At 39.0% G+C, this 57302-nt stretch carries 73 protein-coding genes and 2 other annotated features (1 of these 75 running past the window's edge); of the genes, 2 read left to right on the top strand and 71 right to left on the bottom strand.

What is annotated here, in order from left to right:
- Nucleotides 1–294: the 3' portion of a polysaccharide deacetylase family sporulation protein PdaB gene (gene pdaB, locus FS802_RS29325; RefSeq protein WP_000464700.1), read on the top strand. 471 nt of this gene lie to the left of the window's left edge; the window shows 294 of its 765 coding nt (coding positions 472–765); the start codon falls outside the window, past its left edge; the stop codon is at nucleotides 292–294.
- A 127-nt stretch (nucleotides 295–421) separates the two neighbouring features.
- Here the strand turns inward: pdaB and kbaA are convergent, their stop codons facing one another.
- Complete coding sequence (gene kbaA, locus FS802_RS29320) at nucleotides 422–1033, bottom strand: KinB signaling pathway activation protein KbaA (protein ID WP_001088514.1); 612 nt, start codon at nucleotides 1031–1033, stop codon at nucleotides 422–424.
- A gap of 139 nt (nucleotides 1034–1172) precedes the next feature.
- On the opposite strand from kbaA, the gene gerD reads away from it, so the two are divergent.
- Entirely contained in the window at nucleotides 1173–1790 is a 618-nt protein-coding gene (gene gerD / locus FS802_RS29315; protein ID WP_000827524.1) for a spore germination protein GerD, read from the top strand.
- Between the two features lie 56 nt (nucleotides 1791–1846).
- Here gerD and FS802_RS29310 read toward each other — a convergent pair whose 3' ends face one another.
- The 70 genes from FS802_RS29310 to ctsR all read right to left on the bottom strand — a co-directional run bounded on the left by FS802_RS29310 (nucleotide 1847) and on the right by ctsR (nucleotide 57020).
- Entirely contained in the window at nucleotides 1847–2914 is a 1068-nt protein-coding gene (locus tag FS802_RS29310) for an Mrp/NBP35 family ATP-binding protein (RefSeq protein ID WP_000256605.1), read from the bottom strand.
- A gap of 143 nt (nucleotides 2915–3057) precedes the next feature.
- Nucleotides 3058–3771 (bottom strand): N-acetylmuramoyl-L-alanine amidase CwlD, encoded by a 714-nt coding sequence (gene cwlD / locus FS802_RS29305; protein ID WP_000822446.1) that lies wholly within the window; start codon nucleotides 3769–3771, stop codon nucleotides 3058–3060.
- A 66-nt stretch (nucleotides 3772–3837) separates the two neighbouring features.
- On the bottom strand, nucleotides 3838–4266 hold the full coding sequence (locus tag FS802_RS29300; protein ID WP_001101006.1) for a YbaK family protein: 429 nt from the start codon (nucleotides 4264–4266) through the stop codon (nucleotides 3838–3840).
- Between the two features lie 162 nt (nucleotides 4267–4428).
- On the bottom strand, nucleotides 4429–4821 hold the full coding sequence (gene rpsI / locus FS802_RS29295) for a 30S ribosomal protein S9 (RefSeq protein ID WP_000079986.1): 393 nt from the start codon (nucleotides 4819–4821) through the stop codon (nucleotides 4429–4431).
- Nucleotides 4822–4842: 21 nt separating this feature from the next.
- Complete coding sequence (gene rplM / locus FS802_RS29290; RefSeq protein ID WP_001260795.1) at nucleotides 4843–5280, bottom strand: 50S ribosomal protein L13; 438 nt, start codon at nucleotides 5278–5280, stop codon at nucleotides 4843–4845.
- Between the two features lie 152 nt (nucleotides 5281–5432).
- Complete coding sequence (truA, locus tag FS802_RS29285) at nucleotides 5433–6176, bottom strand: tRNA pseudouridine(38-40) synthase TruA (protein ID WP_002096935.1); 744 nt, start codon at nucleotides 6174–6176, stop codon at nucleotides 5433–5435.
- A 14-nt stretch (nucleotides 6177–6190) separates the two neighbouring features.
- Nucleotides 6191–6985, bottom strand: coding sequence for an energy-coupling factor transporter transmembrane component T family protein (locus tag FS802_RS29280; protein ID WP_001186519.1), 795 nt, complete (start codon nucleotides 6983–6985; stop codon nucleotides 6191–6193).
- Nucleotides 6973–7854 (bottom strand): energy-coupling factor ABC transporter ATP-binding protein, encoded by an 882-nt coding sequence (locus FS802_RS29275; protein ID WP_000406519.1) that lies wholly within the window; start codon nucleotides 7852–7854, stop codon nucleotides 6973–6975. Before FS802_RS29275 ends, FS802_RS29280 begins: the two co-directional genes overlap by 13 nt.
- Nucleotides 7830–8672, bottom strand: coding sequence for an energy-coupling factor ABC transporter ATP-binding protein (locus FS802_RS29270; protein WP_000711780.1), 843 nt, complete (start codon nucleotides 8670–8672; stop codon nucleotides 7830–7832). Before FS802_RS29270 ends, FS802_RS29275 begins: the two co-directional genes overlap by 25 nt.
- Before the next feature lie 103 nt (nucleotides 8673–8775).
- The gene (gene rplQ / locus FS802_RS29265) at nucleotides 8776–9138 is read right to left on the bottom strand and encodes a 50S ribosomal protein L17 (protein WP_000331490.1); all 363 of its coding nucleotides are present in this window, start codon (nucleotides 9136–9138) and stop codon (nucleotides 8776–8778) included.
- A 35-nt stretch (nucleotides 9139–9173) separates the two neighbouring features.
- Nucleotides 9174–10118, bottom strand: a complete 945-nt coding sequence (locus FS802_RS29260; protein WP_000569644.1) for a DNA-directed RNA polymerase subunit alpha — start codon at nucleotides 10116–10118, stop codon at nucleotides 9174–9176.
- 180 nt (nucleotides 10119–10298) lie between these two features.
- A complete protein-coding gene (gene rpsK, locus FS802_RS29255; RefSeq protein WP_000101797.1) occupies nucleotides 10299–10688 on the bottom strand; it encodes a 30S ribosomal protein S11 in 390 nt (129 codons plus the stop codon).
- A 24-nt stretch (nucleotides 10689–10712) separates the two neighbouring features.
- Complete coding sequence (gene rpsM, locus FS802_RS29250; protein WP_000090790.1) at nucleotides 10713–11078, bottom strand: 30S ribosomal protein S13; 366 nt, start codon at nucleotides 11076–11078, stop codon at nucleotides 10713–10715.
- 21 nt (nucleotides 11079–11099) lie between these two features.
- Nucleotides 11100–11213, bottom strand: coding sequence for a 50S ribosomal protein L36 (rpmJ, locus tag FS802_RS29245; protein WP_000868344.1), 114 nt, complete (start codon nucleotides 11211–11213; stop codon nucleotides 11100–11102).
- Between the two features lie 35 nt (nucleotides 11214–11248).
- A complete protein-coding gene (infA, locus tag FS802_RS29240; RefSeq protein ID WP_001029884.1) occupies nucleotides 11249–11467 on the bottom strand; it encodes a translation initiation factor IF-1 in 219 nt (72 codons plus the stop codon).
- A gap of 68 nt (nucleotides 11468–11535) precedes the next feature.
- Entirely contained in the window at nucleotides 11536–12282 is a 747-nt protein-coding gene (gene map, locus FS802_RS29235; RefSeq protein ID WP_000582542.1) for a type I methionyl aminopeptidase, read from the bottom strand.
- Nucleotides 12282–12932, bottom strand: a complete 651-nt coding sequence (locus FS802_RS29230; protein WP_001048998.1) for an adenylate kinase — start codon at nucleotides 12930–12932, stop codon at nucleotides 12282–12284. The genes map and FS802_RS29230 overlap by 1 nt, the downstream gene beginning before the upstream one ends.
- A gap of 56 nt (nucleotides 12933–12988) precedes the next feature.
- Nucleotides 12989–14290: a preprotein translocase subunit SecY gene (gene secY / locus FS802_RS29225; protein ID WP_000490119.1), complete on the bottom strand. Its 1302-nt coding sequence runs from the start codon at nucleotides 14288–14290 to the stop codon at nucleotides 12989–12991.
- Entirely contained in the window at nucleotides 14290–14730 is a 441-nt protein-coding gene (gene rplO, locus FS802_RS29220) for a 50S ribosomal protein L15 (RefSeq protein ID WP_000766083.1), read from the bottom strand. Before rplO ends, secY begins: the two co-directional genes overlap by 1 nt.
- A gap of 33 nt (nucleotides 14731–14763) precedes the next feature.
- Nucleotides 14764–14946: a 50S ribosomal protein L30 gene (rpmD, locus tag FS802_RS29215; protein WP_001085231.1), complete on the bottom strand. Its 183-nt coding sequence runs from the start codon at nucleotides 14944–14946 to the stop codon at nucleotides 14764–14766.
- A 13-nt stretch (nucleotides 14947–14959) separates the two neighbouring features.
- Entirely contained in the window at nucleotides 14960–15460 is a 501-nt protein-coding gene (gene rpsE / locus FS802_RS29210; protein ID WP_000554646.1) for a 30S ribosomal protein S5, read from the bottom strand.
- A 21-nt stretch (nucleotides 15461–15481) separates the two neighbouring features.
- Entirely contained in the window at nucleotides 15482–15844 is a 363-nt protein-coding gene (rplR, locus tag FS802_RS29205) for a 50S ribosomal protein L18 (protein WP_000628818.1), read from the bottom strand.
- Nucleotides 15845–15875: 31 nt separating this feature from the next.
- Nucleotides 15876–16415, bottom strand: coding sequence for a 50S ribosomal protein L6 (gene rplF, locus FS802_RS29200; RefSeq protein WP_000086553.1), 540 nt, complete (start codon nucleotides 16413–16415; stop codon nucleotides 15876–15878).
- A gap of 32 nt (nucleotides 16416–16447) precedes the next feature.
- Nucleotides 16448–16846, bottom strand: a complete 399-nt coding sequence (gene rpsH, locus FS802_RS29195) for a 30S ribosomal protein S8 (protein ID WP_000245511.1) — start codon at nucleotides 16844–16846, stop codon at nucleotides 16448–16450.
- 29 nt (nucleotides 16847–16875) lie between these two features.
- Nucleotides 16876–17061: a 30S ribosomal protein S14 gene (gene rpsN, locus FS802_RS29190; RefSeq protein WP_001085700.1), complete on the bottom strand. Its 186-nt coding sequence runs from the start codon at nucleotides 17059–17061 to the stop codon at nucleotides 16876–16878.
- Nucleotides 17062–17094: 33 nt separating this feature from the next.
- Nucleotides 17095–17634, bottom strand: coding sequence for a 50S ribosomal protein L5 (gene rplE, locus FS802_RS29185; protein ID WP_001080829.1), 540 nt, complete (start codon nucleotides 17632–17634; stop codon nucleotides 17095–17097).
- 26 nt (nucleotides 17635–17660) lie between these two features.
- Nucleotides 17661–17972, bottom strand: a complete 312-nt coding sequence (rplX, locus tag FS802_RS29180) for a 50S ribosomal protein L24 (protein ID WP_000558201.1) — start codon at nucleotides 17970–17972, stop codon at nucleotides 17661–17663.
- 38 nt (nucleotides 17973–18010) lie between these two features.
- Nucleotides 18011–18379, bottom strand: coding sequence for a 50S ribosomal protein L14 (gene rplN, locus FS802_RS29175; RefSeq protein ID WP_000615912.1), 369 nt, complete (start codon nucleotides 18377–18379; stop codon nucleotides 18011–18013).
- 43 nt (nucleotides 18380–18422) lie between these two features.
- Entirely contained in the window at nucleotides 18423–18686 is a 264-nt protein-coding gene (gene rpsQ / locus FS802_RS29170; protein WP_000004106.1) for a 30S ribosomal protein S17, read from the bottom strand.
- Nucleotides 18687–18706: 20 nt separating this feature from the next.
- A complete protein-coding gene (gene rpmC, locus FS802_RS29165) occupies nucleotides 18707–18907 on the bottom strand; it encodes a 50S ribosomal protein L29 (RefSeq protein ID WP_000855718.1) in 201 nt (66 codons plus the stop codon).
- Nucleotides 18897–19331 carry a 50S ribosomal protein L16 gene (gene rplP / locus FS802_RS29160; protein ID WP_000928969.1) on the bottom strand — a complete coding sequence of 145 codons (435 nt, stop codon included), beginning with the start codon at nucleotides 19329–19331 and terminating at the stop codon, nucleotides 18897–18899. The genes rpmC and rplP overlap by 11 nt, the downstream gene beginning before the upstream one ends.
- Nucleotide 19332: 1 nt before the next feature.
- Complete coding sequence (rpsC, locus tag FS802_RS29155; protein ID WP_000529958.1) at nucleotides 19333–19992, bottom strand: 30S ribosomal protein S3; 660 nt, start codon at nucleotides 19990–19992, stop codon at nucleotides 19333–19335.
- A 3-nt stretch (nucleotides 19993–19995) separates the two neighbouring features.
- Nucleotides 19996–20337 (bottom strand): 50S ribosomal protein L22, encoded by a 342-nt coding sequence (rplV, locus tag FS802_RS29150; protein WP_001148024.1) that lies wholly within the window; start codon nucleotides 20335–20337, stop codon nucleotides 19996–19998.
- Between the two features lie 17 nt (nucleotides 20338–20354).
- Nucleotides 20355–20633 (bottom strand): 30S ribosomal protein S19, encoded by a 279-nt coding sequence (rpsS, locus tag FS802_RS29145; protein ID WP_000124454.1) that lies wholly within the window; start codon nucleotides 20631–20633, stop codon nucleotides 20355–20357.
- 60 nt (nucleotides 20634–20693) lie between these two features.
- Nucleotides 20694–21524, bottom strand: coding sequence for a 50S ribosomal protein L2 (gene rplB / locus FS802_RS29140; RefSeq protein WP_000511583.1), 831 nt, complete (start codon nucleotides 21522–21524; stop codon nucleotides 20694–20696).
- A 28-nt stretch (nucleotides 21525–21552) separates the two neighbouring features.
- Nucleotides 21553–21843, bottom strand: a complete 291-nt coding sequence (gene rplW / locus FS802_RS29135; RefSeq protein WP_001205558.1) for a 50S ribosomal protein L23 — start codon at nucleotides 21841–21843, stop codon at nucleotides 21553–21555.
- A complete protein-coding gene (rplD, locus tag FS802_RS29130) occupies nucleotides 21843–22466 on the bottom strand; it encodes a 50S ribosomal protein L4 (protein ID WP_001127258.1) in 624 nt (207 codons plus the stop codon). The genes rplW and rplD overlap by 1 nt, the downstream gene beginning before the upstream one ends.
- Nucleotides 22467–22491: 25 nt before the next feature.
- Nucleotides 22492–23124, bottom strand: coding sequence for a 50S ribosomal protein L3 (rplC, locus tag FS802_RS29125; RefSeq protein ID WP_000160209.1), 633 nt, complete (start codon nucleotides 23122–23124; stop codon nucleotides 22492–22494).
- A 34-nt stretch (nucleotides 23125–23158) separates the two neighbouring features.
- Nucleotides 23159–23467 carry a 30S ribosomal protein S10 gene (gene rpsJ, locus FS802_RS29120; RefSeq protein ID WP_001040595.1) on the bottom strand — a complete coding sequence of 103 codons (309 nt, stop codon included), beginning with the start codon at nucleotides 23465–23467 and terminating at the stop codon, nucleotides 23159–23161.
- A gap of 399 nt (nucleotides 23468–23866) precedes the next feature.
- Complete coding sequence (tuf, locus tag FS802_RS29115) at nucleotides 23867–25054, bottom strand: elongation factor Tu (RefSeq protein WP_001029617.1); 1188 nt, start codon at nucleotides 25052–25054, stop codon at nucleotides 23867–23869.
- Nucleotides 25055–25171: 117 nt separating this feature from the next.
- Nucleotides 25172–27250: an elongation factor G gene (gene fusA, locus FS802_RS29110; RefSeq protein ID WP_000196381.1), complete on the bottom strand. Its 2079-nt coding sequence runs from the start codon at nucleotides 27248–27250 to the stop codon at nucleotides 25172–25174.
- A gap of 208 nt (nucleotides 27251–27458) precedes the next feature.
- Entirely contained in the window at nucleotides 27459–27929 is a 471-nt protein-coding gene (rpsG, locus tag FS802_RS29105) for a 30S ribosomal protein S7 (protein WP_001137489.1), read from the bottom strand.
- Between the two features lie 29 nt (nucleotides 27930–27958).
- Nucleotides 27959–28381, bottom strand: a complete 423-nt coding sequence (rpsL, locus tag FS802_RS29100) for a 30S ribosomal protein S12 (RefSeq protein WP_001142341.1) — start codon at nucleotides 28379–28381, stop codon at nucleotides 27959–27961.
- Between the two features lie 114 nt (nucleotides 28382–28495).
- Nucleotides 28496–28744: a 50S ribosomal protein L7ae-like protein gene (locus FS802_RS29095; RefSeq protein WP_000121828.1), complete on the bottom strand. Its 249-nt coding sequence runs from the start codon at nucleotides 28742–28744 to the stop codon at nucleotides 28496–28498.
- Between the two features lie 113 nt (nucleotides 28745–28857).
- Nucleotides 28858–32469 carry a DNA-directed RNA polymerase subunit beta' gene (gene rpoC / locus FS802_RS29090; RefSeq protein WP_000567948.1) on the bottom strand — a complete coding sequence of 1204 codons (3612 nt, stop codon included), beginning with the start codon at nucleotides 32467–32469 and terminating at the stop codon, nucleotides 28858–28860.
- Between the two features lie 37 nt (nucleotides 32470–32506).
- On the bottom strand, nucleotides 32507–36040 hold the full coding sequence (rpoB, locus tag FS802_RS29085) for a DNA-directed RNA polymerase subunit beta (RefSeq protein WP_000147550.1): 3534 nt from the start codon (nucleotides 36038–36040) through the stop codon (nucleotides 32507–32509).
- Between the two features lie 291 nt (nucleotides 36041–36331).
- Complete coding sequence (locus FS802_RS29080) at nucleotides 36332–36931, bottom strand: class I SAM-dependent methyltransferase (protein ID WP_000763284.1); 600 nt, start codon at nucleotides 36929–36931, stop codon at nucleotides 36332–36334.
- Between the two features lie 75 nt (nucleotides 36932–37006).
- A complete protein-coding gene (gene rplL, locus FS802_RS29075) occupies nucleotides 37007–37366 on the bottom strand; it encodes a 50S ribosomal protein L7/L12 (RefSeq protein ID WP_000159737.1) in 360 nt (119 codons plus the stop codon).
- 67 nt (nucleotides 37367–37433) lie between these two features.
- Complete coding sequence (gene rplJ, locus FS802_RS29070; RefSeq protein WP_000048721.1) at nucleotides 37434–37934, bottom strand: 50S ribosomal protein L10; 501 nt, start codon at nucleotides 37932–37934, stop codon at nucleotides 37434–37436.
- A gap of 39 nt (nucleotides 37935–37973) precedes the next feature.
- Nucleotides 37974–38117: a sequence feature (ribosomal protein L10 leader region), on the bottom strand.
- A 49-nt stretch (nucleotides 38118–38166) separates the two neighbouring features.
- Complete coding sequence (gene rplA / locus FS802_RS29065; RefSeq protein ID WP_002096939.1) at nucleotides 38167–38859, bottom strand: 50S ribosomal protein L1; 693 nt, start codon at nucleotides 38857–38859, stop codon at nucleotides 38167–38169.
- A 177-nt stretch (nucleotides 38860–39036) separates the two neighbouring features.
- Nucleotides 39037–39462: a 50S ribosomal protein L11 gene (gene rplK / locus FS802_RS29060; RefSeq protein ID WP_001085872.1), complete on the bottom strand. Its 426-nt coding sequence runs from the start codon at nucleotides 39460–39462 to the stop codon at nucleotides 39037–39039.
- Between the two features lie 167 nt (nucleotides 39463–39629).
- On the bottom strand, nucleotides 39630–40163 hold the full coding sequence (gene nusG / locus FS802_RS29055) for a transcription termination/antitermination protein NusG (protein ID WP_000415794.1): 534 nt from the start codon (nucleotides 40161–40163) through the stop codon (nucleotides 39630–39632).
- Nucleotides 40164–40294: 131 nt separating this feature from the next.
- Nucleotides 40295–40474: a preprotein translocase subunit SecE gene (gene secE, locus FS802_RS29050; protein ID WP_001241321.1), complete on the bottom strand. Its 180-nt coding sequence runs from the start codon at nucleotides 40472–40474 to the stop codon at nucleotides 40295–40297.
- Between the two features lie 32 nt (nucleotides 40475–40506).
- A complete protein-coding gene (gene rpmG, locus FS802_RS29045; protein ID WP_002070160.1) occupies nucleotides 40507–40653 on the bottom strand; it encodes a 50S ribosomal protein L33 in 147 nt (48 codons plus the stop codon).
- Between the two features lie 128 nt (nucleotides 40654–40781).
- Entirely contained in the window at nucleotides 40782–41441 is a 660-nt protein-coding gene (locus tag FS802_RS29040; RefSeq protein ID WP_000387198.1) for an RNA polymerase factor sigma-70, read from the bottom strand.
- 67 nt (nucleotides 41442–41508) lie between these two features.
- Entirely contained in the window at nucleotides 41509–42021 is a 513-nt protein-coding gene (locus tag FS802_RS29035; RefSeq protein WP_000997888.1) for an NYN domain-containing protein, read from the bottom strand.
- A 3-nt stretch (nucleotides 42022–42024) separates the two neighbouring features.
- Entirely contained in the window at nucleotides 42025–42768 is a 744-nt protein-coding gene (rlmB, locus tag FS802_RS29030; protein ID WP_000093756.1) for a 23S rRNA (guanosine(2251)-2'-O)-methyltransferase RlmB, read from the bottom strand.
- Nucleotides 42765–43172, bottom strand: a complete 408-nt coding sequence (locus tag FS802_RS29025) for a Mini-ribonuclease 3 (protein WP_000564264.1) — start codon at nucleotides 43170–43172, stop codon at nucleotides 42765–42767. Before FS802_RS29025 ends, rlmB begins: the two co-directional genes overlap by 4 nt.
- Nucleotides 43173–43174: 2 nt before the next feature.
- Nucleotides 43175–44572: a cysteine--tRNA ligase gene (gene cysS / locus FS802_RS29020; protein ID WP_000152265.1), complete on the bottom strand. Its 1398-nt coding sequence runs from the start codon at nucleotides 44570–44572 to the stop codon at nucleotides 43175–43177.
- A complete protein-coding gene (cysE, locus tag FS802_RS29015; protein WP_098720800.1) occupies nucleotides 44553–45218 on the bottom strand; it encodes a serine O-acetyltransferase in 666 nt (221 codons plus the stop codon). Before cysE ends, cysS begins: the two co-directional genes overlap by 20 nt.
- A 147-nt stretch (nucleotides 45219–45365) precedes the next feature.
- Nucleotides 45366–45612 (bottom strand) — a binding site (T-box leader).
- A gap of 47 nt (nucleotides 45613–45659) precedes the next feature.
- A complete protein-coding gene (gltX, locus tag FS802_RS29010; protein WP_098654907.1) occupies nucleotides 45660–47117 on the bottom strand; it encodes a glutamate--tRNA ligase in 1458 nt (485 codons plus the stop codon).
- Nucleotides 47118–47206: 89 nt separating this feature from the next.
- The gene (gene ispF, locus FS802_RS29005; protein WP_000488386.1) at nucleotides 47207–47683 is read right to left on the bottom strand and encodes a 2-C-methyl-D-erythritol 2,4-cyclodiphosphate synthase; all 477 of its coding nucleotides are present in this window, start codon (nucleotides 47681–47683) and stop codon (nucleotides 47207–47209) included.
- A gap of 115 nt (nucleotides 47684–47798) precedes the next feature.
- Nucleotides 47799–48479 (bottom strand): 2-C-methyl-D-erythritol 4-phosphate cytidylyltransferase, encoded by a 681-nt coding sequence (ispD, locus tag FS802_RS29000; RefSeq protein WP_000288298.1) that lies wholly within the window; start codon nucleotides 48477–48479, stop codon nucleotides 47799–47801.
- A gap of 16 nt (nucleotides 48480–48495) precedes the next feature.
- Nucleotides 48496–49599, bottom strand: a complete 1104-nt coding sequence (locus tag FS802_RS28995) for a PIN/TRAM domain-containing protein (RefSeq protein ID WP_048562649.1) — start codon at nucleotides 49597–49599, stop codon at nucleotides 48496–48498.
- A 160-nt stretch (nucleotides 49600–49759) separates the two neighbouring features.
- Nucleotides 49760–50833 carry a DNA integrity scanning diadenylate cyclase DisA gene (disA, locus tag FS802_RS28990; RefSeq protein ID WP_000392165.1) on the bottom strand — a complete coding sequence of 358 codons (1074 nt, stop codon included), beginning with the start codon at nucleotides 50831–50833 and terminating at the stop codon, nucleotides 49760–49762.
- Nucleotides 50834–50836: 3 nt separating this feature from the next.
- Nucleotides 50837–52213 (bottom strand): DNA repair protein RadA, encoded by a 1377-nt coding sequence (gene radA, locus FS802_RS28985; RefSeq protein ID WP_001085205.1) that lies wholly within the window; start codon nucleotides 52211–52213, stop codon nucleotides 50837–50839.
- A gap of 96 nt (nucleotides 52214–52309) precedes the next feature.
- Complete coding sequence (gene clpC / locus FS802_RS28980; RefSeq protein WP_000971181.1) at nucleotides 52310–54745, bottom strand: ATP-dependent protease ATP-binding subunit ClpC; 2436 nt, start codon at nucleotides 54743–54745, stop codon at nucleotides 52310–52312.
- A 22-nt stretch (nucleotides 54746–54767) separates the two neighbouring features.
- Nucleotides 54768–55832 (bottom strand): protein-arginine kinase McsB, encoded by a 1065-nt coding sequence (mcsB, locus tag FS802_RS28975; RefSeq protein ID WP_000050830.1) that lies wholly within the window; start codon nucleotides 55830–55832, stop codon nucleotides 54768–54770.
- A gap of 4 nt (nucleotides 55833–55836) precedes the next feature.
- Nucleotides 55837–56385, bottom strand: coding sequence for a protein-arginine kinase activator protein McsA (gene mcsA, locus FS802_RS28970; RefSeq protein ID WP_000128403.1), 549 nt, complete (start codon nucleotides 56383–56385; stop codon nucleotides 55837–55839).
- 173 nt (nucleotides 56386–56558) lie between these two features.
- On the bottom strand, nucleotides 56559–57020 hold the full coding sequence (gene ctsR, locus FS802_RS28965) for a transcriptional regulator CtsR (RefSeq protein ID WP_001244576.1): 462 nt from the start codon (nucleotides 57018–57020) through the stop codon (nucleotides 56559–56561).
- Nucleotides 57021–57302 lie beyond the last annotated feature (282 nt).

Genomic DNA, 57302 nt, shown 5'->3' with positions numbered 1-57302 from the left:
GGAGACTTTAACAAAGCAACACTTAAAATAGCAGAATCACTCGGATACACCATCGTCCATTGGAGTAATAACTCAAACGACTGGAAAAACCCAGGTGTAAACAATATCGTTTCCAATGTCTCTACTAATTTAAAAGGTGGAGATATCGTCTTATTACATGCATCCGATTCTGCCCTTCAAACAAATAAAGCTTTACCACTGCTTCTGCAAAAATTAAAGAGTGACGGATATGAGCAAATATCGGTATCACAACTTATTTCTAACACAAGTACAAAAAGTAAAGATGTAAGGTAATTCTTTCCCCTCGTGCCTTCACACATAAAAAGCTCTACTACCTATCATTAAGGTAGTAGAGCTTTTTTCATCCCGATATTTATATTCGTACAACCACCCTGCATAAAAACTCAAAAATCTCTCTTACTTAAGCCGACTTACTCGCCTTTCCAATTAAACGATGTAATATAAGTAACTGATATGCATTACATAATAAAAGTGGTATCACCATTAAATACAACCAATCTGTATCATTAATACGAAGCGCTGGTACCCACTCAAGAATTGTTACAACAACCATAAAGAACAAAGCGGGCACAAATGCCTTTCTATTCGTTTCTTTACTTTTTATGTAAGCAACAATCGCCCCAAACACAAATAATACACCTGCAACAAGTATGTTATTCCCTAACGAAACTTCCCCATTTGCAATCAATACGGATCTTAAATACACGAAATCAAATAAAACGAATGCAATAAAGAAGAGCTGAACTGCATTCCATAAAGAAGGTGACCTGAACATCCCCAGTCCAAAACGATGGATTGTTAAATAGGCAAAGAACCCCATTTGACTTATAACACTAAAAATAAATCCTACACCCATCAACCAGAAGGAAACTGCTAAAATTTCCTTTCCGTCGAAATTTTGAAAAAATTTAACGTACTTGTCCCACTCCAAAACAAATCCAATAATGACCGTGCTAATCCCACCAAGAAACAACGTCGTAAAAAACAGTCGTACCCACTTGCGGCTATTCACAACACATCCCCCATTATCCTTATATTTCTAATTAAATTGTATCAATGACAATTTCAAAAAGCTAGCCATGTTCATGTATAAATTCCTTAAAGATATTTATATTAAAAAGAGAGAACTGTGTTGAAAGGAGTTCCAACTTATGAAACGGATGCTGCTCGTTTTGACTTCTTCTTTTCTATTTCTTGTACTTGTAGCATGTGCACAAGGAAAAGAAGCAAAGTCCGAACTTGATTATGACCAAACGAAGAAAATGATTGTTGATATTTTAAAAACCGATCAAGGTAAGAAAGCCATTCAAGATGTGTTAACTGATGAAAAAATGAAACAAGCACTCATACTAGATGAAACAGTAGTAAAGAAAACGATTGAAGATGCAATGGTATCCGACAAAGGGCAACAATTCTGGGAAAAGCTCTTTAAAGACCCTGAGTTCTCATCGAAATTCGCTAAAAGTATGGGAAAAGAACAAACAACCTTAATGAAAACATTACTAAAAGACCCTGAATACCAAGCAGGCGTTATAGAAATTATGAAAAACCCTGAAGTAGAAAAAATGATGTTACAAACAATGAAGAGCAAAGAATACCGCCAATATTTACAACAAGTACTAACAGAAACTGCTGAAAGCCCACTCTTCCAAGCTAAGATGATTGATATTATTAGTAAAGGTGTACAAAAGGCCGAAAAAAGTGGATCTGATAAAAAAGAAGCAGGCGGTGAAAGTGGTTCCCAAGACGATAAAAAGGAGCAACAGTAAAAATAATAATTATAATAATGAGTGGACAATATATGTATCGTCCACTCATTATTATTTTATTTTTGCGCGACAGCTATTTTATCAATTACTGTCTCAGCTATCGTACGATAAATAAGACCCGTCGTATGTGTATCTTCATATACTGAAGGCGCAAAGTCATCTTTATTCCAATCAGGTTGTTGAAGCGGGATTCGGCCAAGTACTTCTGTTTGAAGTTCTGTAGCTAATTTATCTCCTCCACCTCTTCCAAACACATATTCTTTTTCACCAGTTGTTTTACTTTCAAAATACGCCATATTTTCAACAACACCAAGAATACTATGTTCTGTACGTAAAGCCATGGCTCCAGCACGCGCTGCCACAAATGCCGCTGTTGGATGTGGCGTTGTTACAATAATCTCTTTACAAGCTGGCAACATTGAATGTAAGTCTAGCGCAACATCACCTGTACCCGGTGGTAAATCTAAAACTAAATAGTCTAAATCGCCCCACTCTACTTCTGTAAAGAAGTGATTTAACATTTTCCCAAGCATAGGGCCTCTCCAAATAACCGGTGCATTATCTTCTACAAAGAATCCCATTGAAATTACCTTTACACCTAGACGCTCCACTGGAATGATTCTATCTCCTCTTACAACAGGACGTTTTTCTATCCCCATCATATCCGGTACGCTAAAACCATAAATATCAGCATCAATGATACCAACCTTTTTACCTAGACGAGCTAAAGCAATAGCAAGGTTAACAGAAACTGTTGATTTTCCGACTCCACCTTTTCCACTCGCCACTGCTAAAAATGTTGTTTTTGAATTTGGTGACAATAAAGATTCATTTTGCTCTTCTTCCTGTTCCGGTGCAAACTGAGCTAATTCCTCTTCTGTAAATTCTGCAAAGCGAAGCCCTACTGTTGCTGCTCCTAGTTCTTTTACTAACTTTACAATTCCAGATTGCAATTGCATTTGTTCCGCTGTACCAGTTTTTACGATTGCAATTTTAACACTTACATGTTCCTTCTCAGGCTTAACTGTTACCTCTTTAATTGCACCTGTTTCTTTTAACGTTTTATGTAAAAACGGATCTACAATCCCTTCTAACGCTTCCACTACTTGCTCTTTCGTTACCATAGTTAGCCCAGCCCCCTGTATGAAAAATAACGTAATGTTAATTAAATGTATCTCTCTTTATTTTTGAAATAAATGCGTTTACATTTCCAGTATAACATATTTTCGGAAAACTTCGTTAACGAGAGAAATTCAAAAAATCCTCCTTATTCTGGAGGATTCCCTTTTTCCGTGAAATAACGTAATATACCACGATATACTGCAGCCGCTACCTTTTGCTGATATTTCTCCGAATTTAACATATACCTTTCGTTTACATTCGATAAAAAGCCAGCTTCAATTAAAGCACCTGGTGTTTTCGCATACTTTAATAAATACACATGAGAAATTGTTTTAGCAGAACGATTCGTATTCTCTAAACTCGTTCTCAATTCAGCTTGTATAAATTTCGCAGCACGTTCATTTTCAACCGAAGAACGGTAGTAGAACGTTTGTGCGCCTTTCGATCCACTGCTAGTTAAAGCATTTAAATGAATACTCGCAAAAAAGTCTACATCAGGCTTATTAATAATCTCTACACGCTTTTTTAAATCCTCTGCTTTACGTCTACTATATGATTTTGTATCTTTCTGAGCTAAATCATAATCTCCCTCACGTGTTAAAATAACTAGTGCACCTTGTTCTTGTAAATAATCTTGTACCTTCTTTGTAATCTCAAGCGTAATATCTTTTTCTATAATATCTTTTCCACCAACAGCCCCTCCGTCTGGCCCACCATGCCCAGCATCCAATACAATCACTTTCCCCGATAAGGGTAAATTCCAAGCTCGCCACGATTTTGTAATTTGAAATTCTTGTTTAACTAAAAAAAACAAAACAACCGCAGCGAGTGCAAAAGAGATAATTCGAATTCTCTTCATACCTTTCCTCCTCCAGCTAGTCCCTCTAATTACTTATATGGGACAAGAGGAAAGTTTATGCTTGTCTTAATGAAGCTTTAATCGATATCTTCTTTCACCTTTTTCATACCCTTCCTGCCACCATAAGCCGATAAACTGCTGGCAAGATTCAAAAAGTAATTCCTCATCTTGTAACTTAATTTCCCGCATAGTCATGCTCGTTAAAAATTGAAATAGTGTTTCCGTTAATTGTTGCTCTTCTTCTAAGGCTCTATATTTCACATCAAAGAATGATTCACCATAATAACCAAACTTACTGTATCTCGCTCCTAATAAATACGATTCTATCCCTAATTCAATACAGTAATCTTCATACTGACGATGAAGTTCCTGCATCTGAAAGGCATCCCTAATATTTGAACGTAATGTTTTTAATGATAATTCTCGCAGCATCTTCCGTTCATATTTCAACTGCTTTTCTTTTTGTTTTTCTTGTAAGCTGACAATGACATTCATAGCACTTATAAACCTCCCTAATACGTATTAGTCTAAACTTCTAAAGAAGAAGCATACGCGAGAGAATAGCACTAAAATATTCCAAACTACAAAAATTAAAAAAGAGGAATGAAACATAAAAAAACCCCAACCAAAATGGTTGGGGTTTGTAGTTCGCAAAAATTAACGTTTTGAGAACTGAGGTGCACGACGTGCGCCTTTAAGACCGTATTTTTTACGCTCTTTCATACGTGCGTCACGAGTTAATAGACCTGCACGTTTTAGTGTTAGACGGTATTCTGGATCAGCTTTTAATAAAGCGCGAGAAATACCGTGACGAATAGCACCAGCTTGACCAGTGTATCCACCACCATTTACGTTTACAAGTACATCGTAGTTACCTAAAGTTTCTGTTGCAACTAGAGGTTGTTTCACTACTTCACGTAATGCAGCAAATGGGATATAGTTTTCAAAATCACGACCGTTAATGATAACGCGTCCTTCGCCTGGAACTAGGCGTACGCGCGCTACTGAACTCTTACGACGTCCAGTGCCATAGTATTGAACCTGTGCCAAAGTAAGCCCTCCTTTAATTGATTATCCGCGAAGTTCGTAAACTTCTGGTTTTTGTGCTTGGTGTGGATGCTCTGCTCCAGCATACACGTTTAATTTCTTAGATACTTGACGTCCTAAACGTCCTTTTGGAAGCATCCCTTTAATTGCAAGCTCTAACATTTGTACAGGGTAGTTTGTACGCATTTCTAGAGCTGTTCTTTGTTTAAGTCCACCTGGGTGGTTAGTGTGACGGTAGTAAATTTTATCGTTTAATTTATTACCTGTTAAATGAATTTTTTCAGCGTTAATAATAATTACATGATCACCCGTGTCAACGTGTGGTGTAAATGTAGGTTTGTTTTTACCGCGTAAAATAGATGCTACTTCAGTAGATAGGCGACCTAAAGTTTGACCTTCAGCATCAACCACATACCATTTACGCTCAACTTCGTTAGCTTTTGCCATAAAAGTCGTACGCATGTGTTTCCCTCCTCGTTATCTTTTCCATAGAAAAAATCTATTGTTTATCTTAAACACGATTTCCTTCCGGGGCTAATCGTGGTTTTAGAAACAATACCATATGTTATGATATACTTTTGAGTTTCTAATGTCAAGCAAATGTTACACCAGGATTAGTTGTTATAGTTTACCTGCCATAAGTAAAGTCCATGACCTGGAGCCATCTTTCCAGCAAACTGACGATTTTGTTTCGCTAAAATCTCTGGAATGCTATCAGGATCAAGCTTTCCTTGCCCTACGCTAAGTAACGTACCAACAATAATTCTGACCATATTATATAAAAATCCATTACCTACAAAACGAAAAATTAATTCATCGCCTTGCTCAATTAACTCAATTTCATAAATCGTTCGCACTTTATCTTTTTTGTCAGTTTTTGCCGAACAAAAAGAAGTGAAATCATGCGTTCCAATAAAATAAGGAATCGCTTTTCTTATAGAGCTTATTTCGAGCGGATATGGATATTGATATACGTAATTTCTACGGAATACATCCGCAGTCTTTGATAATAATACACGATAACGATATTCTTTTCTCTCGACACCGTAACGCGCATGAAATTCTTCTGTTTTTTTCTCTACCTGTCTGATAACAATATCATCTGGCAACATTGTGTTTAATGCATTACTCCATTGCCACTCTTCAAGAGACAACGGTGTATCAAAGTGTATGACTTGTCCTTTAGCGTGAACGGTAGAATCCGTTCTGCCCGATGCCTGAACACGAACAAGTTCTCCTTTATGCAATTTCTGCAAAGCTTTCTCAATCTCTTGTTGAACAGTACGATGCTGCGGCTGAATTTGATAACCACAAAAATGCATGCCATCATATGCAACCGTACATTTTATTCTATCCATTTCTCTATTCTCCATTACGATCGCACCCATGCCAAAATACAAGCTAAACAAAGTAAGCTTATAATCGTTACTGTATCGCTTGTTTTCCAGCGTAGTTGCCTAAATTTAGTACGTCCTTCGCCATTTTGATACCCACGTGCTTCCATAGCAATTGCTAAGTCCTCAGCACGCTTAAAAGCACTGATAAATAGAGGAACGAGTAGTGAGATAATAGCTTTTATCCTATCTTTTATCGGCCCTCCTGCGAAATCAATACCACGTGAAGCTTGTGCCTTCATTATTTTACTTGTTTCATCCATTAATGTCGGAATAAAACGAAGAGAAATTGACATCATTAATGCGATTTCATGAACAGGAACTTTTATACGTTTCAACGGCTTTAATAACGTCTCCAAACCATCTGTAATCTCAATAGGTGTTGTCGTTAACGTTAATAATGTCGTCATTAAAATAATAACGAAGAATCGTATAGAAATGTATATCCCTTGCTCTAATCCTTTTTCATGTATCGAAAACCAACCAAGCTGGAATAGTACTTCCCCTTCTTTATTTGTAAAAATATGCAGGAAAAATGTAAAAAGAAAAATCCATAGAATTGGTTTTAAGCCCGAAAGTACATAACGAATCGGCACTTTTGCAAAAAATAAAGCAATGAGTGCATATAAAAATAAAAATCCATATGAAATCGCATTATTTGCTAAGAAAACAACAAATACATATAAAAAGACAATCAGCAGCTTCGTACGTGGATCAAGTTGATGAATAAGAGACTTCCCTGGAATATATCTTCCAATAATCAACTGCTGCATGATTCATGACCACCTTTTCGTAACACCTGCACAACTTCATGAGTAAGATCCTCTAAAGATAAGGTAGCCTTTGGGATTGAAATGCCAAACTTCTCTTCAATTGCACGTTTATACTTTAAAGACATAGGAAGATCCACGCCAATTTTCTCTAGTTCATCAGCATGTGAAAATACTTCCTCTGCACTTCCTTGCAAAAAGACCGTTCCTTTATGCATGACTACAATCTGCTCCGCATACTTAGCAGCATCCTCCATATTATGTGTTACTAGGATAACCGTAAGACCTTTTTCCTTATGCAGCTTATAAAACATCTCCATAAGTTCATTCTGCCCTTTTGGATCTAGTCCTGCTGTAGGTTCATCTAATACAAGCACTTCGGGTTCCATCGCCAATACACCCGCTATCGCAACACGCCTCATTTGCCCACCACTTAACTCAAACGGTGAACGTGTTAACAGTTCTGGCTCTAACCCTACAAGTTCAATTGCCTCTCTTGCCTTTTGCTTCGCTTCTTCTACAGATACCCCAAAATTAGTAGGGCCGAAACAAATATCCTTCTCCACAGTCTCTTCAAACAACTGATGTTCTGGGAATTGAAAGACAACCCCTACCTTTTTACGTAGTGGCTTTAGCTTTTTTTCTTTCTTTCCTGCCGAAATGAAATGTTCACCAATTTGAACTGTGCCATTCGTCGGCTGCAATAAACCATTTAAATGTTGAATCATCGTCGACTTACCTGAACCAGTATGACCGATAATGGCATAATAGCCCCCACTTGGAAACGACACGTCTACATCATAAAGTGCGCGTCTTTCAAATGGAGTTTTATATTGATAACGATGTTCTACTTTTTGGAATGTAATCTCCAAAGTTCGTTCACCAAGCTTTCCATTGTAAGATGCGTATTTTGCAAGAGAATTTCATTTCTTTTTAATAATTCTGCTATTTTCACTGAAAATGGTACATCTAATCCAATTTCTTGGAGCATATGAGAGGACTTGAATATTTGCTTTGGAGTCCCTTCCTCTAATATTTCTCCCTTATTTAAAATAATGACACGGTCTGATTGCGCCGCTTCTTCTAAATCGTGCGTAATTGATAACACGGTAATACCTTTTTGATTAACAAGTTGTCTAACCGTTTCTACTACTTCACGTCTCCCTTGAGGATCTAGCATTGACGTTGCTTCATCTAATATCAAAATAGATGGCTGAAGTGCTAAAACGCCTGCTATTGCCACTCGCTGCTTTTGCCCACCAGATAACGAATGAGGTTCATCATTAAGAAAATCTTCCATACGGACAAGTTTGAGGGCCTGATCTAATCTTTCTACCATTTTCTCTCTTGGCATTCCGATATTCTCTAAGCCAAAAACAACGTCGTCTTGCACTGTCGTTCCAACAAATTGATTGTCTGGATTTTGAAATACCATCCCAATTTGTTTTCGAACATCCCATACCGTTTCCTCTGATAAAACCATTGTATCATTTACTGTAATAGTCCCTGCTTCCGGCAAAAACAAACCATTCAATAATTTTGCAAGTGTAGACTTCCCTGAACCGTTTTGTCCAATAACAGATACCCATTCTCCCTCATACAAGGAAAATGAAACATCTTTTAATGCATAAGTGGCTGCCCCAGGATATTGAAATGATATATTCTCTGTCCGAAGTTTCTCTTTTTTCAATACAAGGCACCCTTTCCTTCGCCAAGTTAGCCTATTTTTATATTTAAAAAAAAGGGCCATGACCAGTTTCTTGAAAAGAACTGTCCTGCCCTTTTAATTATCATTATACTAACTCGATAATTACCATTGGTGCTGCGTCTCCGCGACGTGGACCAATTTTTGCAATACGAGTGTATCCGCCTTGGCGCTCAGCATAGCGTGGAGCTACATCAGCGAATAATTTTTGAAGTGCATCTTGACCAGTCTCAGCGTTAGCTACTTCATTGCGAATGAAAGCTGCTGCTTGACGACGAGCGTGAAGATCTCCGCGTTTACCTAAAGTGATCATTTTTTCCACTACAGAACGAAGTTCTTTTGCACGAGTTTCTGTCGTTTGGATGCGCTCGTTGATAATTAAATCAGTAGCTAAATCACGTAACATAGCTTTACGTTGCGCACTTGTACGGCCTAATTTTCTGTATGCCATTCGTAGTTCCCTCCTTTGTTGATGGGTTTAAATCCTCAGTCGTCTTTACGTAAACCTAAACCTAATTCCTCAAGTTTATGTTTAACTTCTTCTAAGGATTTACGTCCTAAGTTACGAACTTTCATCATATCTTCTTCTGTTTTGTTCGCAAGCTCTTGTACAGTATTAATTCCTGCACGTTTTAGGCAATTATAAGAACGAACAGAAAGATCTAGTTCTTCGATAGTCATCTCAAGAACTTTCTCTTTTTGATCTTCTTCCTTCTCGACCATAATCTCAGCATTTTGTGCTTCATCAGTTAAACCAACAAAGATATTTAAATGCTCAGTTAAGATTTTGGCACCTAAAGAGATAGCTTCTTTTGGCCCGATGCTTCCATCCGTCCATACATCAAGCGTAAGCTTATCATAATTAGCCACTTGTCCGACACGTGTCTTTTCCACTTGGTAAGTCACACGTGATACTGGAGTATAAATAGAATCAATAGGAATTACTCCTATTGGTTGATCTTCGCTTTTATTTGCATCAGCTGGCGTATACCCACGGCCACGCTTTGCAGTTAAACGCATGCGGAAATGCGCATTTTTTGCTAACGTTGCAATGTGTAAATCTGGATTTAAGATTTCTACATCACTATCGTGAGTAATATCAGCAGCTGTGACAATACCTTCGCCCTGCACATCAATTTCCAACGTCTTCTCTTCTTCAGAGTAGATTTTAAGAGCTAACTTTTTCAAGTTTAAGATGATCGTCGTAACGTCTTCTACTACGCCCTCAACTGTTGAAAATTCATGTAATACGCCATCGATTTGGATAGCAGTAACAGCGGCACCAGGGAGTGAGGATAAAAGAATACGACGTAAGGAGTTACCCAAAGTAGTACCATATCCACGCTCAAGCGGTTCAATTACGAATTTACCATATTTAGCATCTTCGTTAAGTTCAACCGTTTCGATTTTCGGCTTTTCGATTTCAATCATTAACTAAACCCTCCTTCAAAACGTCGAAACCCCGGTTAAACAAAGGGATACCCCCTGTCTAACCGAAAGTCCCCCTTAGGCAGTTCCCGATTGTGCACAACAAGCGATGTTTCTGTACGAAATTTCTCGATAATGCATCATATCCATTATAGACAAAAGGGAAAATTCTATACAGAAAAATTACACACGACGACGTTTTGGTGGACGACATCCATTATGAGGAACTGGAGTAACATCTCTAATTGCTGTTACTTCTAGACCTGCAGCTTGAAGAGCACGAATTGCAGCTTCACGACCAGCACCAGGACCTTTAACAGTAACCTCTAAAGTTTTTAAACCGTGCTCCATTGCAACTTTAGCAGCAGCTTCAGCAGCCATTTGCGCAGCGAATGGAGTAGACTTACGAGATCCACGGAAACCAAGTGCACCAGCACTAGACCAAGAAAGTGCGTTACCATGAGTATCTGTAAGTGTTACGATTGTGTTGTTGAAAGTAGAACGAATATGAGCTATACCAGCTTCAATATTCTTTTTCACACGTTTTTTACGAGTGTTTGTTTTACGTGCCATTGTTAGTTCAACCTCCTTTACTTATTATTTCTTTTTATTTGCTACTGTACGACGTGGACCTTTACGTGTACGAGCATTGTTTTTAGAGTTTTGACCACGAACTGGTAAACCACGACGGTGACGAAGACCACGGTAAGAACCGATCTCCATTAGACGTTTAATGTTAAGAGATACTTCACGACGAAGGTCTCCCTCAACTTTAATACGATCGATGATATCACGGATACGTCCTAGTTCGTCTTCCGTTAAATCACGAACTCGTGTTTCTGAAGAAATACCAGCTTCAGTTAGAATTTTTTCAGCAGTTGTGCGACCAATGCCGAATACGTAAGTTAAAGAAATAACAACGCGTTTGTCTCGAGGAATATCTACACCTGCGATACGTGCCATTCTGAATGCACCTCCTTCTGATTAACCTTGTTTTTGTTTATGTTTAGGGTTTTCACAAATAACCATTACTTTTCCACGTCTACGAATAACTTTACATTTTTCGCAGATTGGTTTAACTGACGGTCTTACTTTCATGTCTCGAACCTCCTTAAAGATTACGGAGTGCTATATTATTTAAAACGGTACGTAATACGACCACGATTTAAATCGTACGGAGATAATTCTACCGTAACTTTGTCTCCTGGTAAAATACGAATGAAGTTCATACGGATTTTACCAGAAACGTGAGCCAATACGACATGCCCATTCTCTAATTCTACTTTGAACATAGCATTTGGCAACGTTTCAAGAACGGTACCTTCGACTTCAATTACATCATCTTTAGCCATTCAATAGTTCTCCCTTCTTCAAATCAGTAACATTTTACACTGCTCTGAAATCCCGGAGAGCCAGCTACTTATAAAGTGGTAAGGATTTCGTATCCTGCTTCTGTAAGAGCAATCGTGTGCTCAAAGTGTGCACACCATTTACCATCTACCGTTACCACTGTCCAGTCATCAGATAGTGTTTTTACATATCGTCTTCCTTGATTCACCATCGGCTCAACACAGATGACCATTCCCGGCTTTAATCTAGGGCCTCTATTTGGTGGACCATAGTGCGGGATTTGAGGGTCCTCATGTAAGTCTTGCCCGATTCCGTGACCAACATACTCCCTAACGATCGAGAACCCATTCTCTTCAGCATGGGTTTGAACCGCATGTGAGATATTTGATAATCTTTCGCCTGGTTTTACTTGTTCTAGACCAAGATACAACGATTTTTCTGTGACATCAAGTAGCTTTTGAACAGATTCAGAAATGTTTCCAACTGGATACGTCCATGCAGAATCTCCATGGTACCCATTGTATTTCGCACCAATATCGATACTGATGATATCGCCCTCTTCGAGCTTGCGCTTCCCTGGAATTCCGTGTACAAGCTCTTCATTTACAGAAGCACATATGCTCCCCGGAAATCCGTTGTATCCTTTAAAAGATGGCGTAGCACCATATTTTCGAATCGTCTTTTCCGCTATTTGATCGAGCTCTTTCGTTGTAATTCCTGGAGTAATATGCTGTTTCAACTCTTGATGAGTTAAAGCAACGATCCTGCCAGCTTCTCGCATGATTTCTATCTCGCGAGGAGTTTTGCAGATGATCATTACGCTAAGCCTCCGATGAGAACATCGATATCAGCAAATACTTTATTGATATCTTGCTCACCATTAATGCTTTGTAAGTAACCAAGCTCTTCGTAGAAATCAAGCAAAGGTTTTGTTTGCTTAATATTTACATCTAAACGATTTGCCACAGTTTCTTCATTGTCATCAGAGCGTTGATATAATTCGCCACCACATTTATCGCACACATCAGCTTTTGCTGGTGGATTGAATTCTAAGTGGTAAGTCGCACCGCACTCTTTACAAATGCGACGGCCTGTAAGGCGTGTTAATAACAACCCTGAATCCACATTAATGTTTAAAACATAGTCGATTTTTTTACCAAGATCTTTCATAATCTCTTCAAGAGCTGATGCTTGTGCAACAGTTCGTGGGAAACCGTCTAGTAAGAAACCTCTTACGCAGTCTTCTTGACTTAAACGTTCACGAACGATTCCGATTGTAACTTCATCTGGAACAAGTGCACCTTTATCAATAAAAGATTTTGCTTGTAGACCCATTTCAGTTTCAGCCTTCATAGCTGCACGGAACATATCTCCTGTTGAAATGTGAGGGATGTTATACTTGGCAACAATCTGTTCGGCTTGTGTACCTTTACCAGCACCAGGAAGCCCCATTAAAATTAAGTTCATCCTTGTTCCCCCTCAGAGTACATGAGCATGTAGGGAAGACAATTCTTCCCACTTACTCATTGCTTGATAAACCCTTTGTAATGGCGTTTTACCAGTTGGCTTTCTAGCTGCTTCATTGTTTCTAAAGCAACGCCGACAACGATTAACATACTCGTTCCACCAATCTGTGCAGATGGAGGAAGATTTCCCAATTTCGTAAAGATAACTGGTAAGATTGCAATCGCTGCTAGGAAAATTGATCCTACAAAGGTCAAACGATACAAGATTTTTGTTAGATATTGTTCCGTATTCTTACCCGGACGAATACCTGGAACATATCCACCTTGTTTGTTTAGATTCTCTGACATTTGCTCTGGATTAACCTGAACAAACGCATAGAAATATGTGAAGGCTACAATGAGCGCAACATATATGATCATTCCCACTGGGTGAGAATAGTTAAAGTTTGCAATGATCCACTGCGATACATCATGATTCGGGAAGAACTGTGCAATAGTTGGAGGCGTAATTAAGAATGAAACAGCAAAAATGACTGGAATAACACCCGCACTATTTACCTTAAGCGGTAAATGTGTGTTTTGTGCTCCAGCATGATTCCCATTCCCTCCTGTTACACGCTTCGCATATTGAATTGGGATCTTTCTAACAGCCTGTTGAATGAAAATAACACCAACAATAACCGCTAGCACAGCTAGTAAGATCAATGCAACTTTAACGATACTCATGAACAATTGATCTCCGATATTTTGAAACTGTTGTTGATACACTTGAGATATAACACTTGGGATCGCTGCGGCAATACCGCCAAAGATCAGGATGGAAATACCATTACCTACACCTTTAGCTGTAATCTGTTCACCTAACCACATTAAAAATGCAGTACCAGCAGTCAGTACCGTAGCAATGTATAAATAAGTGCTCCAACCAGGATTCAAAATTAATTGCCCACCTACCATACCGTTAAAACCGATTGACATACCAAACCCCTGAATAAACGCAAGAACAATTGTAAAGTAACGCGTGAATTGCGTTAGTTTACGACGGCCCATTTCACCTTGCTTCGACCATTCCGAAAATTTAGGAACAACATCCATCTGCAATAATTGCACGATGATGGATGCTGTAATATACGGCATGATTCCCATCGCGAAGATGGAGAAGTTTTTCAAGGCGCCACCGCCAAATGTATTTAGGATACCTAAGGCATTTAATTGATCTTGTGCTTTCAGTACGTCTCCATTTGTAAATGGCACTGGGATAAACGTGCCAATCCTGAATACGATTAACATCGCTAAAGTGAATAATATTTTACGTCTTATCTCAGCAACGCGCATAAAGTTGGAGATTGTACGAAACATTAGATCACCTCAACTGATCCGCCAGCTGCTTCAATTGCTTCTTTAGCACTTGAAGAGAACTTGTGCGCTTTAACAGTTAATTTTTTCTCTACTGCGCCGCTTGCAAGAATTTTAACACCGTCGTTTAACTTGCTGATAACGCCAGTTTCCAGCAATAATTCAGGTGTTACTTCTGTACCATCTTCAAAACGATTTAACGTTGATAAGTTTACAATAGTAAACTCTTTACGGTTAATGTTTGTGAAGCCGCGTTTTGGTAAACGACGGAATAATGGAGTTTGACCACCTTCGAAGCCAAGACGAACACCGCCACCAGAACGTGCGTTTTGTCCTTTATGACCTTTACCAGCAGTTTTACCGTTACCAGAACCGATACCACGACCGACACGGTTACGTACTTTACGAGAACCTTCTGCAGGTTTTAATTCATGAAGTTTCATTCCCAGGCACCTCCTTATATTAATGAGTTATCCTTAAGCTTCTTTTACAGTTATAAGGTGAGAAACTTTGTTGATCATACCAAGAATAGCAGGAGTTTCTTCCTTAACTACAGTTGAATTCAACTTTTTAAGACCTAAAGCTTCTACCGTCGCACGTTGATCTTGTGGACGACCAATTACACTACGAGTGAGGGTAATTTCTAACTTTTTCGCCATTTGTTTTCCCTCCTTAACCTAGTAGCTCTTCTACAGATTTACCGCGTAATTTTGCAACATCTTCAGCGCGCTTAAGTTCGCTTAATCCGTTCACAGTAGCGCGAATCATGTTGATTGGTGTGTTAGAACCAAGAGATTTCGAAAGAATATCTTGTACACCAGCTAATTCAAGTACCGCACGAACAGGTCCACCAGCAATAACACCAGTACCTTCAGCAGCAGGTTTTAAGAATACTTCACCAGCTCCAAAATGACCGTTGATTGTGTGTGGAATTGTTGTACCAACTAATGGTACAGCGATTAAGTTTTTCTTAGCGTCTTCGATAGCTTTGCGGATTGCGTCTGGTACCTCTTGTGCTTTACCAGTACCGAATCCAACATGACCGTTTTTATCGCCAACTACAACTAGTGCAGCAAAGCGGAAACGACGACCACCCTTAACAACTTTCGCGACACGATTTATCGTAACTACACGTTCTTCAAGTTCTAATTTACTTGGGTCAATGCGATGCATCAATTTTCCCTCCTTTGACCATTAAAATTGTAATCCAGCCTCACGAGCAGCCTCAGCTAGAGCTTTAACACGGCCATGGTATAAGTAACCACCGCGATCGAATACTACTTCTTTAACGCCTTTCTCTACAGCACGCTTAGCAACTGATTCTCCTACTTTCGTAGCAGCTTCAGTATTGCTAGTACCGTTAAGAGCAAGGTCTTTATCAAGAGTAGATGCACTTACTAACGTTACACCATTTACATCATCAATAACTTGAGCGTAAATATGTTGGTTAGAACGGAACACGTTTAAACGTGGACGTTCTGCAGTACCAGTAAGTTTAGCACGTACACGTGCATGTCTTTTCTTACGAGTCGCATTTTTATCAGCTTTAGTGATCATTCTTGTCACTCCTTTCTCTCACCTAACGGGTTTACTTAGCAGTTTTACCTTCTTTACGACGAACAACTTCGCCTTCGTAACGAATACCTTTACCTTTATAAGGCTCAGGAGCACGTACAGCACGGATGTTAGCAGCAAATTCGCCAACACGTTGCTTGTCGATACCTTTGATTACGATTTTAGTTGGTACAGGTACTTCAACTTCAAGACCTGCTTCCGGAGTCATTTCTACTGGATGAGAATAACCTACGCTTAATACAAGTTTATCTCCTTGTTTTTGAGCACGGTAACCAACACCGACTAATTCCAGTCCGCGTGCGAAACCTGTAGTTACACCTTCAACCATGTTTCCGATTAAAGCACGAGTTGTACCGTGTAATGCACGGTGTTCCTTCTGTTCAGAAGGACGCTCAACTGTTAGTGTATTTTCTTCAATTTTGATAGACATATCAGCATTGAATTTACGAGTTAATTCACCTTTAGGGCCTTTTACTGTTACAGTATTGTCTTCTGCAATTGTAATAGTAACACCTGCAGGGATTTCAAGAATCTTTTTACCAATACGAGACATGTGGTCACACCTCCGTTCGTTTTAAATATATATTACCAAACGTATGCTACTACTTCTCCACCAGTTTGTAATTGACGAGCGTCTTTGTCTGTCATTACTCCCTTAGATGTAGAAACAAGAGCGATACCTAATCCGTTAAGTACACGTGGTACTTCATCAGCTTTAGCGTAAACGCGTAAGCCAGGTTTACTGATACGTTTTAATCCAGTGATTACACGTTCATTGTTTGCACCATATTTCAGGAAAATACGAAGGATACCTTGTTTGTTATCCTCGATGTATTCTACATCACGAATGAAACCTTCACGTTTTAAAAGTTCAGCGATCTCTTTTTTGATTTTAGAAGCAGGAACCTCTAATTTCTCATGACGTACCATGTTCGCATTACGGATGCGAGTAAGCATGTCTGCAATTGGATCTGTCATCACCATGTGTTTTACCTCCTTCCCATTTGTGGGTTTTACCAACTAGCTTTTTTAACACCAGGAATTTGACCTTTATATGCAAGTTCACGGAAACAAATACGGCAAAGCTTAAATTTGCGGTATACAGAATGCGGACGACCGCAGCGTTCGCAACGTGTATACTCTTGTACTTTAAACTTAGGAGTACGCTTTTGTTTCGCTATCATAGATTTTTTAGCCACGTTTTCGCCTCCTCTACTTAGCGTTGGTTTCCATTATTTTTGGAATGGCATACCGAATTGTGTTAAAAGTTCACGAGCTTCTTCATCAGTTTTCGCTGTAGTAACGATTACGATGTCCATACCGCGGACTTTGCTTACTTTATCATAATCGATCTCAGGGAAGATAAGTTGCTCTTTAACACCTAATGTGTAGTTCCCACGACCATCGAATGATTTCTTAGAAACACCACGGAAATCACGTACACGTGGTAAAGAAACTGATACTAATTTGTCGAAGAACTCATACATTTGCTCGCCGCGTAAAGTTACTTTCGCACCGATTGGCATACCTTCACGAAGACGGAAACCAGCGATTGATTTTTTAGCACGAGTTACAACAGGTTTTTGACCTGCGATTTGTGTTAATTCTTCTACTGCATTGTCTAAAGCTTTTGAGTTAGATACCGCGTCACCAACACCAGTGTTGATTACGATCTTTTCGATTTTCGGTACTTCCATCACAGATTTATAGTTAAACTTGCTCACTAGAGCAGGAGTAATTTCCTTTTGGAACTTCTCTTTAAGGCGATTCAATGAAGTGACCTCCTTTCTTAAGAAAATTATTTATCTAATAATTCACCAGATTTTTTTGCAATACGAACTTTTTTACCATCTTCTACTTTGAAGCCTACGCGAGTAGGTTCACCTGTTTTCGGATCTAAAACCATAACGTTAGAAACGTGAATAGGTGCTTCTTTAGTAATAATTCCACCTTGTGGATTTAATTGAGATGGCTTAGAGTGTTTTTTAACGATGTTAACACCCTCAACGATAACACGGTTTTGCTTTGGGAAAGCCACAAGGATAACGCCTTGTTTTCCTTTGTCTTTTCCAGTGATTACCTGTACTTTATCACCTTTTTTTACATGCATCTTAATTCTGCACCTCCTTAGCAAGGCAATACCTTAAATTATAGAACTTCTGGAGCTAAAGAAACGATCTTCATGAAGTTGCTATCACGTAATTCACGAGCTACTGGTCCGAAGATACGAGTACCACGTGGGCTCTTATCGTCTTTGATGATAACCGCTGCGTTTTCATCAAATTTGATATAAGAACCGTCCGGACGACGAGCTCCGCTCTTCGTACGTACCACTACTGCTTTAACAACGTCACCTTTTTTAACAACGCCACCTGGTGTTGCTTGTTTTACCGTAGCAACGATAATGTCACCAATGTTAGCATATTTACGACCAGAGCCGCCTAATACTTTAATTGTTAAAAGTTCACGTGCACCAGAGTTGTCAGCAACTTTCAAACGAGATTCTTGTTGGATCATGTTATGAAACCTCCCTTCGGACTAAAAATTCCGATTCGTCTATTTAGATAATAACCGCTTCTTCAACGATTTCAACTAAACGGAAACGCTTAGTAGCAGAAAGCGGGCGAGTTTCCATGATTTTAACGATATCGCCAAGTTTCGCTTGGTTTTGCTCATCATGGGCTTTGTACTTCTTAGAATACTTAACACGTTTTCCGTACAAGGAATGAGTTTTGTAAGTTTCAACTAAAACTGTAATCGTTTTGTCCATTTTGTCAGACACAACACGACCAGTATAAACTTTGCGTTGGTTACGTTCGCTCACTATGCAAACCTCCCCTCAATTTATCGATTAATTCCGATCTCTCTTTCACGAACTACAGTTTTCATACGAGCAATTGCTTTACGCACTTCACGAATGCGAGTTGGATTCTCTAATTGTCCTGTAGCAAGTTGGAAGCGAAGATTGAACAATTCTTCCTTTAAAGCTTTAACTTTTGTTTCGATTTCGGCAGTGGTTAATTCACGAATATCATTAGTTTTCATTAGATTCACCACCATTTTCTTCACGTTTTACGAATTTACATTTCACAGGTAACTTGTGAGCTGCAAGACGTAATGCTTCGCGTGCTACCTCTTCAGATACACCCGCGATTTCGAACATAATTTTCCCAGGTTTTACTACTGCTACCCAGCCTTCTGGTGCCCCTTTACCGGAACCCATACGTACTTCTAGAGGTTTTGCAGTGTAAGGTTTAGAAGGGAAAATTTTAATCCATACTTTACCGCCACGTTTCATGTAACGAGTCATTGCACGACGAGCAGCTTCGATTTGACGGTTTGTAATCCATGAAGCAGCTTGTGCTTGTAAACCGAATTCACCGAAAGCAATTTCAGTTCCACCTTTTGCACGACCACGCATTTTACCACGATGCTCTCTACGATATTTTACGCGTTTTGGCATTAACATATTATTTTCCTCCTTCCTCAGAAGCTTTCTTTTTTGTAGGAAGGACTTCTCCACGGTAGATCCATACTTTTACGCCTAATTTACCGTATGTTGTATCAGCTTCAACTGCTGCATAGTCAATATCAGCGCGAAGTGTATGAAGTGGAACAGTTCCTTCACTGTAAGATTCTGCACGAGCGATATCAGCTCCGCCAAGACGACCAGAAACCTGTGTTTTAATACCTTTAGCACCTGCACGCATAGCACGTTGAATAACTTGCTTTTGTGCACGACGGAATGATACACGGTTTTCTAATTGACGAGCGATGTTTTCGCCTACTAATTTAGCGTTAAGATCAGCTCTCTTAACTTCTAAAATGTTGATGTGTACACGCTTGCCTGTTAATTGGTTAAGAGCTTTACGAAGTGCTTCAACTTCAGTACCACCTTTACCAATTACCATACCAGGTTTTGCAGTGTGAATTGTAACATTTACACGATTTGCTGCACGTTCGATTTCTACTTTAGCAACAGCAGAATCTTTTAAGCGTACAGTAATGTACTCACGGATTTTGATGTCTTCATGTAGTAATGTAGCATAATCTTTCTCTGCGAACCAACGAGATTCCCAGTCACGGATAACGCCGACACGAAGACCAATTGGATTAACCTTTTGACCCATCGATTATCCCTCCTTCTTTTCTGATACCACAACTGTAATGTGGCTTGTGCGTTTGTTAATTTGGCTTGCACGACCCATTGCACGTGGACGGAAACGTTTCAACGTTGGACCTTCGTCAACGAAAACTTTTTCAACAACTAGGTTGTTAATATCCATCTCATAATTGTGCTCTGCATTTGCGATTGCAGATTTTAAAACTTTCTCTACAACTGGAGAAGCAGTTTTTGGTGTGTGGTTAAGGATAGCAATCGCTTCACCCACTTGCTTACCTCGGATTAAGTCTACTACTAAACGAACTTTACGAGGAGCAATACGAACTGTTCTCGCTACTGCTTTAGCTTGCATTGAAGTGCCTCCTCTCATTATCTTCTAGTTTTCTTATCGTCAGCAAGGTGACCTTTATACGTACGAGTTGGTGCGAATTCACCTAACTTATGGCCAACCATATCCTCAGTGATGTACACAGGTACGTGTTTACGACCATCATATACAGCGATTGTGTGTCCGATGAACTGAGGGAAGATTGTTGAACGGCGAGACCAAGTTTTAACAACTTGTTTTTGCTCAGATGCAACTAATTTTTCCATTTTGCTCATTAAGTGATCATCGACAAATGGTCCTTTTTTTAAGCTACGAGCCATTTTGGTGCCTCCCTTCGTGATTGGCGTACGGTTCTAGAAATGAACCGTACTACAATCCCATTATTTTTTACGACGACGAACGATGAATTTGTCAGACGCTTTGTTTTTCTTACGAGTCTTGAATCCAAGAGTTGGTTTACCCCATGGAGACATTGGAGACTTACGTCCGATTGGAGAACGTCCTTCACCACCACCGTGTGGGTGATCAACCGGGTTCATTACAGAACCACGAACTGTTGGGCGTTTACCTAACCAGCGAGAGCGACCTGCTTTACCGATTTTGATAAGTTCGTGTTGTTCGTTACCTACTTGACCGATTGAAGCGCGACAAGCAGATAATACAAGACGTACTTCACCAGAAGTTAAACGTACAAGTACGTATTTACCTTCTTTACCAAGTACTTGAGCAGAAGTACCAGCAGAACGAACTAATTGTCCGCCACGACCAGGCTTAAGCTCGATATTATGAACAACAGTACCTACTGGAATGTTGATTAATGGTAATGCGTTACCGATTTTGATGTCAGCTTCTGGGCCAGACATAACTTCCATACCTACTTCTAAAGATTTAGGAGCAAGAATGTAACGTTTTTCACCGTCAACGTAGTTAATTAATGCGATATTCGCAGAGCGGTTTGGATCGTATTCGATCGTAGCAACGCGTCCTGGAATTCCATCTTTGTTACGCTTAAAGTCGATGATACGGTATTGACGCTTATGTCCGCCACCTTGATGACGTACAGTAATTTTACCTTGGTTATTACGACCAGCCTTCTTGCTTAAAGGAGCAAGTAATGACTTTTCTGGTCTGTCAGTCGTGATTTCAGCGAAATCATTCGTAGTCATATTACGACGACCGTTAGTAGTTGGATTATACTTTTTAATTCCCATCTCAATTTCCCTCCTTCTTTAGTAAGAATTAAACACCTTGGAAGATTTCGATTTCTTTGCTGTCAGCAGTTAGCTTAACGATTGCTTTACGACGACGGCTAGTAAAACCAGCGTGACGACCAACGCGTTTTGCTTTCGGCTTGTAGTTCATGATGTTCACTTTTTCTACTTTAACACCAAAGATCGCTTCAAGAGCATCTTTAACTTCTGTTTTATTAGATTTAACGTCCACATCGAACGTGTATTTTTTTTCAGCCATCATTTCCATAGAACGTTCAGTGATAACTGGGCGCTTAATGATATCACGAGGATCTCTCATTATGCAAGCACCTCCTCTACTTTTTCCACTGCCGCTTTTGTCATGATTAGCTTATCATGATGAAGCACGTCTAAAACGTTTACGCCATCAGCAGTGATTACTGTTACTCCAGGGATATTGCGAGCAGATAACTCTACAGATTCGTTTGCATCAGCAGTTACGATAAGAGCTTTCTTCTCAACAGTTAATCCTTTAAGTACTGCTAGCATGTCTTTTGTTTTTGGTGCATTTAACACTAGGTCTTCAAGAACTACAATGTTGTTCTCAACTACTTTAGTAGCTAATGCAGATTTGATTGCTAAACGACGAACCTTCTTAGGAAGTTTGTACGCATAGCTTCTTGGTGTAGGTCCGAATACCGTACCACCACCACGCCATTGAGGAGAGCGGATAGACCCTTGACGAGCACGTCCAGTTCCTTTTTGACGCCATGGTTTACGACCACCACCACGAACTTCAGAACGAGTTTTTACTTTGTGTGTACCTTGACGTAAAGATGCACGTTGCATCATTACAGCTTCGAAAAGTACAGCTTCATTTGGTTCGATACCGAAAATAGCTTCAGCTAATTCGATTTCACCAACCTGTGAACCAGTTTGGTTATATACAGTAACTTTTGGCATTGGAATTCCTCCTTCCTATTGTGAATTATTTGCTAACCTTCACAGCGCCTTGAACAACTACAAGAGATTTCTTAGCACCTGGAACGTTACCTTTTACTAGTAATAAGTTGCGCTCAGTGTCAACTTGAACGATTTCTAAGTTTTGGATAGTAACTTGGTCTCCACCCATACGTCCAGCAAGTTTTTTGCCTTTGAATACACGGTTCGGAGCAACTGGGCCCATTGAACCTGGACGACGGTGATAACGAGAACCATGAGACATAGGTCCGCGAGATTGTCCGTGGCGTTTGATAACACCTTGGAAACCTTTACCTTTAGAAATTCCTGTTACGTCAACGATTTCACCTGCAGCGAAAACTTCAACTTTTACCTCTTGACCAACCTCTAATCCGTCCACGTCTGCATCGCGGATTTCGCGAATGAAGCGCTTAGGAGTTGTAGATGCTTTAGCAGTGTGGCCTTGTTCAGGTTTGTTAGTTAACTTTTCACGTTTATCTTCAAATCCTAACTGGATTGCATTGTAGCCATCAGTTTCAGTTGTTTTCTTTTGAAGAACAACGTTTGGATTAGCAGCGATAACTGTTACTGGGATTAACTCACCGTTCTCAGCAAATACTTGAGTCATACCGATCTTTCTTCCTAAGATTCCTTTGGTCATGAGTTACACCTCCTACATTTTTAAGTTATATGAATTATAGTTTGATTTCGATATCTACACCAGACGGTAAGTCTAAACGCATTAATGAATCTACTGTTTGTGGAGTAGGACTCACGATATCGATTAAACGTTTGTGTGTGCGCATTTCGAATTGCTCACGAGAATCTTTGTACTTATGAACAGCACGAAGAATTGTGTAAATAGTCTTCTCAGTTGGTAATGGGATCGGACCAGAAACTGTTGCCCCAGAACGCTTAGCTGTTTCTACAATTTTCTCAGCTGATTGATCAAGAATACGGTGATCATAAGCTTTTAAACGGATACGAATTTTTTCTTTTGCCATTATTTTCCCTCCTTCGTTCGCCTATTTCTAAAATAGACCTTCTCCATGGAAATTCCCCCACACCATGCCATGGCAAAGCGGCCGGGTGTGTCAGCAACCTTCCACTTCATCGCAGTCAAAGACCAACATTGTCTATTATACAATGTTATTCGTCTAGATGCAAGCATCTTTTTGTTTGCATCTGCTTTTCTCTACTTTTGCTATTATACATGGCACTTTAAAGAATTTCAAGTTTTCATCTGCTCTTATTCAACTTACAGTTTATGGATGTTACTTCTTGTTTTATATACTATAGAAGAAACTCATTCAAAGATAGAAAACACACCTCTTTCTTCTATATTAATAAACAATAAAAAAACCCAAGGGAAAATCCCTTGGGTTTTTTTATATCAGTTAAGATTACTCAACGATAGTAGCAACTACACCGTAACCTACTGTACGTCCACCTTCACGAATAGAGAATTTAGTTCCCTCTTCGATAGCGATTGGAGCGATAAGTTCGATAGTCATTTCGATGTTGTCACCAGGCATTACCATTTCAGTACCTTCTGGTAATTGGATGATACCAGTTACGTCAGTTGTACGGAAGTAGAACTGAGGACGGTAGTTAGCGAAGAATGGAGTGTGACGTCCACCTTCTTCTTTAGATAATACGAAAACTTCAGCTTTGAATTTAGCGTGAGCTTTTACAGAGCCAGTTTTAGCAAGAACTTGTCCACGTTGGATGTCTTCACGAGCAACCCCACGAAGTAAAGCACCGATGTTGTCTCCAGCTTGAGCTTGGTCAAGAAGTTTACGGAACATCTCTACACCAGTTACAGTTGTAGAAGCATTTTCTTCAGCAAGACCGATGATTTCTACTACGTCACCAACTTTAACGATTCCGCGCTCTACACGACCAGTTGCAACTGTACCACGACCTGTGATAGAGAATACATCCTCGATAGGCATTAAGAATGGTTTGTCAGTTTCACGTTCTGGAGTTGGGATGTAAGCATCAACTTCAGTCATTAATTCAATGATTTTTGCTTCCCAATCAGCTTCTCCTTGAAGAGCTTTAAGAGCAGAACCTTTGATTACAGGAATGTCGTCGCCTGGGAATCCGTATTCAGATAATAGGTCGCGAACTTCCATTTCTACTAATTCTAATAATTCTTCGTCGTCTACCATGTCGCATTTGTTTAAGAATACAACGATGTAAGGAACACCTACTTGACGAGAAAGAAGGATGTGCTCACGTGTTTGAGGCATTGGGCCATCAGCAGCAGATACTACTAAGATACCGCCGTCCATTTGAGCAGCACCAGTGATCATGTTTTTAACATAGTCAGCGTGACCTGGGCAGTCAACGTGTGCATAGTGACGAGTTTCAGTTTCGTACTCAACGTGTGCAGTTGAGATTGTGATTCCGCGCTCTCTTTCTTCTGGAGCAGCGTCGATTTGATCGTATCCGCGTGCTTCAGCACCACCAGCTTTTGCAAGAACTGTAGTGATCGCAGCAGTTAATGTAGTTTTACCATGGTCAACGTGGCCGATTGTACCGATGTTAACATGGGGTTTAGAACGTTCGAATTTAGCTTTAGCCATTCTAAATTCCTCCTTAGTTTATATAGGTTATTTTATATTTAGACTAGAAAGTGAAACTTACGTCCCACTTTCTAAGCTTACATAAGTAGTTATACTTGAACAATCGATAAAAATCAATTATTCACCTTTATTTTTTTTAATAATTTCTTCAGAAACAGACTTCGGTACTTCTTCATAATGATCAAATGTCATTGAGAATGTTCCGCGTCCTTGAGTGTTAGAACGTAATGCAGTTGCATAACCGAACATTTCAGAAAGTGGAACCATAGCGCGAACAACTTGTGCGTTACCGCGAGCTTCCATACCTTCTACACGTCCACGACGAGATGTTACGTCGCCCATAATGTCACCCATGTACTCTTCAGGAATTACAACTTCAACTTTCATCATTGGCTCAAGAATTACTGGGCTACATTTAGAAACCGCAGCTTTAAGTGCCATAGATGCAGCGATTTTGAACGCCATCTCAGATGAATCGACATCATGGTAAGATCCGTCAACTAACGCAGCTTTGATGTCAACTAGTGGATAACCAGCTAGTACACCATTTTTAAGTGAGTCTTCAAGACCCGCTCCAACAGCTGGGATGTATTCACGTGGAACTACACCACCGACGATTTTGTTTTGGAATTCAAAACCTTTACCTTCTTCATTAGGTTCAAACTCAATCCAAACGTGACCGAATTGTCCACGACCACCAGATTGACGAGCGAACTTACCTTCAACTTTCGCAGCAGCGCGGAAAGTCTCACGGTATGCTACCTGAGGAGCACCAACGTTTGCTTCCACTTTGAATTCACGACGCATACGGTCAACGATGATATCAAGGTGAAGTTCACCCATACCAGCGATGATTGTTTGGCCAGTTTCTTGGTCAGTGTGAGCACGGAATGTTGGATCTTCTTCAGAAAGCTTAGATAATGCTGTACCCATTTTATCTTGGTCAGCTTTAGATTTTGGTTCGATAGCTACAGAGATAACTGGCTCTGGGAATTCCATAGACTCAAGGATAACAAGACTCTTCTCATCACAAAGAGTATCACCAGTAGTAGTATCTTTTAAACCTACAGCAGCAGCGATATCACCAGCGTAAACTGTTGAAATCTCTTCACGGCTGTTAGCGTGCATTTGTAGGATACGACCTACACGCTCACGCTTACCTTTAGTTGAGTTTTTCACGTATGATCCAGAGTTTAACACACCAGAATACACACGGAAGAACGTTAACTTACCAACATAAGGGTCAGTCATGATTTTGAATGCTAAAGCTGCGAATGGTTCTTCATCGCTAGACTTACGTTCGATTTCTTCATCTGTATCCGGAAGAGTACCTTTAATAGCTGGTACGTCTAATGGAGATGGTAGGTAGTCGATAACTGCGTCTAACAGAATTTGAACACCTTTATTTTTGAATGCAGAACCACAGATTACTGGGAAGAATTCTACAGAAGTTGTAGCCTTACGGATACCAGCTTTAAGCTCTTCTACAGTGATTTCTTCACCTTCTAGGTACTTCATCATCATTTCTTCATCAAGCTCAGCTACCGCTTCAATAAGTTTTCCACGGTATTCTGCAGCTAATTCTTTGTGCTCTTCAGGAATTTCAACACGCTCGATGTCTGTTCCTAAATCGTTACCGTACATGTAAGCACATTCTTCAACAAGGTCAATGATACCATTGAACTCATCTTCAGCACCGATTGGTAACTGAATTGGGTGTGCGTTTGCTTGTAAACGATCGTGGATTGTTCCTACAGAGTATAAGAAATCTGCACCAATCTTATCCATTTTGTTAACGAATACGATACGAGGTACACCGTAAGTAGTAGCCTGACGCCAAACAGTTTCTGTTTGTGGTTCTACACCAGATTGTGCATCAAGTACTGCTACCGCACCATCAAGTACGCGTAAAGAACGTTCTACTTCTACTGTGAAGTCTACGTGTCCTGGAGTGTCAATGATGTTTACACGGTGACCTTTCCATTGAGCTGTAGTTGCAGCAGAAGTAATTGTGATACCACGCTCTTGCTCTTGCTCCATCCAGTCCATCTGAGATGCACCTTCATGAGTTTCACCGATTTTATGAATACGTCCTGTATAATACAGAATACGCTCAGTTGCTGTTGTTTTACCAGCATCGATGTGAGCCATGATACCAATATTACGAGTGTTTTCTAAAGAGAACTCTCTTGTCATTTGGTGTCTTGCTCCTTCCATATATGGATTGGATTTTTTTATTTTAAGTAGCAAAAAAGCCACTTTATATTGTTACACATGTCAGTATGTCCAGTACCCTCATTATGTAAAACGAGCGCCCAACGAAAGGGAGAGGCATTCTCCCTCTCCACACTTCCATAAGCGACAAATAAAGCGGTTTATGCTTACATTTATTTTACGTTGAATCCTACCAACGGTAATGAGCAAATGCTTTGTTAGCTTCTGCCATTTTATGAGTGTCTTCACGTTTCTTAACAGATGCACCAGCGTTGTTAGCTGCATCTAAGATTTCGTAAGCTAGACGCTCTTCCATAGTTTTTTCACCACGAAGACGAGCATAGTTTACTAACCAGCGAAGACCTAAAGTTGTACGGCGTTCTGGACGAACCTCAACTGGAACTTGGTAGTTAGCACCACCAACACGACGAGCACGTACTTCAAGAACAGGCATGATGTTCTTAAGAGCTTGCTCGAATACTTCCATAGGGTCTTTATCTGAACGTTCACGAACGATATCGAAAGCGTTATAAAGAATTGTTTGAGATTTACCTTTTTTACCGTCAACCATCATTTTGTTGATAAGGCGTGTTACTAGCTTAGACTTGTACATTGGATCTGGTAACACGTCACGTTTCGCAACAGGTCCTTTACGAGGCATATTGAGTTCCTCCTTTCATTATAAGTTTATTATTTTTTAGCAGGTTTTGGTCGCTTAGTACCATATTTAGAACGTCCTTGCATACGTTTGTCAACACCAGCTGTATCAAGCGCACCACGAACGATGTGGTAACGTACCCCTGGTAAATCCTTTACTCGACCACCGCGAATTAATACTACGCTATGCTCTTGTAGGTTATGACCGATACCTGGGATGTAAGCTGTAACCTCGATACCGTTTGTTAAACGTACACGAGCGTATTTACGTAACGCTGAGTTAGGTTTCTTTGGAGTCATTGTACCAACACGAGTACATACACCACGTTTTTGAGGTGCAGAGATATCAGTTGATTTTTTCTTTAAAGAGTTGAACCCTTTGTTTAACGCAGGTGATTTAGATTTCCATACTTTATCAGTACGACCATTTCTCACTAATTGGTTAATAGTAGGCATTTGATTATCCTCCCTTCGCATGTTTGTATGACCACATATCCAGGTGGTTCATTATTAGTTGAAAACAAAGTTTTTGCAAGGGAGAGCAAATGCTCTCTCCTCACAAAAACAGTTTTAACTTATTATTCCTATTGCTGAAGCTCCCACTTGAATCCCCGAAACTTTTCCAAGCTTACGAACTGATTCAACTTTGGTTATGGGTATGTTATGTTGCAAGGCAGTACGAATGATCATATGGGTTAACCGCATATCAGCATCTTCCGCAATAACAACTTCTTTAACTATACCATTTTTGATTGCCTCCAATGTGCGTTTATGACCAACGACTACATTTTCAGCATTTGACACTTTTTGATAAGACATATAAATATCCTCCAAAGCATCGTTCAGGAGCAACCTTGATTATAGTAACATTTTGACTCATACAATGTCAACTAGGATTAACTGTTTTTATACAAAATTTACGACGGAAAATTTTACTGTTCCACATAAACTTCATCGTTTTCAACATTCATGTCACCTTGTGTTGTTTTTACAAGATCCACTTTGCGATAACGATTCATACCCGTTCCAGCAGGAACAAGTTTACCGATAATAACATTTTCTTTCAATCCTAGAAGCTCATCGCGTTTACCCTTAATCGCTGCATCAGTTAAGACACGTGTCGTTTCTTGGAACGATGCTGCAGATAAGAATGAATCAGTTTCAAGTGAAGCTTTTGTAATACCAAGTAGAACAGGTCTAGCCGTTGCTGGTTGTTTACCTTTCAGTAACACCTTCGCATTCGCATCAGTAAACTGATGGATATCTAGTAGTGTTCCTGGTAATACATCTGTTTCACCCGCGTCACTTACACGAACTTTACGTAACATTTGACGTACCATTACTTCTACGTGTTTGTCACCAATTTCTACCCCTTGCATACGGTATACTTTTTGAACTTCACGTAGTAAGTATTCTTGAACCGCCGTAATGTCCGTTACTTTTAGTAATTCTTTCGGATCAATAGAACCTTCTGTTAACTCTTTACCGTGGCTAATTGGCTGTCCTAAAGTTACTTTCAGACGCGCACCGTAAGGAATAGCATACGTACGAGCTTCAACTTCACCCTGTACAACTACTTCTTGGCGATCTTTAACATCGTTGATCGCTGCGATAACACCATCGATTTCACTGATAACTGCCTGACCTTTCGGGTTACGAGCTTCGAAGATCTCTTGGATACGAGGTAAACCTTGAGTGATATCATCTCCGGCAACCCCACCTGTATGGAACGTACGCATCGTTAACTGTGTACCTGGCTCACCGATAGATTGAGCTGCGATAATACCTACCGCTTCTCCTACTTCTACGTCTGTACCAGTTGCTAAGTTACGACCGTAACACTTCTTACATACACCGTGGCGAGTGTTACACGTGAACGCTGAACGAATGTTTACAGTTTCAACACCCGAATTTTCAACGATATGAGCGATATCTTCAGTAATTAGTTGGTTTTCACTAACTAATACTTCACCTGTTTCAGGATGTTTTACAGTTTTTCTTGCAAAACGTCCAACAAGACGATCATATAATGACTCAATTACTTCATTACCCTCTTTAATCGCACCAATTAATAGACCACGATCTGTTCCACAATCATCTTCACGGACAATTACATCTTGTGCAACATCTACAAGACGACGTGTTAAGTAACCAGAATCGGCAGTTTTAAGTGCTGTATCGGCAAGACCTTTACGCGCACCATGCGTAGAGATGAAGTACTCAAGTACTGTTAAACCTTCACGGAAACTTGATTTAATTGGAAGTTCGATAATACGACCAGATGGATTGGCCATCAGACCACGCATACCAGCAAGCTGAGTAAAGTTCGATGCGTTACCACGGGCACCGGAATCACTCATCATGAAGATTGGGTTGCGTTTATTCAAGGATTTCATCAATTTTCCTTGGATAACATCTTTTGCATTACTCCAAATAGAGATAACGCGATCGTAACGTTCTTCTTCCGTGATTAAACCGCGACGGAATTGTTTAATTACATTATCTACTTTTGCTTGTGCTTCATGGAGAATTTCATCTTTTTCGCCTAATACAAGAATGTCAGATACCCCAACTGTAATACCAGCTTTTGTAGAGTACTTAAATCCTAAGTTTTTCATGCGGTCAAGCATGCGAGATGTTTCCGTAATTTGGAAACGTTTGAATACTTCCGCAATGATGTTACCAAGAATCTTCTTGCTAAATGGCGCCACTTCTTCGCGACTAGCAATAATTTCTTTAATGTTCGCACCTTTTTCAACGAAATACTCCGCTGGTGTTTCTTTTTCAAGGTTTGAGTTTGTCGGTTCATTAATATAAGGGAACGACTCTGGTAAGATTTCGTTAAATATTAATTTACCAACTGTTGTTAATAGAAGCTTACCTTTTTGCTCTTCAGTAAATGTTACATTATTTACTGAACTTGCAGCAACTGCAACACGTGTGTGCAGATGTACATATCCATTTTGGTATGCAAGTATTGCTTCGTTTGCATCTTTGAAGACCATACCTTCACCGATTGCGCCTTCACGCTCAAGTGTTAAGTAGTAGTTACCTAATACCATATCCTGAGATGGAGTAACAACTGGTTTTCCGTCTTTTGGATTCAAGATGTTTTGTGCCGCTAACATAAGAATACGAGCTTCTGCTTGTGCCTCTGATGATAACGGTACGTGAACTGCCATTTGGTCACCGTCAAAGTCCGCGTTGTATGCAGTACATACAAGTGGGTGAAGACGAATTGCGCGACCTTCTACTAATGTAGGTTCAAACGCCTGGATACCAAGACGGTGAAGTGTTGGTGCGCGGTTTAGAAGTACTGGATGCTCTTTGATCACAGATTCTAAAACGTCCCAAACTTCAGGTTGTACACGCTCGATTTTACGTTTAGCACTCTTAATGTTGTGTGCTAAACCTTTTCCAACTAACTCTTTCATAACGAAAGGCTTAAACAATTCAAGCGCCATTTCTTTCGGTAATCCACATTGGTACATCTTTAAGTTCGGTCCTACAACGATTACAGAACGGCCAGAGTAGTCAACACGTTTACCTAATAAGTTTTGACGGAAACGTCCTTGTTTACCTTTAAGCATGTGAGATAGTGATTTTAATGGACGGTTACCTGGTCCAGTAACTGGACGGCCACGGCGACCATTATCGATTAATGCGTCTACAGCTTCTTGTAACATACGTTTTTCGTTTTGAACGATGATGCTTGGTGCACCTAAGTCCAATAGACGTTTTAAACGATTATTACGGTTAATTACACGACGGTATAAGTCGTTTAAGTCAGAAGTAGCAAAACGTCCACCATCCAACTGTACCATTGGGCGTAGTTCTGGCGGGATAACTGGAAGAACATCTAGGATCATCCAAGATGGGTGATTTCCAGAGTTACGGAATGCTTCTAATACTTCTAGACGTTTAATAGCACGAGTACGGCGTTGTCCTTGCGCTGTTTTTAATTCTTCTTTTAAGAAGTCTACTTCTTTATCTAAATCGATGTCTTGTAGTAGCTTTTTAATCGCTTCCGCACCCATAGCAGCTTGGAATGTGCTACCATATCGATCACGATATGCACGGTATTCTTTTTCAGAAAGTAATTGCTTCTTATCAAGTGGTGTATCTCCACTTTCTGTTACAACATAAGAAGCGAAATAAATTACTTCTTCAAGCGCGCGAGGGGACATGTCTAAGACAAGTCCCATGCGGCTCGGGATACCTTTGAAATACCAAATATGAGATACAGGAGCAGCTAATTCGATATGACCCATACGTTCACGACGAACTTTTGCACGCGTTACTTCAACGCCACATCGATCACAAACTACACCTTTATAACGTACACGTTTGTATTTTCCGCAATGACATTCCCAGTCCTTTTGTGGTCCGAAAATACGCTCACAGAACAAGCCATCTTTTTCAGGCTTTAACGTACGATAGTTAATTGTTTCTGGTTTCTTAACTTCACCGTATGACCAAGAACGAATCTTGTCAGGTGAAGCAAGTCCAATCTTCATATATTCAAAGTTATTTACATCTATCAAGGGGCCTACCTCCCTTTTAGTCTACAGGTTATCCCAATTATTCTTTAGTTGTCTCAACTTCGACATTCAATTTATCTGCTGATTGATGATCATCGTCATCTTCTGTATCACGCATTTCGATTTCTTTATCGTCGCTAGACATCATTTTAACGTCCATACCTAAACTTTGCAGCTCTTTAATCAATACTTTGAATGATTCAGGAACGCCTGGTTCTGGAACATTTTCGCCTTTAACAATTGCTTCATACGTCTTAACACGCCCAACAACATCATCAGACTTCACTGTTAAGATTTCTTGAAGAGTATAAGCAGCACCGTAAGCTTCAAGTGCCCAAACCTCCATCTCACCGAAACGCTGTCCACCGAACTGAGCTTTACCTCCAAGAGGCTGCTGCGTTACAAGTGAGTATGGTCCAGTAGAACGAGCATGAAGTTTATCGTCAACCATGTGCGCAAGTTTGATCATATACATGACACCAACAGATACGCGGTTATCGAATGGTTCACCAGTACGTCCGTCATACAGGATTGTTTTCGCGTCATTTGCCATACCAGCTTCTTCAATCGTGCCCCAAACATCTTCCTCACGAGCACCATCGAATACTGGTGTTGCAATGTGAATACCAAGGTATCTTGCTGCCATACCAAGATGAAGCTCTAATACCTGACCGATATTCATACGAGATGGTACCCCTAATGGGTTTAACATGATATCGATTGGCGTACCGTCTGGTAAGTAAGGCATATCTTCTTCTGGTAAAATACGAGAGATAACACCTTTGTTACCGTGACGTCCGGCCATCTTGTCACCTTCAGAGATTTTACGTTTTTGAACGATATATGCACGTACAAGTTGATTCACGCCTGGTGGCAATTCATCGCCATCTTCACGGTTGAATACTTTTACGTCTAAGATAATACCGCCACCACCGTGTGGTACACGTAGTGATGTATCACGTACTTCACGTGCTTTTTCTCCAAAGATAGCATGTAATAGACGTTCTTCAGCTGTTAATTCTGTTACACCTTTAGGTGTTACTTTACCAACAAGTAAATCTCCATCTTTTACTTCCGCACCAACGCGAATGATACCGCGCTCGTCAAGGTTGCGTAATGCATCTTCCCCAACGTTTGGAATGTCACGTGTAATTTCTTCTGGTCCAAGCTTCGTATCACGAGCTTCTGACTCATATTCTTCAATATGAATAGAAGTGTACACATCGTCTTTTACAAGGCGCTCACTCATAATGATCGCATCCTCGTAGTTATAACCGTCCCAAGTCATGAAGCCAACAAGCACGTTACGTCCAAGTGCTAGTTCACCTAATTCCATAGAAGGACCATCCGCAAGAATCTCACCTTTTACAACTTCATTTCCAACACTTACGATTGGACGTTGGTTGTAGCAAGTTCCTTGGTTAGAACGAATGAATTTTTGCATTTTGTAGCGATCTAAGTCGCCTTTTACTGTTTGACCGTCAACTTCTACATAGCGACGTACCCAAACTTCACGTGCTTCTACGCGTTCAACAACACCAGGATGTTTACAGATTACTGCAGCACCTGAGTCTTTTGCTGATACGTACTCCATACCTGTACCTACAATCGGAGATTCCGGATTCATTAACGGAACCGCCTGACGTTGCATGTTCGCTCCCATAAGTGCGCGGTTAGAGTCATCGTTTTCTAAGAACGGAATACAAGCTGTCGCTGCCGACACTACTTGTTTTGGAGATACATCCATGTAGTCGATGCGTTCTTTATTTGTGACAATGTTTTCACCACGGAAACGAGCTACGATATCTTCGCTAAGGAATTCTCCTTCTTCAGATAATTTCATATTCGCTTGGGCTACAACATAATTATCTTCTTCATCTGCTGTTAAGTAATCAACCTGCCCTGTTACAAGACCAGATTCTGGATCAACACGACGGTATGGTGTTTCAATGAAACCAAACTCATTTACTTTCGCGAACGATGATAATGAGTTAATCAAACCGATGTTTGGTCCCTCTGGTGTTTCAATCGGACACATACGACCATAGTGAGAGTAGTGAACGTCACGTACTTCAAAGCCTGCGCGCTCACGCGTTAAACCACCGGGTCCTAATGCAGATAGTCTTCGTTTGTGAGTTAACTCTGCTAATGGGTTTGTTTGATCCATGAACTGAGATAACTGAGAACTTCCGAAGAACTCTTTAATAGATGCAATAACCGGGCGAATGTTAATTAACGCTTGTGGTGTAATTGCATTTGTATCTTGAATCGACATTCTCTCACGAACAACACGTTCCATACGAGAAAGACCGATACGGAATTGATTTTGTAATAGTTCTCCAACAGAACGCAGACGACGGTTTCCTAAATGGTCGATATCATCTGTATCCCCCACTTTGTATAGTAGGTTGAAGAAGTAACTGATAGAAGCAAGGATATCACCTGGTGTGATGTGTTTTACATCACGAGTAATATTTGCATTACCAATTACATTAATTACGCGTTCGCCTTCTGACTCAGGAGCATAAATCTTAATAGATTGCAGCTCAACATCGCCTTCTACCACTCCACCCATTGGTTTCGCTGTTTTGAATCCAATGTTTTTCTCTAAGTAAGGTAAAATGCGATCAAGTGTACGACGATCTAAGATTGTTCCTTCCGCCGCTAAAATTTCACCAGTTTCTGGATCCACTAATGTTTCAGCTAAACGTTGATTAAACAATCTGTTTTTAATGTGTAACTTCTTGTTGATCTTATAGCGACCTACATTTGCTAAATCGTAGCGCTTTGGATCGAAGAAACGAGACACAAGTAAGCTCTTAGCATTTTCTACTGTTGGTGGTTCACCAGGACGTAGACGCTCATAAATTTCAAGCAATGCTTTCTCTGTGCTATCTGTGTTGTCTTTTTCTAATGTGTTGCTTAAGTATTCGTTATCACCTAAAAGCTCGGTGATTTCTTGATCAGAGCCAAACCCTAATGCGCGTAACAAAACAGTTACAGGAAGTTTACGCGTACGGTCAATACGCACATATACAACATCCTTAGCATCTGTTTCATACTCTAACCAAGCTCCGCGGTTTGGAATTACAGTAGCAGTAAAACCACGTTTTCCGTTTTTATCCACTTTGCCACTATAGTATACGCTTGGAGAGCGAACTAACTGGGAAACGATAACACGTTCTGCACCGTTAATTACGAATGTTCCAGTCTCTGTCATGAGTGGGAAATCTCCCATGAACACATCTTGTTCTTTTACTTCACCAGTTTCCTTGTTGATTAGACGCACTTTTACACGAAGTGGTGCTGCATACGTCACATCACGCTCTTTGCATTCGTCTACAGAGTATTTAGGTTCACCTAAGCTGTAGTCGATAAATTCAAGCGATAGATTTCCCGTAAAGTCTTCGATCGGAGAAATGTCCTGGAACATTTCTCGCAAACCCTCATCAAGAAACCACTGATAAGAAGAGGTTTGAATTTCGATAAGATTTGGTAACTCTAATACTTCACTAATACGGGCATAACTTCTTCGTTGGCGGTGGCGTCCGTATTGAACTAGTTGACCTGTCAACTGCTTCACCCCTCAAATCATGAGTATTATAAATGCACAAAAAAATTTGTGCAAAATCACAAATAAATACAACTACTGCTATTAGCGTAGTTTTTTTCTCTTAAAGATAAATACGTTGAGTCTTTCTACCTGCTCAAAAAAGAAAAATGGCTTCTATAAGAAAACCATCATTCTGTTTCATAATCTGCTGATTTTACTATCTTTTCCAAGAGAAACAAAAATATACATCTTTCTCAACGCAGAAAATCATATATTGGCATTGTATAATGTTAACATAGCCAAAAATAACCGTCAACGTTTTTTTGATTTTATGATATAATATCCTTTTTTCTTTTCTACAACTTCGACTTCAGAAAATACTTCTTCTAGTTTCTTCAGTGCAGATGGTGCACCTTGCTTCTTTTGAATAACAATCCACAACTCTCCACCTGGAACTAAATAATCTACAGCCTTTTCTAAAATCTCATGCACGATATCTTTACCTGCACGAATTGGAGGATTAGATAGAATAGCAGCATACATACCATCTACATTTTCATAGACGCTACTTTGAAAAATGTGTACATTTCCAACTCTATTATTAGCGGCATTTTCTTTCGCAAGCTCAAGCGCCCTTTCATTCACATCCACCATGTGAACTTTACGGTCTTGAAACTCTTTCGCCAACGATAAACCAATTGGTCCATATCCACAACCTACGTCTAATATATCACCTTTAATATCTGGCACTTGAAACGCTTCAATTAAAAGACGAGAACCAAAGTCCACTTCGTTTTTCGAGAACACCCCACGGTCAGATAAGAAAGTAAACTGAGATCCACGAAGTGTAAATTCCCATCGCTTTCGATCACTTTTACTAGAAGGGTCGTTAGAAAAATAATGGTCTGCCATATGGCCACCTCTTTTCTTTACAGTTAAAAAAAAAGCTCGCATGAGAGCGAGCTTTTTTAAAGCATCAAAAGTTAATTACTTAACTTCTACAGCAGCGCCAACTTCTTCAAGTTTAGCTTTCATTTCTTCAGCTTCCTCTTTAGAAACGCCTTCTTTGATTGCTTTTGGAGTGTTGTCAACTAATTCTTTAGCTTCTTTTAAGCCAAGACCAGTGATTTCACGTACAGCTTTGATAACTTTGATTTTTTGAGCGCCAGCACTTGCAAGTACTACGTCAAATTCAGTTTTCTCAGCAGCAGCTTCACCAGCGCCACCAGCTACAGCTACAGGAGCAGCAGCAGTTACGCCGAATTCTTCCTCGATAGCTTTTACTAAGTCGTTAAGTTCTAATACAGTCATAGATTTAACTGCTTCAATGATTTGTTCTTTAGTCATTGTAAATATCCTCCCTTAAATAGGTTTGTATTGTTTTATAGATAACAAGTAATTATCTTTTAAAAAATTAAGCGCCTTGCTCTTCCTTTTGTTCTGCAACTGCTTTAGTAGCAAGTGCAAGGTTACGGATTGGAGCTTGAAGAACGCTAAGAAGCATAGAAAGTAAGCCTTCACGTGATGGAAGAGTAGCGATAGCTTTAACCTCATCAAGTGTTACAAGTTTACCTTCGATTACACCAGCTTTAATTTCTAAAGCTTCATGTTTTGTAGCGAAGTCGTTTAATACTTTCGCAGGAGCAACTACATCCTCGTTACTGAACGCGATTGCGTTTGGTCCTGTTAAGAATTCGTTTAACTCAGCCATTTCAGCAGACTCTGCAGCACGACGAGTTAAAGAGTTTTTGTAAACCTTGAACTCAACGCCAGCTTCACGTAAGTTTTTACGTAATTCTGTTACTTCAGAAACTGTTAAACCACGGTAGTCAACAACGATTGTAGATTTACTTTCGCGAAGTTTGTCCGCGATTTCAGTTACAACTTGTTGTTTAGTTTCGATTACTTTGCTCATGTTATTACACCTCCTGTAGATTATATAGAAGATGTACCGAAAGTGCACTAAAAACCTCCATGCCCAACTTGTAGACATGGAGGCATATAGTCACAGAAAAAAATTCCGTTTCGTATATTAACACCTAGGTAGGAAATTAAGTCTATTGACACCTACTGTCTACGGTACACTAATTAAATTCACAACATAAATGATTATATAAAAACTTCTTTATGAAGTCAACTTCCAAATTTTACGCTAATGTAGAAACGTCTACACGCACGCCAGGTCCCATTGTAGAAGCAACTGTTACGTTCTTCATGTAAGTACCTTTTGCAGCAGCTGGCTTAACTTTTTGTAAAGTGTCAGCAATTGTTCCGAAGTTTTCTACTAATTTAGCATCTTCGAAAGATACTTTACCGATTGGAACGTGGATGTTACCAGCTTTATCAACGCGGTATTCAACTTTACCAGCTTTGATTTCGTTAACAGCTTTAGTTACATCGAAAGTAACTGTTCCAGTTTTAGGGTTTGGCATTAAACCTTTAGGTCCTAATACGCGACCAAGTTTACCAACTTCACCCATCATGTCAGGAGTTGCTACTACTACATCGAAATCGAACCAACCTTGTTGGATTTTACCGATGTAATCAGCATCGCCTACGAAGTCAGCTCCAGCAGCTTCAGCTTCTTTAGCCTTTTCACCTTTAGCGAATACTAATACACGTTGTACTTTACCAGTACCGTGTGGAAGAACAACTGCACCACGGATTTGTTGGTCAGCTTTCTTAGGGTCAACACCTAAACGGAATGCAACTTCTACAGTCGCATCAAATTTAGCTGTGTTTGTTTTCTTTACTAATTCTACTGCTTCTGTTGCAGAGTAAGCAGTTGCACGATCAACAAGCTTTGCAGCTTCTACGTACTTTTTACCTCTTTTAGCCATTTTTATTTCCTCCTCGAATGTGGTTTTAGCGGAATAACCTCCCACGTTTACGCTTATTTTCAGGTATAACCTGAGGATGCGCGCCATCCATTTATTTAAAAACGATAATCATTTACGATAATAAAGGTTGCGAATTGGAATTCCAGACCCGCAACCTTTTTAAAAAAACAAATCGAATTAGTCTTCGATAACGATGCCCATACTGCGTGCAGTACCTTCAACCATACGCATTGCAGCTTCTACACTAGCAGCGTTTAGGTCAGGCATTTTAGTTTCAGCGATTTCGCGTACTTTATCACGCTTAACAGTTGCCACTTTATTACGGTTTGGTTCACCAGAACCAGACTCAATACCAGCTACTTTCTTAAGAAGAACAGCAGCAGGAGGAGTTTTAGTAATGAAAGTGAATGAACGGTCCTCAAATACCGTAATTTCAACAGGGATGATAAGACCAGCTTGATCAGCTGTACGAGCGTTAAACTCTTTACAGAAGCCCATGATGTTAACACCTGCTTGTCCTAATGCTGGACCAACTGGTGGAGCTGGGTTAGCTTTACCTGCAGGAATTTGAAGCTTTACCATTTTAATTACCTTTTTAGCCACGAGACACACCTCCTTAAGTCCGTGATGTGGTCAATTGGACAGTGATTTGCCCTCCCACGTCATATTTTATCTGTAAGGATAAAATCTTTCAAAAAACGTCTCCGATAACGAAGACGTACTGACTTAAAAGATATTATCACTTTTTACAATTCATTTCAAGTTTCATTTTATAATTTTTCAATTTGATGGAAGTCAAGCTCAACTGGAGTCTCGCGACCAAACATGTCCACAAGCACGCTAACCTTTTTCTTCTCCACATCAATTTCTTCAATAGCGCCTGTATAATCTGCGAATGGCCCCTCATTTACACGCACTGTCTCATGAAGTTCAAAGTCGAAATCAACCACTTCGTTGTCCATTCCCATATGCTTCATAATGGTAACCACTTCCTCTTCTAATAGAGGTGACGGTTTAGATCCAGAACCAGAAGAACCAACGAACCCAGTTACACCTGGCGTGTTACGTACAACATACCAAGAGTCATCAGTCATGATTAATTCTACTAATACATAACCTGGGAACACTTTTCTTTTCATTAATTTTTCTTTACCGTTTTTCATTTCTACTTCTACTTCTTCCGGGACAACAACACGGAAAATTTTATCTTGCATACCCATTGATTCTACACGTTTCTCTAGGTTTGCTTTTACTTTATTTTCATATCCAGAATAAGTATGGACAACATACCAACTTTTTTCCATTCATTTAGGACGAGCGTCCTTCCCTCCCTGACGTACATTTTTTTGCGCAAATGAAAAAACCCGTTCACCGGGCTTTTACACAGTTCTTATAAATAACATTATATCATGGATAAGTGCTTCTTATTCAAGAATTAACCAAGAATTAACCGAATTAAAGAAGAAATGCCCATATCAACCACTGCGAAGAAAATCGCAAAGAAGACAACTGTAGCGATAACAGTCGCTGTTGAACGGAGTAATTCATCTTTTTTAGGCCAACTTACTTTTTTCATTTCGCGACCTACATCGCCGAAAAAGTTCGTTAAACGCATCTACGGGACCTCCAGTGTATTATTTCAATTATTTATTTTGTTTCCTTGTGAACTGTATGCTGATTGCATGTTTTACAAAACTTCTTTATTTCAAGTCGCTCTACTGAGCTCGTATCTTTCATCGTAGAGTAGTTTCGATTTTTACACTCTTCACATGAGAGTACAACTTTTTTCCTCATTAGTTACACCAACCTTGTAACATTATGTCCCTAAAAATGTATCATACAACAAAAGACAATGTCAATGTCATGCCTTTTGCACCCTTTACAAAAAGAAAACAGGTGATTTTTTACACCTGTAGCATTTGTTATGAATTTAAAGTGGTACTCTCTCTCATTTCCATATATCGTTCCAATTTCCGCTTCACCCTCTGTAAAGCGTTATCAATAGATTTCACATGTCTATTTAACTGTTCCGAAATCTCTTGATAAGAACGACCATCTAGATATAAAGAAAGCACTTTTCTTTCTAAATCGCTTAATAATTCAGATATTTTAGATTCTATGTCTGTATATTCTTCCTGACTTATAATCATTTCTTCAGGATCCGTTACCTTCGCTTCCGAAATAACATCTAATAATGTCCGATCAGATTCCTCATCATAAATCGGCTTATCTAAAGACACATATGAATTTAACGGAATATGTTTTTGCCTTGTTGCTGTTTTAATAGCGGTAATAATTTGCCGAGTGATACACAGTTCAGCAAATGCTTTGAATGAAGACAGCTTGTCCTCTTTATAATCACGAATCGCTTTAAACAATCCAATCATACCTTCTTGAACAATATCTTCTCGATCGGCACCCACTAAGAAATAAGATCTTGATTTCGCGCGAACAAAGTTCTTATATTTGTGAATCAAATATTCTAGAGCGTCAGTATTACCTTTTCGAACTAACTCAACGATTGCCTCATCCTCTAAATCACGAAATGTAACGTCGCCTACACTTACGAAGCCTGCTTCCACCTTGATCCCTCCGACCGCTATTTATTTAGCAATATTATACAGTAAAAAGATAAAGAGCGTCAATGCTTCAACGCTCTCCTCTTCTTAATTTTTCTAATTTTTCTGTAATATCTTTACTAAATATCTTTCGCATGGCGGGTTGCTTTTCTTTTGTGTCTTGTGTACGCCTTCTTACTTGTTGCTCCATCGCTTGTACTTCCAACTCTAATTCACGTGCAGATTTCCGAAGAGCACCTTGCGCAAATATAACCCATTGTTCCGTATAATCAGAAGTCGCAACATATATTTGCGTATTTATATTTCTAAGCTCAATCGCAAGCTGCTCTATCTTTTCATCTGCAGTTTGATTCTTCCTCGTGAATATGACTTCCACGCGCGATTGTTTCATCTTTTTTTCAATACCTTGGACTGTATAAGCATCAAAGACTATCATTACCTTTGTACCTGTGTATCCTTGGTAATCCGCCATCTTATCGATCAGTGCATCTCTTGATGATTGCAAATCTACATCCCGTAGTTTCTTCAAGTCTCCCCAAGCTCCGATAATGTTGTAACCGTCAACGATTAAAATATCGTTCATTTTTTATTTACCAATTTCGTGACGCTTACGATATACCTCATACATTAACAAACTTGCGGCTACTGAAGCATTTAAGGATGTAACTTTACCGACCATCGGTAAAGTAATTAAGAAATCACATTTTTCACCAATAATACGACTCATACCTTTTCCTTCACTTCCAATTACTAATCCAATTGGCATTTTACCATCTAAATTACGGTAATCCGTTTTCCCTTTTGCATCTGTACCAGCAATCCAAAGTCCACGTTCTTTTAATTCATCGATTGTACGAGATAAATTCGTTACACGTGCAACAGGAATATATTCAATCGCTCCAGTCGATGCTTTCGCAACTGATGCAGTAAGTCCCACAGCTCTTCTTTTCGGAATGATAATTCCATGAGCTCCCGTTGCATCCGCAGTACGCATAATAGAACCTAGATTATGCGGGTCTTCAATTTCATCTAAAATTAAGAAGAACGGATCTTCGTTACGCTTCTCTGCTACTTTAAATAGATCTTCTAGCTCAGCGTATTGATATGCAGCCACTTGAGCAATTACACCTTGATGGTTCCCCTCAACTAATTGATCTAACTTCTTCTTTGGTGCATGTTGTAAAATAATCTTATTTTCTTTCGCTAGTGCTAGTACAATTTGTATTTGTCCTTTGGCAGCACCTTCCGCGATCAAAATTTTATTAATATCTCTTCCTGAGCGTAACGCTTCAATTACAGGGTTACGTCCGATAATATATTCACTACTCATGATGATGTGCCCCCTTCCTTTTCTTCTAAAACAGAAATTGCCTTATATACAATTTCGTCTAATCTTTCACGATTATTTAATAAGTGATGATAGCCAATTAGCGCTTCAAAGGCTGTACTATATCGATATGTTTGTACATCAGTATTCTTCGGGACAGTACCTGAATTTGCATTACGCCCTCTTCTTAGTACCGCCTCTTCTTCCTCTGTTAAAAATGCCGTCTCTAATAAATGATAAACAACTTTCGCCTGTGCTTTTGCCGAAACAAAGCTTGTCCCTAATCGATGTAATTGATTAGGACGAACTTTCCCTTTTTGAAGTAGGTGATAGCGGATATATTGTTCATATACCGCATCACCCATATATGCTAACGCTAAGCTGTTTAATTGCTTTGCATCAATCATTCTTATCCTCTTTTCCATCTTGTACCTTGAGCGGTATCTTCTAAAATAATATTACGGTCTTTTAAATCATCGCGAATTTGATCTGATAATGCAAAATCACGATTTTTACGAGCTTCAATGCGCTTTTGAATAAGTACCTCAATTTCTTCATCAAGCAACTCTTCTTGCGCTAATTCTAACCCTAAAATATCAAATAATGTTTCAAGTTGTTTTACGTATGCTTCAATTACAACTGTAGACGTATGTTCTTCCAGTAAATATTGATTTGCATGATTTGCTACATTATATAACTCAGTGATTGCATTAGCAGTGTTGAAGTCATCATTCATTGCTTCTTCAAATGCAGTCTGGAATTTTTCCAGTTCTGCTAACCATTTCTCATTATGATCTGTTAAATCAGTACTACTTTCCATACGGTGTTTTAAATTACCGTAAGCCGTTTTAATTCTTTCCAGTCCGTTATTTGTACTTTGTAGTAAATCCTCACTGAAATTAATTGGGTGACGGTAATGTACCGATAGCATAAAGAATCTAATTAGCTGTGGATCATATTGCTTAATGATATCGTGAACTAAAATGAAGTTCCCCAGTGACTTAGACATCTTCTCATTATTAATATTAATATATCCATTGTGCATCCAATAACGTGCAAATGTTTTTCCTGTTAACGCCTCAGACTGCGCAATTTCATTCTCATGATGAGGAAATGCCAAGTCTTGACCACCAGCATGAATATCGATTGTATCTCCTAAGTATTTACGCGCCATTGCCGAGCATTCAATATGCCAGCCTGGACGACCTTTCCCCCAAGGGCTTTCCCAGAAGATTTCTCCTTCTTTCGCAGCTTTCCATAAAGCAAAATCAAGAGGGTCTTGTTTCTTTTCTCCTACTTCAATGCGTGCACCGTGACGTAAGTCGGCGATCGGTTGATGCGATAATTTACCGTATCCTTCAAATTCCTTCGTTCTAAAGTACACATCACCTTCTGATTCATATGCATATCCTTTATTCACAAGTTCTTGAATAAATTCAATAATGATATCCATATTTTCCGTTACACGCGGATGAACTGTTGCATGTTTGCAACCTAGTGCCGTTACATCTTCAAAATACGCTTCAACGAAACGGTCAGCAATTGTCGGCACATCTTCACCTAATTCATTTGCTGCTTTAATTAATTTATCATCTACGTCAGTAAAGTTAGATACATACTGCACATCATACCCTTTATATTCTAAATAACGGCGTACCGTATCAAATACCATAGGTGGTCTTGCATTCCCAATGTGAATATAGTTATAAACTGTAGGTCCACACACATACATCTTTACCTTATTTTCTTCTAATGGAGTAAACTCTTCCTTTTGACGCGTTAACGTATTATAAATGTGAATAGTCATTTTTATCCTTCCTTTCTACCTTTACTTCAAGTTGTTTTTTCAATTTATCAAGTTCTACTTCCATGACCTTTAACTTATCAAAAATTGGGTCTGGAAGGTCAGAGTGATTTAATTCTTGACCGATCTTTACTCCATTTTGAATAACGACTCGGCCAGGTATACCTACAACTGTAGAATGTGCAGGCACTTCTTTTAATACGACAGACCCTGCTCCAATTTTAGAATTCTCTCCAACTGTAATAGAACCTAGTACTTTAGCACCTGTTGCAATTAATACATTATCCTGAATTGTAGGATGCCTCTTCCCCTTTTCTTTACCCGTACCACCTAATGTAACACCTTGATAGATCGTTACATTATCACCAATTTCGCACGTTTCTCCAATTACAACCCCCATTCCATGGTCTATGAAAAAACGATGACCAATTGTTGCTCCTGGATGAATCTCAATACCAGTAAAGAAACGACTAACTTGCGAGATCCAACGTGCAATAAAGAAGAAATTCTTTTTATAAAAAGCATGTGCAATTCGATGGGCCCAAACTGCATGTAATCCAGAGTAAGTCAAAATGACTTCGAAATAACTTCTTGCCGCTGGATCCTGTTCAAAAACGACTTCAATATCTTCCCGAAGCCTCTTAAACATCGATGTTCCCTCCCCTTTATGGGCTGCTTTTTCGAGTGAACTAACTCCCTTTACTCCCTACTTATCCCCCTAAATCTTTATACACAGGGATAAAACTTATACTCATATCCACTTTTACGGTATAAAAAAAGACGCCTCTGTCATATTGACAGAGACGCCTTATAAGCGCGGTTCCACTCTGTTTAGGCTAAAAAAAGCCTCAAACTCATCTCTGATAACGGTGTACACCGCTTCTGCTTACTTTACGCCCTAAGACGTTTCATAAAACAATTCGCTGTTCAGCAGAAGACTCGAAGGGGCATTTCAAAAATCCGCTTATAAACCACTTCCAGCCTAAAGGTGGTTCTCTCTGTAAAAAGCCTGATTTTCTACTTCTCCTTCTCGTCGCTTTTCCTTATTAGGTTTTAAGTATACTTATTATATTTCTAAATCTAGAAAATGTTAACCAATTACTTTTTGAAGACGATTTAAAACTTTTTCTTTTCCAAGAAGTGCAATAGCATTAGGAAGCTCTGGGCCATGTGTTTGACCAGTAGTTGCAACACGGATTGGCATAAATAAGTTTTTACCTTTATGACCTGTTTCCTTTTGCACTGCTTTAATAGCCGCCTTAATTGCTGCTGGTTCCATCGCTTCTAGTGCTTCTACTTGACCCGCAAATGCACGAAGTACTTCTGGTACTTGTTCACCTTTTAATACTTCTTGTCCTTCTTCTTCATAATCAACATGATCTTTGAAGAACATTTCAGAAAGCTCTACAATTTCAGCTCCAAAACTCATTTGTTCATGATATAACGCAATTACATCACGAATCCAAGCTTGTTCTTGTTCACTTAAAGTTTCACCTATACGTCCAGCTTTCACTAGATGCGGTAAACTTAACTCTACCACCATATCTAAGTCTTGCTTTTTCATATATTGGTTGTTCATCCATTTTAGTTTTTGAGAATCAAATAATGCAGGCGATTTTGATAAACGAGCTGCATCGAACATTTTGATAAACTCATCTTGAGAGAAGATTTCCTCTTCTCCTACTGGCGACCAACCTAATAGTGCAATAAAGTTAAAGATTGCTTCTGGAAGATATCCAAGCTCTTTATATTGCTCAATAAATTGAATAATAGATTCATCACGCTTACTTAACTTTTTACGGCTTTCGTTTACAATTAAAGTCATATGACCAAATTGCGGAATATCCCAACCGAAAGCTTCGTAAATCATCATTTGTTTTGGCGTATTTGAAATATGATCATCACCACGAAGTACATGTGTAATCTCCATTAAGTGATCATCTACTGCTACCGCAAAGTTATAAGTTGGAATTCCATCTTTTTTCACGATAACGAAATCACCGAAATCATTTGAATGGAATGCAACTTCATCTTTTACGATATCTTTAAACGTGTAGTCGCGATCAACCGGTACACGGAAACGAATACTCGGAATGCGGCCTTCAGCCTCAAATCCCTTCATTTGCTCCTCAGTTAAATCACGGTGGTTTCCAGCATAACGCGGTGTTTCACCACGAGAGATTTGACCTTCACGCTCTGCTTCTAGCTCTTCTTCTGTCATATAACATTTGTAAGCTAAACCGCGCTCTAATAAATCTTCATATAATTTTTTATAAATATCTAAACGCTCTGTTTGACGATATGGTCCAAATTCACCACCAACATCAACACCTTCATCCCAGTCCATACCGAGCCATTTCAAGTATTTTAATTGACTTTCTTCTCCACCAGAAACATTACGTTTCACATCAGTATCTTCAATACGAATAATAAACTTACCATCTTGATGACGAGCAAATAAATAATTAAATAATGCCGTACGCGCATTTCCGATATGTAAGTGTCCTGTTGGACTTGGCGCATAGCGCACTCTCACTTGCTTTTCCATAATTGGTACACCTTCCATTCTTAATGTCAACACATTCTATAATTGTACACCAAAAAAATGTGATTATCCATCTTACGAATTAAAAACCATTATTTTTTCTGTAATAAAACAACTGCTTGAGAAGCAATTCCTTCTTCTCTACCTGTAAATCCTAATTTTTCTGTTGTTGTTGCTTTTACATTGATATTGTCAATAGACGTTTCTAATAGTTCACTAATACGTTTACGCATACTTTCAATATGTGGTGCCATCTTTGGCTTTTGAGCAATAATTGTACAATCTAGATTCCCTAACTCGTAACCTTGTTCACGTACAAATTCCCAAACCTTTTGCAGCAATACAGCTGAATCAGCATCTTTAAAAGCAGGATCTGTATCAGGGAAGTGCTTTCCAATATCCCCAGCTGCAATTGCACCTAAACATGCATCCGCAATCGTATGTAACAATACGTCTGCATCTGAATGACCAATTAATCCTTTCTCATGAGGAATTGTAATTCCACCAATAATTAACGGTCTACCTTCCGCAAACTCATGCACATCAAAACCTTGTCCAATTCGAAACATTTTTTACATCCTCCTCAAGCTAAACTACAGAGCTTTATGATTCTATATTATATCGCTATCCTTATAAAGAAAAGCCCGGCTGTTGCCGAGCTTTTTTTCGCTATAATCATCACTGTCATTTCTTTTGAACATGAAGGAAACTTTCAGCAATTAATAAATCCTCTGGAGTCGTCACTTTAATATTATAGTAACTCCCCTCTACTACACCTACTTGCTTCCCGATACGTTCTACGAGACTTGCATCATCTGTACCAAGGAAACAACCCTGTTTTGCACTTCTATGAGCTTCTAACAAAAGAGAAACAGCGAACCCTTGTGGTGTTTGTACAGCTTTAAGCTGAGATCTTTCTACCGTTTCGACAACGATACCCTGCTCTACTTTCTTAACTGTATCTTTCACTGGTACCGCACAAATGGACGCTCCATATTTTTCCGCTGCAGTTAATACATCTTGAATCACTTTATTCGTTACAAATGGACGCGCGCCGTCATGTACAAGAACATACTCAACATCACTAGTATACTGAATGGCGTTATATACACTATCTTGTCTTTCGGCTCCGCCCTGAATAAATTGTACTGGCTTTTCAATTGGATACTTCTGCATTAATTCTTCAAAATACGGACGTTCTTCTTCGTTAATTGCCATAATAATACTTTTGCATGCTTTATCTTTTTCAAAAGCACGTAACGTATGCACAATAATCGGTACTTCATTAATAAGTAAGAACAACTTGTTTTTACCAGCACCCATCCGCTTACCTTGACCAGCTGCTGGAATAATTAATGTATACATATTAATAATCCTCTACTTATAATGCTTTTTCTAATAATTTACGTTTGGCGAAAATCATACGCCCAGCCGATGTTTGTAACACACTAGTAACGAGCACATTGAGTTGTGAACCTACATATTCTCTACCATCTTCTACTACAATCATCGTGCCATCATCTAAATATGCAACACCTTGATTTTGTTCTTTTCCATCTTTGACAACATAAACACTCAGTTCTTCACCTGGGAGTACAACAGGTTTAATTGCATTAGCTAAATCGTTAATATTTAACACCGTTACCCCTTGTAATTCAGAAACTTTGTTTAAGTTGAAATCATTCGTTACTACCGTTCCACCAGTGATTTTCGCCAACTTTACAAGTTTGCTATCCACTTCTTGAATATCATCGAAATCGCCTTCATAAATTTCTACCGGAATCGGCATCTCTTTTTGAATACGATTTAAAATATCTAATCCTCTGCGACCACGATTACGCTTTAAAGCATCAGAAGAATCGGCAATGTGCTGAAGTTCTTCTAACACGAATTGTGGAATCACAATTGTTCCTTCTAAAAACTTTGTTTGGCAAATATCAGCAATACGTCCATCGATAATTACACTCGTATCGAGAATTTTCCAATGAGTTGTAGATTCTTCTATCTCAGTTTCTTCATTTTCACTATTATTATTTTTCTTCTTCCCACGTTGTGGTAATGTAAATAATCCTAGCAATTCATTCCTCTTTTTAAACCCTACTTGGAATCCTAAATATCCAAGCAAAAGAGTAAAGAACACTTGCAATACTGTACTAATAACTGGAATTGTAAATTCACGAATTGGTATTAAAATTAAATATGCAACAATAAGACCCGAGATTAACCCTAATGTACCAAATAAAACATCCGCTACAGGCGCCTTTACAAGAGCCTCTTCAATATGCTTAATAAGTTGAACAATATAATCTACAAGCCAAAATGTTGTTAAAAATAAAATAATTGCACCAATAATTGCACGAACATACGATCCTTCCAATAAAGGAACAGCACCCATGTCTAATACATTAATAACTTTTGGGATTAAGTAAATCCCTAACGCTCCGCCAATTACTAGAAAAAAGAGCTGTACAATTCGTTTTAACATCCAACCACCTCCTACTCATTATTAACCATTGTTTCGCTAATCAAAACGCCGAATGCAAAAGCGGACGTGTTTTTTTATAAATAGTTTTATTTACCAATATACCATATCATATACCAAAAATGTTCTAGTGTCGTTATATTATAGAATCAATGTAATATTCTTAATTGTGTCTACTCATATAGAGATGCTCTTGGATTCTTTTTAGGCCTTCTCGTATTTTCTTCGCCCTGACTTCTCCAATTCCTTCCACATCATCCAATTCATTAATAGTTGCTCGACAAACACCTTGCAAAGTCTTAAATCGATTAATTAAATTTTCAATGATAAGTGGCGGAACGCGCGAAATTTTGCTTGTGATTCGGTATCCTCTCGGCGTCACACTTTCTTCTAAACTCATTTGTCCTGGGTAGCCAAGCAATTTAACTAAATCGCTATCCTCTAGAAGTTGTGTATTCGCAAGATCTTGTAACTTTTTCAAAATTTGATGATGGTCTTGTGTTTTTTCTTGATAATAATCTTTAATTAATAACGCTGCCTCTGCCTCTAAATCAGCTAGTAGTTCTGTAAGTTGTAAACGAATTAACCTACCTTCTGTTCCTAGCTCATGAATATAGCTCAATATTTCATTTTTAATACGCAGTACCATTTCAACACTATGTAACACATGAACCACCTCGGACATTGTAACGACTTCTTCAAATTCTAGAATGCCCAAATTTGTAATACCATCATTCCATACAGCCTTATATTTTTCTAACGTTTGAATAGCTTGGTTTGCCTTCGTTAAAATAACACCTATATCCTTTAGTGTATAACGTAAATTCCCTTGATATAGTGTAATTACGTTACGTCTTTGTGAAATAGCCACAACGAGACTACCTGTCTGCTTTGCTACACGCTCTGCTGTCCGGTGGCGCATACCTGTTTCAATAGAATCAATAGATGCCTCTGGAACTAACTGTGCATTTGCAATTAAAATTTTACTTCCAGTTTCATTTAAAATAAGTGCCCCATCCATTTTTGCTAATTCGTATAAACTAGCAGGAGAGAATGCACAATTAATGTGAAATCCCCCATCAACAATACTTTTAATTTGTTCATTATATCCAAGAACAATTAGTCCCCCTGTTTGTGCGCGAAGCACATTATCTATCCCTTCGCGCAGTGGTGTTCCTGGGGCCACGAGCTGTAAAATATTAATCATACTTTTGACACGTTGCTTGTTTTCTTCCATAGCCTAGCCTCCTAATGTCAAACGAAGCGCTTCCCCTAAATTAGATACACCTACTACCTCAATCCCATCCGGAATTGTCCATCCCCCCAAATTTTTTCTAGGAATAATAGCACGTTGAAATCCTAATTTAGCTGCTTCTTGTACACGTTGTTCAATTCTTGATACCCTTCTTATTTCTCCAGTTAATCCTACTTCTCCTATTACTGCATCAGTTGGTGTCGTAGATTTATCTCTAAAACTTGAAGCAATACTTAAAGCCACAGCTAAATCAATTGCTGGTTCATCTAATTTCAAACCACCTGCTACTTTTAAATATGCGTCTTGGTTTTGCAATAATAAACCTGTTCTTTTTTCTAGCACTGCCATAATAAGCGATACACGGTTATGATCAATTCCCGTCGCCATTCTTCGAGGGTTTCCAAAACTAGTAGGGGAGATTAATGCTTGTATTTCTACTAAAACCGGTCTTGTTCCTTCCATTGAGGCAACTACTGTTGATCCTGCGACTCCAACGGGTCTTTCCTCAAGAAAAATTTCAGAAGGGTTTAAGACTTCCGCAAGACCAAGCTCTTTCATTTCAAAAATACCCATTTCATTCGTGGAACCAAAACGATTCTTCACAGCTCGCAAAATACGATATGTATGATGACGATCTCCTTCAAAGTAAAGAACTGCATCGACCATATGTTCTAACATACGAGGTCCTGCAATTGCCCCCTCTTTTGTTACATGTCCGACGATAAAAATAGGAATCCCTTTCGTTTTTGCAAGTTTCATTAGTTCCGCTGTACATTCACGTACTTGCGCTACACTTCCTGGGGCTGACGTCACTTCAGGTAAATGTATCGTTTGAATAGAGTCAATAACAACAAAAGCCGGATTCATCTCTTCAATGTGCGCTGCAATTCGCTGTAGATCAGTTTCTGCTACAACAAATAGATTACTACCCTTTACATGCAAACGATCTGCACGAAGTTTAATCTGCTTTGCTGACTCCTCACCTGATATGTATAGTACATCATATGAAGAATCTGCTAATTGCGATGAAATTTGTAATAACAATGTTGATTTCCCAATCCCAGGGTCTCCACCAATAAGCACTAAGGATCCATCTACAATCCCACCACCAAGTACACGATTAAACTCTTGGAATTTCGTTTCAATACGTGCCTCAGATTTTGTTTCTACTTCTGTTAGGCGTCTTGGTTTTGTTACTTCCGATTGAATTGCATTGGCATAATTAAGGCGTCTTGATGATACAACCGGTTCCATCTCTTCAACAAGCGTATTCCATTGACCACAACCAGGGCATTTCCCCATATATTTTGGTGACTGATAACCACACTCTTGACATGTGAATTTTGTTTTCTTTTTAGCCATATCGTTTTATATTTCACTTCACTTTCATCTATAAACAGTTTATCCTTCTCGTACAAGAAAGAGGGCTATCTCGTAGCCCTCTTAGTTTGTCTATACTTATTTTACCTTTTCAGCACTATGAATGACAAATGATTCCCCTTCAACATCAAAGATAACTTTTTGTCCTTTCTCAATAGCACCTTTTAAAAGTTCTTCCGATAGTCTATCTTCTACATGTTTCTGAATTGCTCTACGAAGCGGACGAGCACCGTATTCTCGGTCAAATCCTTTATCAGCAATGGCTGAAATCGCTCCTTCTGTTAAATGCAATTCAATCTCTTGCTCTTTTAAGCGCTTCACTAACTGATTCACCATAAGTGTTACAATCTCTTGAATATGTTTTTTCTCAAGCATATGGAACACGATAATTTCATCAATACGGTTTAAGAATTCTGGACGAAATGCCTTTTTCAGTTCATCCATTACTTTACCTTTCATATCTGAATAATCGCGGCTCTCATCTTGTACGTTAAATCCAAGATGTTTATTACGTTTTAACGCATCTGCACCAACGTTAGATGTCATAATAACAATTGTATTACGGAAATCAACTGTACGCCCTTTAGAATCCGTTAAGCGACCATCTTCTAATACTTGTAGTAAAATGTTAAACACATCAGGATGAGCTTTCTCTACTTCATCTAATAGGACAACTGAATATGGCTTACGGCGAACCTTTTCTGTTAATTGTCCACCTTCTTCATATCCAACATATCCTGGAGGAGATCCAACTAAACGAGAAGTCGAATGCTTCTCCATGTACTCAGACATATCGATGCGAATCATTGCATCCTCATCACCGAACATAGATTCTGCTAATGCTCTTGCTAGTTCTGTTTTACCTACACCTGTTGGTCCTAAGAAAATAAATGAACCAATCGGACGTTTCGGATCTTTCAATCCTGCTCTAGCACGACGAACAGCTTTCGCTACAGCTACTACCGCTTCATCTTGACCAATAACACGGTTGTGAAGAATGGATTCTAAGTTTAATAATTTATCAGTCTCTGTTTGTGCAAGTTTAGAAACCGGTATACGAGTCCACGTAGAAACGACATTTGCAATATCTTCTACTGTCACTTCTGAGTTTTCTTTTCCTTGTTGCTCTTTCCATTGACGCTTCGTATCTTCTAACTTTTCACGTAAGCGTTGTTCCATATCACGTAAGGAAGCAGCTTTTTCAAATTCTTGACTTTGCACAGCTGCATCTTTTTCTTTTCTAATTTCCTCAAGCTTTACTTCAAGCTCTTTTAGATTTGGTGGTGTTGTATAAGAGCGTAAGCGAACCTTTGAAGCAGCTTCATCAATTAAATCAATTGCTTTATCTGGTAAGAAACGATCTGTAATATAGCGGTCTGAAAGCTTTACAGCTGCATCAATTGCATCATCTGTAATAGATACACGGTGATGTGCTTCGTAACGATCACGTAAACCTTTCAAGATTTGAGTTGATTCGTCTAAACTTGGCTCATCAACGTGAATTGGTTGGAAACGTCTTTCTAAAGCCGCGTCTTTTTCAATATATTTACGATATTCATCTAAGGTTGTCGCCCCGATACATTGTAACTCTCCGCGTGCTAAAGATGGTTTTAAAATGTTCGATGCATCAATTGCACCTTCTGCTCCACCTGCACCAATTAATGTATGAAGTTCATCAATAAATAGAATAATATTTCCAGCTTGACGGATCTCATCCATAACTTTCTTTAAACGATCTTCAAATTCACCACGATATTTCGTTCCAGCTACAACTGTACCCATATCTAGTGTCATAACACGCTTATCTCTTAATGTTTCAGGAACTTCATTATTTACAATTTGTTGTGCTAATCCTTCTGCAATTGCCGTTTTACCTACACCAGGTTCTCCAATTAATACAGGATTGTTTTTTGTTCTACGGCTTAAAACTTCAATTACACGTTGAATTTCTTTACCACGACCGATAACAGGATCTAGACGATTTTCACGTGCAACAACTGTTAAATCACGTGCTAAGCTATCCAGTGTCGGTGTATTTGCATTCGTTGAAGAACCACCTTGGTGACCTGAACTTGCTTCATTACTTCCGAGAAGTTGCAATACTTGTTGTCTTGCCTTATTTAGGCTAACACCTAAGTTATTTAAAACACGTGCTGCTACACCTTCACCTTCACGGATTAAACCAAGTAAGATATGCTCTGTTCCAACGTAAGAATGACCTAATTTACGAGCTTCATCCATAGACAACTCAATAACCTTTTTAGCACGCGGTGTATAATGTACAGTTTGAGAAGCTTCTGTTCCGCGTCCAATCAACGCTTCTACCTCTTTTTGAACCTTCTCTGGACTTAATCCAAGAGCAATTAACGCTTTTGCTGCAATTCCTTCACCTTCGCGTACAAGCCCAAGTAAAATGTGTTCTGTTCCAATATTATTATGCCCAATACGAATTGCTTCCTCTTGAGATAAAGCTAATACTTTCTGTGCTCTTTCTGTAAATCTTCCAAACATCATAGAAATCGCCTCCTACTTGCGCTTAGTTTTTTTCAATACGTAATCGCTCACGGATTAAGGTTGCTCTTCGATAATCTCTTTCTTCTGGTCCTAAAGGTCCGCCTGCATATTGTTGTAAAATGCCTGGTTGTGTAAGAACCATTAGCTCAGTCAAAATATTTCTCGATACACCTTTTATATATCCTAAATCAATACCAAGTCGTACATCTGATAAGCAAGTGGCCGCTTCTGCAGATTGAATTAAACGACTGTTTGCTAGTATGCCATAAGAGCGATAAACTTTATCTTCAAGCTCAATACTTGAATTTTGTACAATTAATTCTCTAGCCATTTTTTCTTGCTGTATGATTTGTTGAATGACACTCTTTAAATCTGCAATAATATCTTCTTCAGATTTTCCTAGCGTCATTTGATTTGACACTTGAAATATATTACCTAACGCTTCGCTACCTTCACCGTATATTCCTCTTACTACTAACCCTAATTTTTGAATTACTTGTATAATGCGGCTAATTCTTTTCGTTAAAACGAGTCCCGGTAAGTGAATCATTACGGAAGCCCTCAATCCTGTACCAACGTTAGTAGGGCAGCTCGTTATATATCCAAGTGATTCATCAAAAGCATATTCAACCTCTTCCTCTATCCAATTATCTATTTGATTGGCACTTTGAAGGGCCTCTGATAACTGTAATCCTGAAAATAAGCACTGTATCCTAATGTGGTCTTCTTCATTAAGCATAACACTAATATGTTCACTTTCTGATAATAGACATGCTCCATATTCTGTTCCTGCAAGGTTAGGACTAATTAAATGCTTTTCAACTAATACTCTCCTTTGAAGAGGCGTTAATTCATTCATTTTTAATAGTTCAAACTCTCCAAAAGGTTCTACCGTTTTATTTATAAATTCCTTTTTAAATAATTCATGAATCTGTCTAGCTTCTTCTTCGTTTTGCATAGTAGAGAATTGATATTTTTTAAAATTACGAGCCAAACGAATTCGACTACTTAAAACAATATCAGAATCAGGGCCATCCCCCTTCATCCATGGACTAATCGCTTCATTCATAATTTTGTCCAGTGACATAGAACTATTCCCCCTCTCTATGCTCACTAAGCTGATTTTCAAGACCTCGAATGTTATCCCTTACTTCAGCAGCTTTCTCAAACTCCTCTTTCTGTACGTATTGTTTCAGAATGAGTTTTAGTTCATCTAATTCTTTCTTTAAGTGAAGATTTCCTTCTATACGTTCCGGAATTTTTCCACAATGATCTGTATGTCCGCCGTGCAGACGTTTTAATAATGGCTTTAAATGTTCCTTAAATGTATCGTAACAAGAAGCACATCCAAACCGTCCCACCTTTGTAAATTGCTCATATGTCATCTTACAATCTGGACACCTTAATATACTTGTATTCGAAAGCCCGTTTTGTCCTTCTTCAAACATTGTTGATTCATCGTGTAATAACCCAGCAAATAAATCATGGAATGAAAAGTTAGACTGCGGTGATTGAAAGAAAGACGTATAGCCACTTTGTTCTGCACATTGCTCACAAAGATGAACTTCCGTCTTCTTTTCGTTGATTACTTTTGTATAATGTAAAGTTGCTGGTCTTATATTACAGTTTTGACAAGTCATCACTATCCCCACCTTTACAATAGGAACGATCTATCTGATAGTACTTTTCATACATTACTAGATTGTTCACTTTCCTTTACTTGTTTAAATAAAAGTGCGTGTTCTTTTTTCAAAACCTCTACAATATTTAACTGCCTTATCTCTTAGTTATTATTCTTTTACAAAAGCTATATTTATTTATATTTCAGTGTTCTTAACATTGCGCATAATATTCGAGCCCTAAGTTCATCTCGAGAAGGAACATCCATTGATAATACAGAACGATCTAGTACACTTAACATAAGTTTAGCTTCACGATTTGTTATGATTCCCTCTTCTATTAAACGTATAATCATACTCTCTGCATTCCCTTGCGCAACGCTATGATCAATCATATGAAGCATTTGATCGATCATGTCTATATCGTCATGCAGTTTGACTTTTATAATGCGAATGTAACCTCCTCCACCACGTTTACTTTCTACGACAAATCCTCTTTCTAACGTAAAACGGGTATTGATTACATAATTGATTTGAGATGGTACGCACTCGAATCGATCCGCAATCTCATTTCTTTTGATTTCAATCACATTATTATTACTTAAGTCAATAACTTGCTTTAGATATTGCTCAATGATATTAGATATATTTCTCATTTATCCGCCACCTTTATTGACTTTGACTATCTTTGACTTTAATTATATACGTATTAATAAAATTTGCAACTCTTTTGCTTATTCACTATCCTAGCCACATTCCCCTGTATTTAATCAAAATAATAATTATTTAAACACATTTTTTAATTACTACGGATTATAAAAGAAAACACGAAAAAACACGAGTCATTTGACTCGTGTTTAGTTGCTTGGCGACGTCCTACTCTCACAGGGACAAGGTCCCAACTACCATCGGCGCTAGAGAGCTTAACTTCCGTGTTC

The organism is Bacillus sp. DE0042 (assembly GCF_007680225.1).
GTDB classification, from domain to species: domain Bacteria; phylum Bacillota; class Bacilli; order Bacillales; family Bacillaceae_G; genus Bacillus_A; species Bacillus_A wiedmannii.
This window is presented reverse-complemented; position numbering and strand designations above follow the sequence as displayed.

Coding starts and splice junctions, on each gene's coding strand:
- mcsB (WP_000050830.1), bottom strand. CDS start 55,832: ATGTCACTGGACAAAATTATGAATGAAGCGATTAGTCCATGGATGAAG.
- map (WP_000582542.1), bottom strand. CDS start 12,282: ATGATCATCTGCAAAACTCCTCGCGAGATAGAAATCATGCGAGAAGCT.
- mcsA (WP_000128403.1), bottom strand. CDS start 56,385: ATGACTTGTCAAAACTGTAATATAAGACCAGCAACTTTACATTATACA.
- FS802_RS29025 (WP_000564264.1), bottom strand. CDS start 43,172: ATGATTGATGCAAAGCAATTAAACAGCTTAGCGTTAGCATATATGGGT.
- rplA (WP_002096939.1), bottom strand. CDS start 38,859: ATGGCTAAAAGAGGTAAAAAGTACGTAGAAGCTGCAAAGCTTGTTGAT.
- rplR (WP_000628818.1), bottom strand. CDS start 15,844: ATGATCACTAAAGCTGATAAAAATGCGACTCGTAAGAAAAGACATGCA.
- rpmG (WP_002070160.1), bottom strand. CDS start 40,653: ATGAGGAAAAAAGTTGTACTCTCATGTGAAGAGTGTAAAAATCGAAAC.
- gltX (WP_098654907.1), bottom strand. CDS start 47,117: ATGGAAAAGCAAGTGAGAGTGCGCTATGCGCCAAGTCCAACAGGACAC.
- cwlD (WP_000822446.1), bottom strand. CDS start 3,771: ATGAAGAGAATTCGAATTATCTCTTTTGCACTCGCTGCGGTTGTTTTG.
- cysS (WP_000152265.1), bottom strand. CDS start 44,572: ATGACTATTCACATTTATAATACGTTAACGCGTCAAAAGGAAGAGTTT.
- FS802_RS29280 (WP_001186519.1), bottom strand. CDS start 6,985: ATGCAGCAGTTGATTATTGGAAGATATATTCCAGGGAAGTCTCTTATT.
- rplO (WP_000766083.1), bottom strand. CDS start 14,730: ATGAAACTTCATGAATTAAAACCTGCAGAAGGTTCTCGTAAAGTACGT.
- rpsE (WP_000554646.1), bottom strand. CDS start 15,460: ATGCATCGCATTGACCCAAGTAAATTAGAACTTGAAGAACGTGTAGTT.
- FS802_RS29035 (WP_000997888.1), bottom strand. CDS start 42,021: ATGAACGATATTTTAATCGTTGACGGTTACAACATTATCGGAGCTTGG.
- rpsC (WP_000529958.1), bottom strand. CDS start 19,992: ATGGGTCAAAAGGTTAATCCAATTGGTCTTCGTGTCGGCGTTATCCGT.
- rplV (WP_001148024.1), bottom strand. CDS start 20,337: ATGCAAGCTAAAGCAGTAGCGAGAACAGTTCGTATTGCTCCTCGTAAA.
- rpsK (WP_000101797.1), bottom strand. CDS start 10,688: ATGGCACGTAAAACAAACACTCGTAAAAAACGTGTGAAAAAGAATATT.
- rpsS (WP_000124454.1), bottom strand. CDS start 20,633: ATGGCTCGTAGCTTAAAAAAAGGACCATTTGTCGATGATCACTTAATG.
- tuf (WP_001029617.1), bottom strand. CDS start 25,054: ATGGCTAAAGCTAAATTCGAACGTTCTAAACCCCATGTTAACATCGGT.
- FS802_RS29310 (WP_000256605.1), bottom strand. CDS start 2,914: ATGGTAACGAAAGAGCAAGTAGTGGAAGCGTTAGAAGGGATTGTAGAT.
- infA (WP_001029884.1), bottom strand. CDS start 11,467: ATGGCTAAAGATGATGTAATTGAAGTCGAAGGTACCGTTCTTGAAACG.
- rpsL (WP_001142341.1), bottom strand. CDS start 28,381: ATGCCTACTATTAACCAATTAGTGAGAAATGGTCGTACTGATAAAGTA.
- fusA (WP_000196381.1), bottom strand. CDS start 27,250: ATGACAAGAGAGTTCTCTTTAGAAAACACTCGTAATATTGGTATCATG.
- rlmB (WP_000093756.1), bottom strand. CDS start 42,768: ATGAGTAGTGAATATATTATCGGACGTAACCCTGTAATTGAAGCGTTA.
- truA (WP_002096935.1), bottom strand. CDS start 6,176: ATGGATAGAATAAAATGTACGGTTGCATATGATGGCATGCATTTTTGT.
- rpmC (WP_000855718.1), bottom strand. CDS start 18,907: ATGAAAACTAATGATATTCGTGAATTAACCACTGCCGAAATCGAAACA.
- rplP (WP_000928969.1), bottom strand. CDS start 19,331: ATGTTAATGCCAAAACGCGTAAAATATCGTAGAGAGCATCGTGGTAAA.
- clpC (WP_000971181.1), bottom strand. CDS start 54,745: ATGATGTTTGGAAGATTTACAGAAAGAGCACAGAAAGTATTAGCTTTA.
- rplN (WP_000615912.1), bottom strand. CDS start 18,379: ATGATCCAACAAGAATCTCGTTTGAAAGTTGCTGACAACTCTGGTGCA.
- rpsJ (WP_001040595.1), bottom strand. CDS start 23,467: ATGGCAAAAGAAAAAATTCGTATCCGTTTAAAAGCTTATGATCACCGT.
- FS802_RS29260 (WP_000569644.1), bottom strand. CDS start 10,118: ATGATTGAAATCGAAAAGCCGAAAATCGAAACGGTTGAACTTAACGAA.
- rpsH (WP_000245511.1), bottom strand. CDS start 16,846: ATGGTGATGACAGATCCAATTGCAGACATGCTTACTCGCATCCGTAAT.
- rplB (WP_000511583.1), bottom strand. CDS start 21,524: ATGGGAATTAAAAAGTATAATCCAACTACTAACGGTCGTCGTAATATG.
- rplF (WP_000086553.1), bottom strand. CDS start 16,415: ATGTCTCGTATTGGTAAAAAGATTCTTGAAATCCCTGCAGGTGTTACT.
- rplW (WP_001205558.1), bottom strand. CDS start 21,843: ATGAGAGATCCTCGTGATATCATTAAGCGCCCAGTTATCACTGAACGT.
- rpsM (WP_000090790.1), bottom strand. CDS start 11,078: ATGGCACGTATCGCAGGTGTAGATATTCCTCGAGACAAACGCGTTGTT.
- rplL (WP_000159737.1), bottom strand. CDS start 37,366: ATGACTAAAGAACAAATCATTGAAGCAGTTAAATCTATGACTGTATTA.
- ctsR (WP_001244576.1), bottom strand. CDS start 57,020: ATGAGAAATATATCTAATATCATTGAGCAATATCTAAAGCAAGTTATT.
- ispD (WP_000288298.1), bottom strand. CDS start 48,479: ATGTATACATTAATTATTCCAGCAGCTGGTCAAGGTAAGCGGATGGGT.
- nusG (WP_000415794.1), bottom strand. CDS start 40,163: ATGGAAAAAAGTTGGTATGTTGTCCATACTTATTCTGGATATGAAAAT.
- rplJ (WP_000048721.1), bottom strand. CDS start 37,934: ATGAGCAAAGTAATCGAAACTAAACAACAAGTTGTAACTGAAATCGCG.
- cysE (WP_098720800.1), bottom strand. CDS start 45,218: ATGTTTAAGAGGCTTCGGGAAGATATTGAAGTCGTTTTTGAACAGGAT.
- rplX (WP_000558201.1), bottom strand. CDS start 17,972: ATGCATGTAAAAAAAGGTGATAAAGTACAGGTAATCACTGGAAAAGAC.
- rpmJ (WP_000868344.1), bottom strand. CDS start 11,213: ATGAAAGTAAGACCGTCAGTTAAACCAATCTGCGAAAAATGTAAAGTT.
- FS802_RS29300 (WP_001101006.1), bottom strand. CDS start 4,266: ATGAATGTCATTGTCAGCTTACAAGAAAAACAAAAAGAAAAGCAGTTG.
- rplM (WP_001260795.1), bottom strand. CDS start 5,280: ATGCGTACGACTTTTATGGCAAAAGCTAACGAAGTTGAGCGTAAATGG.
- secE (WP_001241321.1), bottom strand. CDS start 40,474: ATGCGTTTAACGAACTTTTTCGGCGATGTAGGTCGCGAAATGAAAAAA.
- rpsG (WP_001137489.1), bottom strand. CDS start 27,929: ATGCCTCGTAAAGGACCTGTTGCGAAACGTGACGTGTTACCAGATCCA.
- rplC (WP_000160209.1), bottom strand. CDS start 23,124: ATGACCAAAGGAATCTTAGGAAGAAAGATCGGTATGACTCAAGTATTT.
- FS802_RS29095 (WP_000121828.1), bottom strand. CDS start 28,744: ATGTCTTATCAAAAAGTGTCAAATGCTGAAAATGTAGTCGTTGGTCAT.
- FS802_RS28995 (WP_048562649.1), bottom strand. CDS start 49,599: ATGTTAAAACGAATTGTACAGCTCTTTTTTCTAGTAATTGGCGGAGCG.
- disA (WP_000392165.1), bottom strand. CDS start 50,833: ATGGAAGAAAACAAGCAACGTGTCAAAAGTATGATTAATATTTTACAG.
- radA (WP_001085205.1), bottom strand. CDS start 52,213: ATGGCTAAAAAGAAAACAAAATTCACATGTCAAGAGTGTGGTTATCAG.
- FS802_RS29230 (WP_001048998.1), bottom strand. CDS start 12,932: ATGAACTTAATTTTAATGGGGCTTCCTGGTGCTGGTAAAGGTACACAA.
- secY (WP_000490119.1), bottom strand. CDS start 14,290: ATGTTTCGTACAATCTCCAACTTTATGCGCGTTGCTGAGATAAGACGT.
- gerD (WP_000827524.1), top strand. CDS start 1,173: ATGAAACGGATGCTGCTCGTTTTGACTTCTTCTTTTCTATTTCTTGTA.
- ispF (WP_000488386.1), bottom strand. CDS start 47,683: ATGTTTCGAATTGGACAAGGTTTTGATGTGCATGAGTTTGCGGAAGGT.
- FS802_RS29080 (WP_000763284.1), bottom strand. CDS start 36,931: ATGGCAGACCATTATTTTTCTAACGACCCTTCTAGTAAAAGTGATCGA.
- rplQ (WP_000331490.1), bottom strand. CDS start 9,138: ATGGCATACAGAAAATTAGGCCGTACAAGTGCGCAACGTAAAGCTATG.
- rpmD (WP_001085231.1), bottom strand. CDS start 14,946: ATGGCGAAAAAGTTAGAAATTACCCTCACTCGTAGTGTAATTGGTCGT.
- rplD (WP_001127258.1), bottom strand. CDS start 22,466: ATGCCAAAAGTTACTGTATATAACCAAACTGGTTCACAGGTTGGTGAA.